Origin of the sequence: Corynebacterium sp. (assembly GCF_030532715.1) — a bacterium.
Lineage (GTDB): Bacteria > Actinomycetota > Actinomycetes > Mycobacteriales > Mycobacteriaceae > Corynebacterium.
In genome coordinates this window covers 57,672-115,066 of the sequence record NZ_JAUNKO010000002.1, presented here as the reverse complement: position 1 = coordinate 115,066, position 57,395 = coordinate 57,672, and the positions used below count along the sequence as shown (strand labels likewise).

At 59.9% G+C, this 57,395-nt stretch carries 52 protein-coding genes, 1 tRNA gene and 1 pseudogene (2 of these 54 cut by a window edge); 23 read left to right on the top strand and 31 right to left on the bottom strand.

Annotated features, from left to right (window positions below; all coding sequences use genetic code 11):
- Positions 1-1,048, bottom strand: the 5' portion of a protein-coding gene (locus Q4D83_RS03625; RefSeq protein ID WP_303173072.1) for a hypothetical protein. Its footprint begins 278 nt before the window's first position; 1,048 of the gene's 1,326 nt are visible here — the first part of the coding sequence; its start codon is at positions 1,046-1,048; the stop codon falls past the left edge of the window.
- Between the two features lie 196 nt (positions 1,049-1,244).
- On the opposite strand from Q4D83_RS03625, the gene Q4D83_RS03620 reads away from it, so the two are divergent.
- Genes Q4D83_RS03620 through Q4D83_RS03595 form a run of 6 tightly spaced genes read left to right on the top strand, consistent with a single transcriptional unit; the run spans position 1,245 to position 8,104 of the window.
- The gene (locus Q4D83_RS03620; RefSeq protein WP_303173070.1) at positions 1,245-1,823 is read left to right on the top strand and encodes an MptD family putative ECF transporter S component; all 579 of its coding nucleotides are present in this window, start codon (positions 1,245-1,247) and stop codon (positions 1,821-1,823) included.
- Positions 1,820-2,500 carry an energy-coupling factor transporter transmembrane component T gene (locus Q4D83_RS03615; RefSeq protein ID WP_303173068.1) on the top strand — a complete coding sequence of 227 codons (681 nt, stop codon included), beginning with the start codon at positions 1,820-1,822 and terminating at the stop codon, positions 2,498-2,500. The genes Q4D83_RS03620 and Q4D83_RS03615 overlap by 4 nt, the downstream gene beginning before the upstream one ends.
- Positions 2,497-3,906: an ABC transporter ATP-binding protein gene (locus tag Q4D83_RS03610; RefSeq protein WP_303173066.1), complete on the top strand. Its 1,410-nt coding sequence runs from the start codon at positions 2,497-2,499 to the stop codon at positions 3,904-3,906. The genes Q4D83_RS03615 and Q4D83_RS03610 overlap by 4 nt, the downstream gene beginning before the upstream one ends.
- Entirely contained in the window at positions 3,899-5,656 is a 1,758-nt protein-coding gene (locus tag Q4D83_RS03605) for an ABC transporter ATP-binding protein (protein ID WP_303173065.1), read from the top strand. The genes Q4D83_RS03610 and Q4D83_RS03605 overlap by 8 nt, the downstream gene beginning before the upstream one ends.
- Positions 5,653-7,428, top strand: coding sequence for an ABC transporter ATP-binding protein (locus tag Q4D83_RS03600; RefSeq protein WP_303173063.1), 1,776 nt, complete (start codon positions 5,653-5,655; stop codon positions 7,426-7,428). The genes Q4D83_RS03605 and Q4D83_RS03600 overlap by 4 nt, the downstream gene beginning before the upstream one ends.
- Positions 7,429-7,438: 10 nt before the next feature.
- Positions 7,439-8,104: a TetR/AcrR family transcriptional regulator gene (locus tag Q4D83_RS03595; RefSeq protein WP_303173061.1), complete on the top strand. Its 666-nt coding sequence runs from the start codon at positions 7,439-7,441 to the stop codon at positions 8,102-8,104.
- A 53-nt stretch (positions 8,105-8,157) separates the two neighbouring features.
- Here the strand turns inward: Q4D83_RS03595 and metG are convergent, their stop codons facing one another.
- From metG to rsmI, 3 genes and pseudogenes are all read right to left on the bottom strand, one after another.
- On the bottom strand, positions 8,158-9,996 hold the full coding sequence (metG, locus tag Q4D83_RS03590) for a methionine--tRNA ligase (protein WP_303173059.1): 1,839 nt from the start codon (positions 9,994-9,996) through the stop codon (positions 8,158-8,160).
- A gap of 251 nt (positions 9,997-10,247) precedes the next feature.
- Positions 10,248-11,915 (bottom strand): annotated as a pseudogene (locus Q4D83_RS03585) (BCCT family transporter); the annotation flags it as partial.
- 224 nt (positions 11,916-12,139) lie between these two features.
- Positions 12,140-13,000, bottom strand: a complete 861-nt coding sequence (gene rsmI / locus Q4D83_RS03580; RefSeq protein ID WP_303173057.1) for a 16S rRNA (cytidine(1402)-2'-O)-methyltransferase — start codon at positions 12,998-13,000, stop codon at positions 12,140-12,142.
- A gap of 24 nt (positions 13,001-13,024) precedes the next feature.
- On the opposite strand from rsmI, the gene Q4D83_RS03575 reads away from it, so the two are divergent.
- Entirely contained in the window at positions 13,025-14,536 is a 1,512-nt protein-coding gene (locus Q4D83_RS03575) for a dolichyl-phosphate-mannose--protein mannosyltransferase (protein WP_303173055.1), read from the top strand.
- Between the two features lie 6 nt (positions 14,537-14,542).
- Here Q4D83_RS03575 and Q4D83_RS03570 read toward each other — a convergent pair whose 3' ends face one another.
- The gene (locus tag Q4D83_RS03570; RefSeq protein ID WP_303173053.1) at positions 14,543-15,694 is read right to left on the bottom strand and encodes an alpha-amylase family protein; all 1,152 of its coding nucleotides are present in this window, start codon (positions 15,692-15,694) and stop codon (positions 14,543-14,545) included.
- Positions 15,695-15,764: 70 nt separating this feature from the next.
- On the opposite strand from Q4D83_RS03570, the gene Q4D83_RS03565 reads away from it, so the two are divergent.
- Entirely contained in the window at positions 15,765-16,370 is a 606-nt protein-coding gene (locus tag Q4D83_RS03565) for a TetR/AcrR family transcriptional regulator (RefSeq protein WP_303173050.1), read from the top strand.
- Here the strand turns inward: Q4D83_RS03565 and Q4D83_RS03560 are convergent.
- Together Q4D83_RS03560 and Q4D83_RS03555 are read right to left on the bottom strand one after the other, a co-directional pair.
- The gene (locus tag Q4D83_RS03560; protein WP_303173581.1) at positions 16,367-17,017 is read right to left on the bottom strand and encodes a zf-HC2 domain-containing protein; all 651 of its coding nucleotides are present in this window, start codon (positions 17,015-17,017) and stop codon (positions 16,367-16,369) included. The genes Q4D83_RS03565 and Q4D83_RS03560 overlap by 4 nt on opposite strands.
- Before the next feature lie 14 nt (positions 17,018-17,031).
- A complete protein-coding gene (locus tag Q4D83_RS03555; protein WP_303173048.1) occupies positions 17,032-17,436 on the bottom strand; it encodes a DoxX family protein in 405 nt (134 codons plus the stop codon).
- An 834-nt stretch (positions 17,437-18,270) separates the two neighbouring features.
- On the opposite strand from Q4D83_RS03555, the gene Q4D83_RS03550 reads away from it, so the two are divergent.
- Entirely contained in the window at positions 18,271-21,108 is a 2,838-nt protein-coding gene (locus Q4D83_RS03550; protein WP_303173046.1) for an FAD-binding and (Fe-S)-binding domain-containing protein, read from the top strand.
- Between the two features lie 67 nt (positions 21,109-21,175).
- On the opposite strand, the gene Q4D83_RS03545 is transcribed toward Q4D83_RS03550, so the two are convergent.
- The 4 genes from Q4D83_RS03545 to Q4D83_RS03530 all read right to left on the bottom strand — a co-directional run bounded on the left by Q4D83_RS03545 (position 21,176) and on the right by Q4D83_RS03530 (position 25,143).
- A complete protein-coding gene (locus Q4D83_RS03545; protein WP_303173044.1) occupies positions 21,176-22,381 on the bottom strand; it encodes a hypothetical protein in 1,206 nt (401 codons plus the stop codon).
- Positions 22,382-22,794: 413 nt separating this feature from the next.
- The gene (locus tag Q4D83_RS03540) at positions 22,795-23,664 is read right to left on the bottom strand and encodes a fructosamine kinase family protein (protein WP_303173042.1); all 870 of its coding nucleotides are present in this window, start codon (positions 23,662-23,664) and stop codon (positions 22,795-22,797) included.
- A 52-nt stretch (positions 23,665-23,716) separates the two neighbouring features.
- Entirely contained in the window at positions 23,717-23,974 is a 258-nt protein-coding gene (locus Q4D83_RS03535; protein WP_303173040.1) for a GlsB/YeaQ/YmgE family stress response membrane protein, read from the bottom strand.
- 380 nt (positions 23,975-24,354) lie between these two features.
- Positions 24,355-25,143 carry a helix-turn-helix domain-containing protein gene (locus Q4D83_RS03530; protein WP_303173038.1) on the bottom strand — a complete coding sequence of 263 codons (789 nt, stop codon included), beginning with the start codon at positions 25,141-25,143 and terminating at the stop codon, positions 24,355-24,357.
- A gap of 50 nt (positions 25,144-25,193) precedes the next feature.
- Here Q4D83_RS03530 and Q4D83_RS03525 point away from each other — a divergent pair, with 50 nt between their 5' ends.
- Complete coding sequence (locus Q4D83_RS03525; protein WP_303173036.1) at positions 25,194-25,712, top strand: glyoxalase/bleomycin resistance/extradiol dioxygenase family protein; 519 nt, start codon at positions 25,194-25,196, stop codon at positions 25,710-25,712.
- Between the two features lie 164 nt (positions 25,713-25,876).
- The gene (locus tag Q4D83_RS03520) at positions 25,877-27,034 is read left to right on the top strand and encodes a glycerate kinase (protein ID WP_303173034.1); all 1,158 of its coding nucleotides are present in this window, start codon (positions 25,877-25,879) and stop codon (positions 27,032-27,034) included.
- 471 nt (positions 27,035-27,505) lie between these two features.
- Here Q4D83_RS03520 and Q4D83_RS03515 read toward each other — a convergent pair.
- The 5 genes from Q4D83_RS03515 to Q4D83_RS03495 form a co-directional block, all read right to left on the bottom strand.
- Positions 27,506-27,578: transfer RNA gene (locus Q4D83_RS03515), tRNA-Ala, on the bottom strand.
- Between the two features lie 78 nt (positions 27,579-27,656).
- Entirely contained in the window at positions 27,657-28,727 is a 1,071-nt protein-coding gene (gene glpR / locus Q4D83_RS03510) for a gephyrin-like molybdotransferase receptor GlpR (RefSeq protein ID WP_303173032.1), read from the bottom strand.
- Between the two features lie 199 nt (positions 28,728-28,926).
- On the bottom strand, positions 28,927-29,607 hold the full coding sequence (locus Q4D83_RS03505) for a GNAT family N-acetyltransferase (RefSeq protein ID WP_303173030.1): 681 nt from the start codon (positions 29,605-29,607) through the stop codon (positions 28,927-28,929).
- Positions 29,607-30,884, bottom strand: a complete 1,278-nt coding sequence (glp, locus tag Q4D83_RS03500) for a gephyrin-like molybdotransferase Glp (RefSeq protein ID WP_303173028.1) — start codon at positions 30,882-30,884, stop codon at positions 29,607-29,609. The genes Q4D83_RS03505 and glp overlap by 1 nt, the downstream gene beginning before the upstream one ends.
- Before the next feature lie 41 nt (positions 30,885-30,925).
- Complete coding sequence (locus Q4D83_RS03495) at positions 30,926-31,843, bottom strand: UTP--glucose-1-phosphate uridylyltransferase (RefSeq protein WP_303173026.1); 918 nt, start codon at positions 31,841-31,843, stop codon at positions 30,926-30,928.
- A gap of 81 nt (positions 31,844-31,924) precedes the next feature.
- Here Q4D83_RS03495 and Q4D83_RS03490 point away from each other — a divergent pair, with 81 nt between their 5' ends.
- The 3 genes from Q4D83_RS03490 (at position 31,925) to mscL (ending at position 33,716) form a co-directional block, all read left to right on the top strand.
- Positions 31,925-32,500, top strand: coding sequence for a 5-formyltetrahydrofolate cyclo-ligase (locus tag Q4D83_RS03490; protein WP_303173025.1), 576 nt, complete (start codon positions 31,925-31,927; stop codon positions 32,498-32,500).
- A 6-nt stretch (positions 32,501-32,506) separates the two neighbouring features.
- Entirely contained in the window at positions 32,507-33,196 is a 690-nt protein-coding gene (locus Q4D83_RS03485) for an SAF domain-containing protein (RefSeq protein ID WP_303173023.1), read from the top strand.
- A gap of 112 nt (positions 33,197-33,308) precedes the next feature.
- Positions 33,309-33,716, top strand: coding sequence for a large conductance mechanosensitive channel protein MscL (gene mscL, locus Q4D83_RS03480; RefSeq protein ID WP_303173022.1), 408 nt, complete (start codon positions 33,309-33,311; stop codon positions 33,714-33,716).
- Between the two features lie 120 nt (positions 33,717-33,836).
- Here mscL and Q4D83_RS03475 read toward each other — a convergent pair whose 3' ends face one another.
- The 9 genes from Q4D83_RS03475 to rpmB form a co-directional block, all read right to left on the bottom strand.
- Complete coding sequence (locus tag Q4D83_RS03475; RefSeq protein ID WP_303173020.1) at positions 33,837-34,775, bottom strand: hypothetical protein; 939 nt, start codon at positions 34,773-34,775, stop codon at positions 33,837-33,839.
- Between the two features lie 442 nt (positions 34,776-35,217).
- Positions 35,218-35,772 carry a molybdenum cofactor biosynthesis protein B gene (locus Q4D83_RS03470; protein WP_303173017.1) on the bottom strand — a complete coding sequence of 185 codons (555 nt, stop codon included), beginning with the start codon at positions 35,770-35,772 and terminating at the stop codon, positions 35,218-35,220.
- Positions 35,773-35,801: 29 nt separating this feature from the next.
- Complete coding sequence (locus tag Q4D83_RS03465) at positions 35,802-37,487, bottom strand: S1C family serine protease (RefSeq protein WP_303173015.1); 1,686 nt, start codon at positions 37,485-37,487, stop codon at positions 35,802-35,804.
- A gap of 81 nt (positions 37,488-37,568) precedes the next feature.
- Positions 37,569-39,146, bottom strand: a complete 1,578-nt coding sequence (locus Q4D83_RS03460) for a HAMP domain-containing sensor histidine kinase (protein ID WP_303173014.1) — start codon at positions 39,144-39,146, stop codon at positions 37,569-37,571.
- A complete protein-coding gene (locus Q4D83_RS03455; RefSeq protein WP_027013148.1) occupies positions 39,143-39,835 on the bottom strand; it encodes a response regulator transcription factor in 693 nt (230 codons plus the stop codon). Before Q4D83_RS03455 ends, Q4D83_RS03460 begins: the two co-directional genes overlap by 4 nt.
- Before the next feature lie 452 nt (positions 39,836-40,287).
- The gene (rpsR, locus tag Q4D83_RS03450) at positions 40,288-40,536 is read right to left on the bottom strand and encodes a 30S ribosomal protein S18 (RefSeq protein WP_303173012.1); all 249 of its coding nucleotides are present in this window, start codon (positions 40,534-40,536) and stop codon (positions 40,288-40,290) included.
- A 12-nt stretch (positions 40,537-40,548) separates the two neighbouring features.
- Positions 40,549-40,854, bottom strand: a complete 306-nt coding sequence (gene rpsN, locus Q4D83_RS03445) for a 30S ribosomal protein S14 (protein WP_303173010.1) — start codon at positions 40,852-40,854, stop codon at positions 40,549-40,551.
- 3 nt (positions 40,855-40,857) lie between these two features.
- Positions 40,858-41,022 carry a 50S ribosomal protein L33 gene (gene rpmG / locus Q4D83_RS03440; protein WP_146323944.1) on the bottom strand — a complete coding sequence of 55 codons (165 nt, stop codon included), beginning with the start codon at positions 41,020-41,022 and terminating at the stop codon, positions 40,858-40,860.
- A 3-nt stretch (positions 41,023-41,025) separates the two neighbouring features.
- Positions 41,026-41,262 (bottom strand): 50S ribosomal protein L28, encoded by a 237-nt coding sequence (rpmB, locus tag Q4D83_RS03435; RefSeq protein ID WP_303173007.1) that lies wholly within the window; start codon positions 41,260-41,262, stop codon positions 41,026-41,028.
- A gap of 671 nt (positions 41,263-41,933) precedes the next feature.
- Between rpmB and Q4D83_RS03430 the strand changes: the two genes are divergently transcribed.
- From Q4D83_RS03430 to Q4D83_RS03405, 6 genes are all read left to right on the top strand, one after another.
- The gene (locus tag Q4D83_RS03430) at positions 41,934-42,200 is read left to right on the top strand and encodes a type B 50S ribosomal protein L31 (protein WP_303173005.1); all 267 of its coding nucleotides are present in this window, start codon (positions 41,934-41,936) and stop codon (positions 42,198-42,200) included.
- Between the two features lie 15 nt (positions 42,201-42,215).
- Positions 42,216-42,389, top strand: a complete 174-nt coding sequence (gene rpmF, locus Q4D83_RS03425) for a 50S ribosomal protein L32 (protein ID WP_303173004.1) — start codon at positions 42,216-42,218, stop codon at positions 42,387-42,389.
- A gap of 159 nt (positions 42,390-42,548) precedes the next feature.
- Positions 42,549-43,487 carry a putative nucleotidyltransferase substrate binding domain-containing protein gene (locus Q4D83_RS03420; protein ID WP_303173001.1) on the top strand — a complete coding sequence of 313 codons (939 nt, stop codon included), beginning with the start codon at positions 42,549-42,551 and terminating at the stop codon, positions 43,485-43,487.
- 54 nt (positions 43,488-43,541) lie between these two features.
- Positions 43,542-44,204, top strand: a complete 663-nt coding sequence (locus tag Q4D83_RS03415) for a TetR/AcrR family transcriptional regulator (RefSeq protein WP_303173000.1) — start codon at positions 43,542-43,544, stop codon at positions 44,202-44,204.
- 95 nt (positions 44,205-44,299) lie between these two features.
- Positions 44,300-44,491, top strand: a complete 192-nt coding sequence (locus Q4D83_RS03410; RefSeq protein ID WP_303172998.1) for a hypothetical protein — start codon at positions 44,300-44,302, stop codon at positions 44,489-44,491.
- A 4-nt stretch (positions 44,492-44,495) separates the two neighbouring features.
- Positions 44,496-46,247, top strand: a complete 1,752-nt coding sequence (locus Q4D83_RS03405) for an FAD-dependent oxidoreductase (protein ID WP_303172996.1) — start codon at positions 44,496-44,498, stop codon at positions 46,245-46,247.
- On the opposite strand, the gene Q4D83_RS03400 is transcribed toward Q4D83_RS03405, so the two are convergent.
- The 5 genes from Q4D83_RS03400 to Q4D83_RS03380 all read right to left on the bottom strand — a co-directional run bounded on the left by Q4D83_RS03400 (position 46,244) and on the right by Q4D83_RS03380 (position 52,681).
- Positions 46,244-47,098 carry a CoA ester lyase gene (locus Q4D83_RS03400; protein WP_303172994.1) on the bottom strand — a complete coding sequence of 285 codons (855 nt, stop codon included), beginning with the start codon at positions 47,096-47,098 and terminating at the stop codon, positions 46,244-46,246. The genes Q4D83_RS03405 and Q4D83_RS03400 overlap by 4 nt on opposite strands.
- 77 nt (positions 47,099-47,175) lie before the next feature.
- The gene (aldA, locus tag Q4D83_RS03395; RefSeq protein WP_303172991.1) at positions 47,176-48,615 is read right to left on the bottom strand and encodes an aldehyde dehydrogenase; all 1,440 of its coding nucleotides are present in this window, start codon (positions 48,613-48,615) and stop codon (positions 47,176-47,178) included.
- Between the two features lie 288 nt (positions 48,616-48,903).
- Positions 48,904-50,481 carry a bifunctional phosphoribosylaminoimidazolecarboxamide formyltransferase/IMP cyclohydrolase gene (purH, locus tag Q4D83_RS03390; protein ID WP_303172989.1) on the bottom strand — a complete coding sequence of 526 codons (1,578 nt, stop codon included), beginning with the start codon at positions 50,479-50,481 and terminating at the stop codon, positions 48,904-48,906.
- Between the two features lie 243 nt (positions 50,482-50,724).
- On the bottom strand, positions 50,725-51,285 hold the full coding sequence (purN, locus tag Q4D83_RS03385) for a phosphoribosylglycinamide formyltransferase (RefSeq protein ID WP_303173579.1): 561 nt from the start codon (positions 51,283-51,285) through the stop codon (positions 50,725-50,727).
- A gap of 31 nt (positions 51,286-51,316) precedes the next feature.
- Positions 51,317-52,681, bottom strand: coding sequence for a DUF6350 family protein (locus tag Q4D83_RS03380; protein ID WP_303172987.1), 1,365 nt, complete (start codon positions 52,679-52,681; stop codon positions 51,317-51,319).
- A 461-nt stretch (positions 52,682-53,142) separates the two neighbouring features.
- On the opposite strand from Q4D83_RS03380, the gene Q4D83_RS03375 reads away from it, so the two are divergent.
- Positions 53,143-53,874 (top strand): M23 family metallopeptidase, encoded by a 732-nt coding sequence (locus Q4D83_RS03375; protein ID WP_303172986.1) that lies wholly within the window; start codon positions 53,143-53,145, stop codon positions 53,872-53,874.
- A 90-nt stretch (positions 53,875-53,964) separates the two neighbouring features.
- Here Q4D83_RS03375 and pcrA read toward each other — a convergent pair whose 3' ends face one another.
- Positions 53,965-56,367, bottom strand: a complete 2,403-nt coding sequence (gene pcrA, locus Q4D83_RS03370) for a DNA helicase PcrA (protein WP_303172983.1) — start codon at positions 56,365-56,367, stop codon at positions 53,965-53,967.
- A gap of 44 nt (positions 56,368-56,411) precedes the next feature.
- On the opposite strand from pcrA, the gene Q4D83_RS03365 reads away from it, so the two are divergent.
- Positions 56,412-56,729 carry a chorismate mutase gene (locus Q4D83_RS03365; RefSeq protein WP_303172981.1) on the top strand — a complete coding sequence of 106 codons (318 nt, stop codon included), beginning with the start codon at positions 56,412-56,414 and terminating at the stop codon, positions 56,727-56,729.
- 122 nt (positions 56,730-56,851) lie between these two features.
- On the top strand, positions 56,852-57,395 hold the 5' portion of the coding sequence (locus Q4D83_RS03360; RefSeq protein WP_303172980.1) for a hypothetical protein. 68 nt of this gene lie beyond the right edge of the window; the window shows 544 of its 612 coding nt (coding positions 1-544); it begins with the start codon at positions 56,852-56,854; the stop codon falls past the right edge of the window.

Sequence of the window (57,395 nt, the reverse complement as noted above, 5' to 3'; positions counted from 1 at the left end):
TGTCATTGCGGGTGTTGTTGTGCACCTGGAAATCCGCCTCGGGTTGTTCGATCGTGCCTTCGGCAAGCACCTCATCGCCGCGTTTGATCCTCCACCCGAGCGACCCAGGCGTGTACGCGGCCGTCGCCACGGAAAAACCGGACACGACGCGATCCACGGTCGGGGTGAACCGCTCACGTATTGGGTTGTCTGCGGTAACGGTGTACATGCGGTCCGGAACCACGCTCCCCGACTCCATATCGAACACACCTTGCACTTCCCCACCGGCGTACGTGAGTTCCATAATCGGGGAGAACAAATTGTCGCCGGAACCTTCGAAAGAAATGTCCTTCCAAACGTAGTCCGTACCCGTAGCATCCACGGGGCGGTGCCCGATAACACTGCCCCAATCGACCGGATCCAACCAGCGGGCTGGGCGCCCGTTGCGACGGTCCGTGAGTGAATGGTTGATGCTAATGAAGTTTTCCGCTGGCCGCGGGTCCACGTTTTCGACCATCACGTGGTACAGCTCCCCCGCAACAATACGCTGTTCCTTACTCTCAAAATTCAACGCGGCCAACAAAGGTCCGGCCTCGCGGGGCTGACCGTCCACCAGGTTTGGCTGGTAGTACGTCACCGCGAGGGGTTCGGCGCGCAAGTCTGGAAAATGCCCGGGTGAGCCGTCGTCGGGAAGCACGCTGACCTTGATGTTCCCGCCGGTCCCTTTCGAGTATCCGGAACCCGTTGGCCAGTACAGCCGCACCGCATCCAACACGCCTCCCTGGGTGGCGCGGAACCTGTTGGAGGCCACCCGCGCGTGCCCATCCACCGCACCGGCGATGGTATTGCCAAGCGCCGTGTGCGTGAACACCCCCGGACCGTACAACCGTGCGAATTCCTCAGAGGTGCTGCGATAGCCCTGATCGGTGGCGGGCACGATTGCATCGCTTGTGCCCTGCGCCTCGGCAATCGCTGGCGAGCCGAGCGCCACAACGACCGCCGCACACACCGCAACCACCCCTCGAATACTTGTCTGAGTCTTGAAAGGTACCGCTTGCTGCATAGACATAAAACGCAGGTTAACAGCACATATCTGCGCAGCCTGGGGGCGACGCTCCGAAAAGCATGAAATGTATCAAGAACTCTACAATCACCCCCGCACATCCGTATTGATTTCACTTTCCGCACCCACCCTCCGATAATTACGGGCATTAAGTGTTAGGCTTACCTTGCCTTTCTGTTTGCTCCTAGTTGGAAGGATCAGCATGAAATTGACACCGCGCGATTTCATTAACGTGGGGGTCTTCTCCGCCTTGTATTTCGTAGTCATTTTCTCCACCGGGTTGATTGGCCTCGCTGGACCAGCGTTTATGTTTGTCGGTTGGTTCGCGGGGATCATGCTTGGCGGGATCGTGGCAACACTGTACATTTTGCGCACACCTAAGTTTGGCGCACTTACGCTGCTCAACGTGATCGTCGCCATTTTGTTCCTACTCACCGGCCATTATGTGGGAACGATCGTGGTTGGCATTGTCATCGGCCTGATCGCCGATTTCATCATCACCCGAGATCTCCAAAAACTCTCTTCCCGCATTCCACTCGCCTATGCGGTGAATTCGCTGATCATGATTGGCCCCCTGCTGCCCATTTTCATCAATGCGGACGCCTACTATCAGGAGATTCTCCAAGGCATGGGCGAGGAATACACCACCGCCATGCGTGAATTACTGCAACCATGGGTCATCGGCGTGTGGGCTGTGGCGGTGATTATCATCGGCTACCTCGGCGGTTTACTCGGAGTGCGCACCTGCCGCAAACACTTCACTCGCGCAGGGCTCGCATGACCGCCGATCCACGCATCACACTGCTCATGGTCGTGGCCCTCAACGCACTGACACTCACGTACGGTCCGCTGTCCGTGGTCATTGGGGCTGCGATCTTGACAGTGCTGTTGCTAGCGCTCAGCAAGCATGTGACAGCCGCGGCGATTGTTGCGTTGGTGTTCACCGTGCTCACAGCCACATTTTTGCTGTTTCAGCAGGCACCAGGCTGGGCTGGCTCCCTCGGGCTTTTGAGCTATTGGTTGAGCCGATTTGCGCTCAGCATCGGGTTCGGCATGTACGCCATCGTTACCATCCGAACAGGCGAGCTCATTGCGGCCTTGCGTGCGATTCACACCCCGCAGTGGCTGACCATTCCGATCGCCGTGATGTTGCGCATGCTGCCGATCATCAAACAAGAGGCCGCGGCAATCCGAGAGGCAATGGTTTTGCGGGGTTTGCAGCCTGGCGTCCTAGGCACCCTGACGCACCCGCTGAAACACGGTGAACTCGTGGTGATTCCGTTGATTTCTACGGTGGTGCGCGCGGGTGATGAGCTCGCGGCGGCGGCGTTGATCCGCGGCCTCGGTGGCCCCGCCAAGCCGACCAGCGTGACCCCGCTGAGATTCAACCTTGTGGACGCACTGATTGTGGTGTCCCTTATCGTGCTTTCGCTCATGTATTTCAAGGTGATTCCATGATCCGCATCGACGACGTTACGTTTCACTATTCCGCGGGCATTCTGCTCGGCACCACGGAGAGCGGTATCGAACATGCATCGCTCACCTGCGCGCCCGGCACGGTAACGCTGCTTACCGGCCCCTCCGGTTCCGGGAAAAGTACGCTAATCAAACTGATGAACGGCCTAGCGCCGCACTTCAACGAAGGCGAACTCACCGGGCTTATCGACGTCGCGGGCTACAACCCGAGCGAACACCCACTGCACGAGTCCATCAAGCATTCCGCCACGGTATTCCAGAATCCGCGTACCCAGTTTTTCACCGACCAGGTAAGCACCGAACTAGCTTTCGGGCTAGAAAACCTTGGCACGCCACCCGAGCAAATAAGCAAACGCATGGCGGAGGTCGCGGCCGAAACGGCGATCGAACCCTGGGTACATCGCATGCTACGCACGCTTTCCGGCGGCCAACTGCAACGAGTCGCCTATGCCACGGCACTCATGCCGGACACCGATGTAGTGCTCTTTGATGAACCCACCTCGAACTTATCCGAAGACGGCATGAACATGCTGCGGGACAATGTGGCGCAATTAAAGGCCGCAGGCCGCACAATCGTCATCGCGGAACACCGCCTCCACGTATTTCGGGAGCTAGCGGATCAAGTGATATATGTGCGCGGCGGCACCATCGTGGCCACCTACGCGGCCGCAGATTTTTTCCAAATGGACGATGAAACTCGGCGTCGCCTGGGGCTGCGCCAACTCACCGCCCCGACACCGGTCGAACTACCACCAGCAGCAACCCCCGGGCTGGAAATAGAAAACCTGCGCTATAGCGTCAACGGCACCCGCATCTTGAATATTGCACACATGCTGTTCCCCGCCGGTAAGGTGACCGCATTGGTCGGCCAAAACGGCGTCGGCAAGACAACATTAGCGCGGGTGCTGTGCGGGCTGGAACAACCCGAGCCTGGTGCAACGATCGCCTTGCGGGGCTCGAAGCTATCCGCACGGCAACGCATTGCCAACAGCTACATCGTGATGCAGGACGTAGGCCGCCAATTATTCGCGGAATCCGTGGAATCCGAGGTCACCCTGGGGGTGCGCAACAAGGTCGATACCGCCGCGATCCTCGCAGCGTTTGACCTGGATACATTGCGGGATCGGCACCCGCATTCGTTGTCTGGTGGGCAGCGGCAACGGCTGGTCATGGCCAGCGCCATGGCGCAACGCAAACAGGTGTATATCTTCGACGAACCCACCTCCGGGGTCGGCATCGAACACCTGGAAGCTATCGCACAACAGTTCAAACAACTTGCACGATCCGGCGCGGTAGTCATTGTGATTACCCACGACCACGAGCTGGTCGCCGCCTGCGCCGACCATCGGCAAGAACTATTGCCACAGGAGGCACACACCAATGACTGATCAGGGAGTTGGGCAAACAATAGACAAGCAAAAGGCGGGCAACCTCGCACTGAAACGACTTCTCAAGCCCGTAAGAAACCAGCTTTTCATCGGGCGGGTTATCGCCGCCCTTTCCGGGGCGCTTGCGATCGCCCCGTATGTCGCCCTTGTGCAGCTCGGGCAACTGCTGCTCGACGCCCGCGCCGCCGGAACCCCACCGGATGCCGCGCGCGTGGACACCCTCACCTGGTGGCTGATCGCGAGTTTCCTCAGCCAGCTTGGTTTGTACTTTATCGCACTGACAATCACACATTTCGCCGATTTCAGTCTGGTCCGCCACATGCGCAAACAAATTATCGGTCGCATCGCCCGTGCCCCACTGTCGTGGTTTAGTGAGACCACATCGGGCCGCGTGCGCAAGGCGATTCAGGACGATACCCGCACGCTGCACCAGCTGGTCGCCCACGCCCCAGTGGAGATCACGGTAGTTATCGTGGTTCCCTTGACGTTGCTCGGCTATTCGTTCTATGTCGACTGGCGCCTCGGCCTCCTCGCCGTTTCGATGCTGGTGGTGTACTTGCTGATCCAAATGTGGACGATGCGCGGCATGGGCGAAAAAACCGCGCAGATGGACGATTACCTTGGCGCCGTATCCGCCACCACCGTGGAATTCGCCGATGGCATCGAGGTGGTCAAGGCATTCGGAACTGTTGGCGAGGCCCACCAGCGGTATCGGAATGCCACGCAAAACTTCCATAAGTTTTATAGCGACTGGGTCACGCCCCTGTTAAAAGCCTCAGCGTTTTCCGAGGCGATGGTCTCCATTCCCCTGCTGCTGGTGGTGAATTTGGCCGGCGGCGCGGCGGTGATAAAGGCGGGTGTTGCCTCCCCCGTCGACGTGATTACTACGACGTTGATCGCGCTGGTGCTACCGTCCACGATTCAGGCAATTGGGCGCACCATGTGGTCCTATCAGCTTGCCGGGAATGCCGCGTTGCGCATCGTCGAGTTTATCGACGGCCCAGAGCTCACCGACCCCACCGAACAGGTCGACCTCGCAGACACCACCGTCGCTTACCAGGATGTGACCTTCGCATATGACGATCACACCGTGTTACACAACGTGAGTTTGGAGCTGCGCCCAGGCACAGTGACCGCACTGGTTGGCCCCTCCGGCTCGGGGAAATCCACGCTGGCTACGATGCTGGCCCGGTTCCAAGATCCGTTGAAAGGCCGCATCACTATCGGCGGGGTGGATATCCGTACGCTGCCCTCGCACCAACTGTATTCATTCGTGTCTTTTGTTTTGCAAAACCCGCAATTACCGGAGATGAGTATTCGGGACAATATCGCACTGGCGGTGCCGGATGCCACAGATGAGCAAATCCGGGAAGCGGCGCGCAATGCGCAGATCCTCGATGAGATTGAGGCCCTGCCCAAAGGTTGGGACACTGTCGTCGGCGACGATGCGGACCTGTCTGGCGGCCAAAAGCAGCGCATCGCCATCGCGCGCGCCTTGCTTGCCAATACGCCGATCTTGATTATGGATGAAGCAACAGCCGCCACCGACCCCGATTGCGAGGCGGAGATTCAGGCCGCCTTATCCCGCCTGATTGTGGGCCGCACCGTGCTGGTGATCGGCCACAAGCCGGAAACGATTCTCGGTTCGGACCAGGTGATCTTGCTACGGGAGGGCCGCATTGTGGATTCCCTGCAAGGCGCTGAGGTCACTGCCTCAGCCATCCAACACTTCATGGAGGTGCTCCCATGATTCGGGAAATACTCAAGGATCCGTTCTTAACGCGGCAACCTCGCCGCTACATGACGGAAATCGGCCGCGCACAGCAGGTCCGGGCAGCAATGCATGCCTCGTTCTCCGGCGCGCTCGACGGCCTCGCCATGCTGGCGCTGATCCCGCTGGCCGCCACCCTGGTGACTGGGGAATCTCAGCTCGGTCTAGGACTTTCGGGATGGCTTCTCGTGCTGGCGGTCATGGCCATCCTAGGCGGTATACTCCGCTACCGTTCCAACCACCAGGGCTACGTGGCCACCTTGAATTTCATGGTGCATAGCCACGAGCGTATTGGTGATGCGCTGTCCACCTTGCCGCTCGGGTGGTTCCGCAACGAGCGCTCCGGCGAATTGTCGCGCCTAGTCACCAGTGGTTTTATGTCCACTGCGGAGGCATTGGCGCACATGAATGCCCTCATGTTTAGCAACGCCGCCACGTTGGCCGTACTGACTGTTGGCTCGTGGGCGTGGGACCCACGCCTTGGACTCACGTTGACACTCACCGGCCCGATTGCGGCGGCGGTGATGGTCTTTGCGCAGGGGTTGAAACGTCGTTTCGCCGACGCGGTGGTCCCCACGGAGCACAATCTGGCGCACCGCATCGTAGAGTTCGCTACCTGCCAACCGGCGATCCGCGCGGCCGGGCGCTCCAAAAATTTCGAGCCGTTGGAGACGTCCTTGCGGACCAACGACAGGGCGGTGCTCAAGGAACTGTGGCAATCGCTCGTTCCGATCATTATGAACGGCATCGTGGTGCAATGCTTCGTGGTGGCCATTGTGACTGTGACTTCGTATGCCGCCGCCAACGGTACCTTCGATGCGGTGCAAACCATCGTGTTTATCGGCCTTACCCTGCGGTTTACCCACAATTTGCGGGAATTGGGTGATTTGATGGTAGGCATCGATATGGCGCGCCCACCGTTGGAGGAAATGACCGAAATCCTGGATACCCCACCCCTTTCAGAGCCTGCCACCCCAGCGACCGGCGACGGCAGCGGCCGCGTGGAGTTCCACGATGTGACCTTCGGCTACACACCCGATCATCCCGTGGTGCGCAACCTCTCGTTTACTGCCGAACCACATCAAGTGACGGCGATCGTGGGACCGTCCGGGTCGGGCAAAACCACCATTGCGCGCCTGCTCAGCCGGTTTTGGGATGTCAGCAGCGGCACCATCAAACTCGACGGTGCGGATATCCGCGAGCTTGGCACGAAGCAGCTGATGGCCCGGCTCTCCATGGTCTTCCAAGACGTCTACCTTTTCGATGACACATTGGAGGCAAATATCCGCATCGGCCGCCCAGACGCGTCCGAGGCCGAAGTGCGGAAGGCTGCCGAACTAGCCGGCGTTACCTCGATCGCGCAACATTTGCCAAATGGTTGGGCCACTACTGTTGGTGAGGGTGGGCGTTCGCTTTCCGGTGGTGAGCGGCAACGCGTCTCCGTTGCACGCGCCTTGTTAAAGCAGGCGCCGGTGGTGATTTTCGACGAAGCAACCTCCGCACTCGATGCCGAAAACGAACGCAATATCGTTGCCGCGATGGAACACCTGCGTTCCCAATCAACCTTCCTGGTGATCGCCCATAAACTCGATACGGTACGAAATGCGGACAAGATCATTGTGCTAGATGAGCGCGGGCAGATCGCCGAACAGGGCACCCACGAAGAATTGTTTGCTGCGAACGGTCCGTACCGGAGTTTCTGGGATCGCCGGGTAGCTGCCACTGGCTGGTCCCTCAAGCAGGCAAAGTAAGCTAACGGCCATGACGACCGCAGGACGCAAAACCGGCCCTAAGCCCCGTTTTCATATCGACGACGTGGTCCACACAGCGCTCACCATAGGGCTGGACGATTTCACGCTTGCCGACGTCGCGCGAACGCTTCAGGTGACCACCCCCTCCCTGTACCGTGTGGTGGCCACCCGGGATCAACTGGTTCATTTCTGCCTGGCTGCCATGGCCGAGGACCTTACCCTGCCACCAAGCACGCTTTCATGGAAGGAACAGCTGCGCTACTACGCCGAGGAACTCTGGCGCTTCGCGGAACGCTACCCGAATAGCATCAAAACCCTGATCCAAACACCAGGGGCGCACGTACACGTGCAACGCTATTTCCGCGCCATTAACAAATCCATTATGGCTGCGGGATTCCCCGGCACTTGCGAAGATGTCGATTTCGCTTTGGATTTCTTGGGCGACACGGTGTTTATGACGCACCTGCAAATCGCGGCGCTACGCAACTACAACGAAAACGGCACCACCGGATTCGAGCGAGCCGAACAGCTGCTCAGCGCCGAAGCCGCCGCATCCGGGGAGCCGACCCACATGCCTGTCGACGAATCGTGGCACGCCCGCGGCTACCTAGACCGCAAGATCAACCTGATCCTCAAGGGTTTCGATGTACCGCCGAGCGAACGGCCTGCCGTGTAGGGCCCACTCTCAAAGCGGGTTCACGCCAAGGCAGGCGCACGCGACAGGCTACTTCACTGTTCGGTGTTGACGGGTGCCCATTCGGGGCCAGTTTCACCAAGTTCGGGGTCGAGTTTGGCAATGAGCGGCTTGGGTTTGGCAAGGACCGTGCCGGGCGCGACGTCGACACGCTGCCAGGTGGCTTGGGCGGCCCGATAATCGCCGGTAATCACTGGGTAGGTGCGATTCCGTTCCGGCACGCCCACGCCCACAGGTTCGACAGGCATATCGTCGTTTACTTGTTCGATACGCGGAAAACCTGACCAGTCCCCGGTGCGTCCGAGCGTCTCGTGCACCCGCTGGGCGGTAAACGGCAGGTACGGAGTCAACAGGGTGTTACAATCGCTGACCACCTGCAACGCGGTCCACAACACCGTGGCGAGGCGTTCGCGCTGCGTTTCATCCTTAGCCAATTTCCACGGCTCCTGCTCCGCAATATACGCATTCGCCTCCCCCACCACGTGCATCGCGTGAGAAATGCCCGCCTTAAATCGGGAGTGCTGCAACGCGTCACCCACGACGCGGTAAGCGTCGGCCGCGAGGTCGAGAATGCGCCGGTCCGAATCCTCCAACACACCTGGCTGCGGCACCTCGCCGAAGTTTTTGTGCGCCATAGACACGGTGCGGTTGACGAGGTTGCCCCAGCCATTGGCAAGCTCGTTGTTAACGCGACGCACAAATTCGTCCCAGGTGAAATCCGTATCGTTGTTTTCTGGGCCTGCCACGGCGATAAAGTATCGCAGCGCGTCTGGTCCGAACTCGCGAAGGAAATCCTTCACGTAAATGACCACCCCCTTCGACGAAGAGAATTTCGAACCAGACATGGTCAAATACTCTGACGAAACCACCTCGGTGGGCAGCTGCAACTGGCCGAGTTCGCCGCATTCCCCGCCGCGCGCCCCTATGCCCCGGTAACCCAGCAACTCCGCCGGCCAAATCTGGGAGTGGAACGTAATGTTGTCTTTGCCCATAAAGTAGAAGGACTCCGCGTCCGGGTTGCACCAAAACTCGCGCCACGCGTCTGGGTTACCGCTCCGGTACGCCCACTCGATGGAAGCGGAGAGGTAGCCCACCACGGCGTCGAACCACACGTAGAGCTTTTTGGCGTTATTGTCCTGCCAGCCGTCGATCGGAATGGGCACGCCCCAGTCGATGTCGCGCGTCATGGCGCGCGGGCGGATATCCTTCAGCAAGTTTAGGGAAAACTTGAGCACGTTCGGGCGCCAATCCTGCCGCTGTTCCAGCCACTCGGCAAGCGCATCGGCCAAGGCTGGCAGGTCCAACAGGAAATGTTCGGTTTCCACAAACTTCGGAATCTCTCCGTTAATTTTGGAAACCGGATCGATCAGGTCTGCCGGGTCCAGCTGGTTGCCGCAATTGTCGCATTGGTCGCCGCGCGCGCCGGGCGCCCCACAAATCGGACACGTGCCCTCGATATATCGGTCCGGCAGGGTGCGTCCCGTGGAAGGGGAAATCGCACCCATGGTGGTTTCCTTCACCATGTAACCGTTAGCGTGCAAGCCTCGGAATAATTCCTGCACGACGGCGTAATGGTTACGGGTGGTGGTGCGGGTAAACAGGTCGTAGGACAACCCCAAACCAGTCAGATCTTCAACAATCTGGCGGTTGTAGCGATCCGCCAGCTCCTGCACCGTCACGCCTTCTTTTTCTGCCTGCACAAGCAATGGAGTGCCGTGCTCATCCGTGCCCGAAATCATGAGCACATCCGCGCCTGACATTCGCTGGTACCGAGAAAACACGTCGGAAGGAACGCCAAAGCCCGCCACATGTCCAATGTGGCGGGGACCGTTGGCGTACGGCCAAGCAACAGCAGTGAGCACAGACTTTGTCATGCATTCCACCTTAATTTATGGCGGCACCTGCACGCGAAGTGAGGTGCCGCCAACCGCAGGGGAAGCGCTACTGCCTAATCTGACTTCACGCCGTTGCCGGCTGATGCGTTTTCTTTCACGCTGCGCGGCTCATAACCCTTCGGATACGTCTCTTCCTTAATAATGAGGTTTGGTCGCCGCATCACGGGTTCCTTCACCGGCTTTTTCCGTCGCGGCTGGTGGTGCTGCAACCGCGCCTTGCGCGCTGCGGCGGCGCGGCGGCGCGCCTCATGCTCCGCGTGAATGCGGCGTTCGCGGGCAAGCTTCATCGCCCACTTCTGCTGGGACTTGTGGTCTAGGTAGAGCGGGTCGTCGGACAGGCCACGTACCAATGCCACCATCAAGCCGATGAGCACCAACAGGAACGGGCTGGCCGCGATAATGGTCACGCTTTGCAGGTTGCTCAACGCATCGTTACCACCGGAGACGAGCAGCGTGATACCAATGGCTGCGGTGAGGCAGCCCCACACGGCTACCACCCACCGGTCCGCGTCGAGGCGCCCATGTTGGCTGAGTGAGCCCATGACCGTGGAGGCGGAGTCCGCGGAGGTGATAAAGAACGTGGCCAGCAGGATCATCGCCACGATTGCGGCGATCGCGCCGCCCGGCAGGGAGTACAACAGGTCGAACAGTTGACGCTTGGCATCGCCCTCACCCCAGATGGACTGGTCCAGCTGCTCCATGTGGATGGCAGTGCCGCCAAAGATGGCAAACCAGACTACGGAGAGCGCGGACGGAACAACCATCACGCCGATAATGAATTCGCGGATGGTGCGGCCCCGGGAAATGCGCGCCAAGAACATACCTACGAAGGGGCTCCAGGAAATCCACCAGGCCCAGTAGAAGATGGTCCAGCTGGACAGCCACGGGCCGGCGGTACCGTCCGCGGAGTCGGCGGTGCGGGCCGCCATTTCGAAAAAGGTTTGGAAGTAGTTGCCCACTGCGGTGGGCACCATGTTGAGCAGCACCACGGTCGGCCCCATGACGAACACGAAGATCGCCAAGATTGCGGCCAACACCATGTTCGCGTTGGAGATGTACTGAATGCCACGCCCGACACCGGAAACCGCGGAAAGCACGAACGCGAGTGCGAGGATAAGGACGATCATTACGAGGGTGCGGATCGAAGGATTAGCAATCAAACCAGTGCGATCCAACCCGGCACCGATCTGCAACGCACCCAACCCCAGCGACGCCGCGGTACCGAACACGGTAGCGATGATCGAGAGGCCGTCGATAAGGCGCCCAGTAAACCCTTCTGCCGCGCGTGCGCCGATTAATGGAATAAACGCAGAGCTCATCAATTGCTTGCGCCCGATACGGAAGGTGGAATATGCAATGGACAAGCCCACGATCGCATACACGGCCCACGGGTGCAGCGTCCAGTGGAACAGTGTGGTGGCGAACGCGGAGCCAACTTCGTTGGGCTGGTGCTCCGGCACCCCATTGCGGTAGAAGGTCAGCGGCTCGGTCGTGCCGTAGAACATCAAGCCGATCCCCATGCCGGCCGCGAACATCATCGCAGTCCACGAGAAGGAGGAAAACTCAGGCGCTTCGTCGTCGCGTCCAAGTCTGATATTGCCGAATTTGCTCGCGGCAATCGCCACGATAAACAGCACGAACACCGTGCCGAAGAACACAAACGCCCAACCAAAGTTCTGCACCACGAAGGCCAGAGCTCCGGAGGCGAAGTTCGAAAATTGCATCGGTGCCGCTAAACCCCACACCACGACGCCCAGCACCACGGCCATCGAGGGCAGTACAACCAGCCAGTTAATGCCGGCCTCGTTGTCCTCTCCCTCCAGGACTATTTCGGGCTCTTCGGGAATGTGGGTAACGGGATTGTCAAGCATCGCGGCGAGCTGTTGCGTCGCCGACATTTCGCTTGTCGACGCCGCAGCAGGCCCGGCGCCTGCCGAGACTTCTTCGGAGTGGGTTACATCGGAGGTAGTCATGCTTCCACCTTGGTAGCCCTCTGCGGCCAAGTTCAAGCTGTACGCTTCACATTTGCCTCCAAAACATGGCCATGTTACCTATTCGTGACGCACGAAGGCGCCAGTATATTTGCGACTTTTACACCACTCGATTACAAAACTGTAACAATTTAGTCTCGGGCCGTAACGGCGGCGTCGTAGAGTTCTTTTTTGCTCACTTTGTACCGCGCCGCCAATTCCGTACACACGGCTTTTAGCCGTTCGCCCGCCGCCACGCGCTCCACCACCATGGGCACCAGCGACGCCACATCCTCCGCCGCGGGACGCGCGCCCTCAATCACCACCGTGATTTCGCCTTTCACTCCCTCGGCCGCCCACTGCGCCAACTCGGCCAAACTGCCGCGCCGCACCTGCTCAAACATTTTGGTCAGCTCGCGCGCGACCGCCGCCTGCCGCTCCCCGCCAAGCACCTCGGCCGCCACCGCCAACGTCTCCGCTAACCTGTGCGGTGATTCAAAAAAGCACACCGCGCGCCGCTCGGTGCGCAACTCCTCCAACCAGTTCCGCCGCGCCCCATCCTTGCGCGGGGCGAAGCCCTCAAAGCAAAACTTCCCCACCGGCAGCCCTGACAATGCCAACGCGGTGGGCACAGCGGAAGGCCCGGGAAAGCAGGTGACAGGGATGCCGTGGGTGTGCGCGGCGTCGATAAGCGCGAACCCTGGGTCGGACACGCTCGGCATACCGGCGTCAGTCACCACCAGCACCGACCCGTGGCGCGCAACCTCCAAGAGTTGTTGGACGCGAGTCTGCTCATTGTGATCAAAATTGGACAACACGCGCCCACGAATCTCCACCCCCAACGCCGCCGCCAGATTCCGGGTGCGGCGCGTATCCTCAGCAGCAATCACGTCCGCCTGTGCCAACGCTTGCCGCAGGCGAGGCGAAGCGTCGTGAATATTGCCAAGCGGGGTCGCCGCGATGATCACGCCGTGCGGCAACTCGTCGAGGTGTGTTTGGTGATGAGTGTTCATGCACCACACCCTACAATCAACAGAGTGATTGACAGCCAGCAACGCACCCGACGGCCCCGCTCCGCGCCGCGCACCCGCCGCAAGCGGAAACAACCGCAGTTTGACCTGCTGACGAACGCGGTGGTAGCAATCCTGGCCTTCGCCACAAGGTTTATTGGACTCGGCCGAGCAACCAGCGGAAACACCCCCGTGTTCGACGAAAAACACTACGTTCCGCAGGCGTGGGACATGGTGGTCACGGCGACCGACCCAATCACCGGAGGCATCGAATCCAACCCCGGGTTTGGGCTCGTGGTGCACCCGCCGCTGGCGAAGCAACTCATCGCGATAGGGGAAATGATCTTCGGATACACCCCGCTCGGGTGGCGCTTCATGACGGCACTGTTTGGCGCCCTCACCGTCCTCCTCATTATGGCGTTGGCGCGGCAACTCTCCGGCTCCCGCATCGTCGGCGTACTCGCCGGCATTATCGCGATTTGCGACGGCGTGCTCCTCGTCGCCTCGCGTTTCGGCATGCTCGACATTTTCCAAGTGTTGTTTATCGTGGCGGCAGCGTACTGCCTGGTCCGCGACCATAAAGCGATGGCCGCGCGGATCGCCGACTGGCACCGCGAAGGCCGCAACGCCGCGCAGCCGCGCTTTGTGTTCGGCTGGCGGTGGTGGCGCTTCACCATGGGGGTCTGCCTGGGGTGCGCATTGTCCGTCAAATGGTCCGGGCTGTATTACATGGCGTTTTTCGGGGTGCTGTGCGTGGCGCTGGACCTCATGTTGCGCCGAAAATACCAGCGGAAAGCGCTGGTCAATACCCTCAGTTTCGACGCGTTCCCCGCGTTCGCATCACTGGTGCTGCTGCCAATCGCTGTCTATGTGTGGAGCTGGCGGGCGTGGTTCGCCTCCGAAACCGGCGTGTACCGGCACGCCGCCTCCGACGGCACCATCGCCGACGATTCCCCGCTGCACTGGCTGCCCGAAGCACTCGCCGGGTGGATCCACTACCACCAAACAGTGCTTTCCTTCCATGCCTCACTGACCACCTCGAGCGGGCACAACCACCCGTGGGAGTCCAAACCCTGGTCGTGGCTGGTAGCAAGCCGGCCAGTGCTGTACCTTTCCGCCTCTGATACCCCCTGTGGCGACACCCAATGCCGCACCGCCATTTACCTATTTGGCACGCCCGCCATTTGGTGGCTCACCGTACCGTTGCTCCTGTGGGCGACGTGGCGATTCATCATTCATCGAGAACGCTTGTTCAGCATCCCCATCGTCGGATTCCTCGCCGGCTTTATCCCCTGGATGCTGGCCTACGACCGGCAAATGTACTTCTTCTACGCCATCGCGCTGGTGCCGTTCACCATCGTGATATTGGCTTGGGCTCTTGGGCTAGCCGCCCGCAGTGGAACCAAAGGCCGATGGGCAGCCGCCGCATACTCAGCGTTTATCGTCGGGCAATTCATTTACTTTTCGCCGATCCTGTACGGATTCCAAATACCCAACGCCTGGTTTGACCAACTCATGTGGCTGCCTAGCTGGCGGTAAGCTTCCCTACACCGCCAATACTTCATTGCCGCCTTCCGTCACGAACGCCCGGTTCGCATCGAGGTCGAGGTTAACCAACACCTGCTCCCCCTGCGGCCCACGCACCTCAAACACATAACGCGTATTCTCAAGCTGCACGGCGTGCGTTGTGGCGCGTGCCAGCCACGGCCGCGCAGCGCGGAAACGCAAGAGTCGTTGGTGCAATTCGTACATCCACCAACCGTACGGCGCCAAATGTTCAGGGGTTGCGGGGAAGGCAGGGCGGACGGCGTCATCCCCGCCAACTCGTTCCTCCTTCACCCCACGAAACGCCTGTTCATCACCGTAATAGATGCTGGGCTCGCCGCCAACCGTACAAAGAATCAGCAATGCAAACGCGGCGTAGCGGTCACCCAGCGTACTGACAATGCGGGTGACATCGTGGTTGCCCACAAACGTCATGGGCACGAACTGCAACTTGTTGTTGCGCTGCAAGCACCAATCCAATTCGAAGAAGTTGCGGTCTTTCAAGCTGCTCCAAATGGCTTTCCACAATTCATATTGGGTGATTGCGTCAAGCCCCGAGGCGGCCACATATTCGTTGTAATCACCATGGATCATTTCGCCAACAAACCAGGCATCCGGGTGTCGTTGCCGCACCTGCGGCAAAACCTTCGCCCACACTTCCGGGGCGACGGCGTAGGCGGCGTCCAACCGCCAGCCGGTCACCCCGCGATCCAACCAATAGTTCATCACGTCAGCTATGTATGCGATCACTTCGGGGCGCTGGTGATCCAGCTCCACCAGATCCTGATGCCCCTCGAAGACAGCGCCGGTGGTAAGACCAGCTTTGGCGAGGGGGTGTTCGACAGCCACGTGGTTAAATACCCCGTCGAGCACCACTCCAAAACCCCGCGCCTGGGCGGCCGCGATGAAGGCATCGAAGTCTTCGTTCGTGCCGAGGCGAGGGTCGATGGTGTAGTGGTCGATGGTGTCATAGCCGTGAGTGGCTGCCGCAAAGATCGGCCCAAGTTGCAGGGTGTTTACGCCCAGGTCTGCGGCGTAATCCAGCCATGATTCGAGCTGGCGCAGCCGATGCGTGAGCTCCCGCTGCGCTGGGGTCGGGCGCACGGGGGCACCGGTAAAGCCGAGTGGGTAAACGTGCCAAACAATACGCATAACATTCCTTAGTAATTCCGACTCACTAACGCTTAGTGACTATACCTCACCAACCGGCTAAAGTGTCAACATGCCCGACGAACCCGCAGCGCGAATCCGCACTCGACTCACCCCAGAAGCTCGGCGCGCAATCATCACCAGCGCCGCGCAAAAAGCGTTCGCCAACGCCGCGTACGAGGACGTCTCCGTCGCCCAAATCGCCGCCGACTCCGGCAGCTCGGAGGCCCTCGTGCACAAGTACTTTGGCACGAAAGCCGGACTCTACACCCACCTGCTAAACGAAAACTTTTCCGAACTCCACCGGCGCCACCAAGCTGCGGACGACCCCCAGCAAAGCGCCCGGGAACGCGTGCGAATTTGGCTCCTTTGCTACACCAGCCTCGTCACCGAACTGTCCCTCGAATGGGCGCTTGTGTTTGCGCATCCCCGACCCGAACCCGCGCTGGCCACCGAAGCCCGCACCCAGCACGAAGCACGCGTGGTAGAGACCATCGCAAACTACATTGGCGGCACCCACAATTTTCGCGATATCGCCGCCGTCCACGGCTTTTGCGGCTTCTTAAGCACCGCCACCGCCACCTGGCTGCACGCCGGCCGCCCCGAGGACCACCGCCACCTGCTTATCGACGCCGCCCTCGGCGCACTCCAAGGCGCCCTCGGCGACTGGCGGCACTAATTCGGCTGCGCAGTCAACGCCCGCCACGCGCGACCAAAGGCGGAAAACCCAACGTTATGCAGCCAAGTAGACAACATCACAATGACGCTGACCAGCAACAAGGCTAAACCAAGCACATCCTGGAAGTTCAACAACCCCAGCACCACCTCACGCGTGGCGAACCCAAACGAAAACGCCCACAAGGCGCCGTAGACGGGAAGCAACCCCGAGGTCGCCGCCGGACGCCACGCCGCGAACAACAACCCGAAGGCTAGCGCTAGCCGGACAGCGGCGGCGTCGACAAGCAGCCCCGCCAATTGCTCCTCCTCAGCGAGCACCTGGCCCGTGCGGCCAAGCAACGCAACAGCCCAGCCAACATACGCCAAACCAAGCACACCCAACCCCACCCTGGAAAACGCCAACCCAACTGCGTACGATTTCGCTTGCCGACGCCGCTGCGGCTCCACCCCCGCTAAAATCACCGCAGAAAGATCCGGGGCAGCACCAATCGAATCCCCCGCCGCATCAATCCCCAACGAACGATTCACACGTTCCAAACTGTTCGCAAATGCTTGGCACTCCGCGCAACCGGACACGTGAGCATCAATCACGTCATCTGGCATGCCAGTACGTTCCCCATCGCACCGCGCGGACAAAGCGTCCTGCACTTGCGAACAGCTAATCACCTGTTGAGCACCCCGTCAATACTGGCGCGACCACTTCCAAACACCACGATAATAAACAGAGCCGCCACAAGCACAAGGGTGTATTCAAAACCACCTTGAGCAATAAATAAACCGTGGTTAAGGTGGACAAAATACGTCGCAGCAGCCATGAGCAAAGCCATGGCGCCCGCCACAAACGTGCACAAAAACCCCACAACAAGCAGCGAGCCACCGATGAGCTCGGACAGCGACACGATCCACGTTGAAAGCTCCGGCTGCGGCACCCCCGCGGCACTGAACTGGCCGGTGTTTTCTACAACACCCATGACGAACATGCGATCCCAGCCATGCGCAATAAAGATCATGCCGAGTACGAGCCGCAAAAAGAGCAGCGCTCCATCCCTGACAACCGGTTTATCCATGCAGACGAGGTTACCTGCTCTACGCGCGTAACGGAGTAGCGAAACTTCAACACCCCCAGACCGGCACACCTACCTGGGGAAATTTTCCTTAATTTCCCACATTTCGAGCCCGTTTCTTGGCGCGGGAGTCCCCTATTATTGCGTATCCGCTTAGTTGTATTTACGTGCGAATATCGCCCCAACGGGGCTGCTCACCTATTTTGTCAACGAATAAGATACCCAAGGTGAACCCTATAAACGGCGCCGCATCCAACAACACGCACGCGAATTGCAGGTTCGCACATATCTACCGAAAACCAACTGGTATGACCAGTGTACTTCGACAAAGTGGGCCAAAACACCAAAACCGCAGCATGATTGCACCCAACGCAGCGGGCCAAGCATCACTCGTTTTTGCCGCTTAGTTATTACACAAGGAATTTATGAGTTTGGGTTCCCATTGTGCGATCGATGAGAATTCAAGGCCACGCTTAGCGGTAGGGAGCGGCACGAGCGAGCTGGCCGCGGCGTCGAAAAGCGGCAATATCTAGCTGTAATGGAAAGCGCTTTCCCAACACGCCTCCGCGCTGGAATCGCACCTCGCCGCGCTCCAAGCAATCGCCGACACCGCAGAGCCCGCGAAAAACGATGCCGACCGTCCCGACCGCACGAGGGAGGCGAAAATTCAGTAGCCACCTAAAATAACCCAGTCAAGGCAACCCTGACCAGCACCGTATCGCTATTTAGGTTTGCCTTGGCGTATGTGCATGTCGGGGCGTAGTGAGTATCGTGCAGGTTATAGAGCTTTTTCACGCAAAACCAGCCTTCTTCCGCACGAAACGGAGCACTGACAGCATGTCCGTCACCACCTCAAGATCACTACTCTCCGAGGGCAATGCCGCCGCCCTCGAGGCATTGCGCAACGCCCTTGGTAGCGACGCCGTAAGCACCCGCGAGCTCGACCGCATGGCCCTCGCCGTGGACGCCTCCCACTACCTTCACACCCCCGATGCGGTCATGCGTGCGAAAACACCAACCGATGTTGGCGTGGCCATGCGGATCGCCGCCGAACTGGGTTGGCCTCTGACCTTCCGCGGCGGGGGCACCAGCCTTTCCGGCCAGGCCTTATCCGAAGGTCTGACCGTGGATGTACGCCGCCACTTCCGCAACATGGAAGTCCTCGACAATGGGAAACGTGTTCGAGTACAGCCGGGCCTGACAATCGGCCAAGTGAACGCCACACTCGCGCGCTATGGTTCAAAGCTTGGACCAGACCCAGCCTCCTCCATCGCCTGTACCATTGGCGGGCTGATCGCAAACAACTCCTCCGGCATGAGCTGCGGCATCACCGCAAACACCTACCGCACGATCGATTCCATGACCATCGTGCTTCCAAGCGGGACCGTGGTTAATACCGCCGACCCGAATGCCGACGACGTTTTGCGCGCCGCCGAACCAAACCTCGTTGAAGTACTCGAACGTCTACGCGACACACTGCGTGGCGACAAGTACCGCGCCGACATTGAACGCCGCTACGCCATTAAAAACACCATGGGGTACGGCATCAATTCCTTCCTCGACTTCGACACGCCGGCGAAGATCCTCGAGCACCTTATGATCGGATCCGAAGGCACACTCGGCTTCGTATCCGAAGCTGTGTTCAATACCGTGCCAGTGCCTAAGCACACCGCAACCGGCTTACTCATGTTCGATTCTCTCGACGCCGCAACCGAAGCCCTCCCCGCACTGGTGTATTCGGGCGCCGACGTGGTCGAGCTTATCGACGCCGCGTCTATCCGCGCCATGGGCGAAGACGCGGCGTCCGTGCTACCCCGCGGTTTTCAGGTGGATCAACACGCTTCCCTCTTGGTCGAATACCAAGCGATGGATACCGAAACCATCGGCGAACGCATCGCCGCCGGCGAAGCCACCTTCGAAAAACTGTCCGGATTGTCAACCGCCCCGGAAATGACCAACGAAGCACAGCGCCGAGGCCAAATGTGGGTGATGCGCAACGGCCTGTACACCAAGATCATGCGCAACCGCCCAAAGGGCACGATGGCACTCTTGGAGGACATCGCCGTGCCAATGGAGCAACTCGGTGGTGTGTGCACGGAATTGCAAGACCTGTTTACCAAGCACAACTATGACGGTGCCGTCATTTTCGGTCACGCCAAGAACGGCAATATCCACTTCCTAGTCACGGAAGATTTCGCTGGGCCCGCCTCCCTCAACCGCTACGATGCATTTACCGAAGATATGGTCGATTTGGTGTTGCGTGAGCAGGGCACCCTCAAGGCGGAGCACGGGACCGGGCGCATCATGTCGCCGTTCGTGCGCCGCCAATATGGCGACGACCTGTACCAAGCAATGGTGGACATCAAAGATGCGTGCGATCCAAAGCGGATTCTCAACCCCGGCACCATCATTACGGATGATCCGCAACTTCACTTAAAGCACATCAAGCCCACGGAGGAAGTCCGCGAACTCATCGACGATTGCGTCGAATGTGGCTATTGCGAACCCGTGTGCCCATCGCAGCATTTGACCACGACCCCGCGTCAGCGCATCGTCATCCAACGAGCAATCGCGGCGTGTGAAGCAACAGGCGCGTACGAACTCGCCGAGCGCCTCAAGGAGCAGGAAGTTTACGACGTCGTGCAAACCTGCGCCGTGGACGGCATGTGCCTTACCGCCTGCCCCGTGAAAATTAACACCGGCGATCTGATCCGCGAGAAGCGCCGCGAAACCCAGAAGAAAGCCCTGGATAAAGGCTGGAAAGTCGCCGCCGAGCACTGGGGTGCTGTATTAGGGGCGGCTTCGGTGGGCATGAATATCACCCACGCACTCCCCACAGCGCCGTTGCGCGGCGCACTCGGGCTGGTGCGCAAAGCAACCAGCGAAGACCTCGTCCCCACGTTGACACCGGAGTTGCCCGGCGGCGGCAAACTCCGCAAACCGACTCCCGCGACACACCCGGATGCGATCTTCCTACCGGCATGCGTGGGCACCATGTTCGGATCCGGTCACGCGTGCGGGATGGGCGTCGAGAAATCGCTGCGGGAATTGGCAAGCTACGCTGGACGCGTGTTGAGCACCCCGGAAGGCGTGCAACAACTGTGCTGCGGCACCCCGTGGAAATCGAAAGGGTTGGCGCAAGGATATGAGGTGATGAAGGAGAAGCTCACGGCGTGGATTGTCGAGCACACCGACGGTGGCCGCATCCCCCTCGTGTGCGATAACGTCTCTTGCACCGAGGGCATCATCGTCGCGTTGAAAAACTCCGGCATCGAAAACATAGACGTTATGGATGCGACGGAATGGGTGGCGCGTTACGTCGCCCCAATGCTGCCTCCACTGGACAAGGCGCGCCGCGCGGCCGTGCACCCGACATGTTCATCCACGCACCTTGGCGTCAACGATGCACTCATGATGCTCGCCGGGCTCGTAGCAGACGAAGCAATCATCCCGGATGGTTGGCGTTGCTGCGCATTCGCCGGCGACCGCGGCCTGCTGCATGAGGAACTGACCGCCACGTCCACCCGCGACGAAGCGCGTTCGGTGAAACGTATGAACCCGGACCTCTTCCTCTCCTGTAACCGAACATGTGAGCTGGGTCTGACTCGTGCCACGGGGCACACATACGTGCACGTTCTGGAAGAACTTGCCGCCCGCCTGCCGAACACCCAATAACGCAACGAACGGTACCGTCCCAGCGACACGAACACTGGGACGATACCGTTGCGTCTGCACATACTAGTTAGTGGGAAAGCTGCCCCTGACGCTCAACGCCAATCGGGTGCTCCGCGCGCCCCGAATCGTCGTTGTTGCCCTGCTGGTTGCAACCACCGCCCTGGTGAGCGGCATCGTCGGTAGCGCCTTCAGCGGCGTTGGGGTCACCTGCGGCACCCTGATCACCGCGAGCACCGCACTTGTTGGTGTCCTTGTTGGTGTCCTTGTTGGAATCCTTACCCGCATCCTTGTTGGTGGAGGAGTCGGACTTCTTCCCAGCGCCGCCCTTATCCCACGACGGGCGGGCGATAAATGAGGTGTTATTGCTGAGATACTCGTTCAAATCCTGCACGACAACGCCGCCATCAGAATCCGGGCTGTAGGAGTGAATGACCTTGTTATCGCCAATGTACATGGCCACGTGGTAAATATTGCCAAAGTACGAACCGGTGTTGCTGTCCTTGCCTTCGGGCTTCTGCTCCGAAAGGAACAACAAGTCGCCGCGCTCATAGTTCTGATTGCCGTCGTTCAGCCACAGGTCGCCGTCGGTGTAGAACCAACGCGCCAACTTGTTGGACTGCCACATATCGTTTTCAACGTCGGTCTTGTCGGCTTCATTGCTGAGTTCCGCAGCCGCACCCACCACACTGTTCTTGTCCGCCACATACGTGGTGTGCTCATAATCCCAACCCTTGAGGATCATGCCGATCAGCGCGGAACAGTAAATGGCGTAGGGCTTTTGGCTCTTCTCATGCACCACTTCACTGGTGTGCAGCGGCGTCATCCCGCGATCGTTCCACTTCAGGTCGTGTCCGGCGTTGACAAACGTCTCTGCACGAGCGATGGCATCGTCCACCGCGGCATTGTTCACGGGCGTGCTTGGGCTGGTGGGAAGATTGGCGGGAACTGCCCACTTGCCGTCCGCCAGCGGCACTGCAATGTTGCCGAGCACGCCATCGGGCTTTTCCCCCTCGATGGAGAATTCCATGCCCGCACCATCATCCGCTTTGGCGTGGCCTTTCGTCTTCACCGTGCCGGAAAGCCCAGAGGCTTTTTTCAGATCGTCAACGGTGTCCAGTTCAGTCGCGGTTCCAGCGTCAGCTGGCGCAACTACGGCGGGTTCGTTTTCGGCAACCGTGTTCATGGGTTCCGCTGCGGCCAACGGCGCGGTGACCACAGATGCGGACAACAGTAAAGCTGTATACAGACCAACGACAGGAGAGAAAATCTTCACAGTACGTGTTCCTTAACAATAGGTTTCCGGCAAAACTCAAACGTTTTTCAAACGGCTCATGGGAGCCTTATCCCCAGTTGAGACCGACCTTGCTGCCGGGCTCGCCACAGACCGTATCAGACTTGCCAACAGCACGTCACGGGCACAACACAACACATTGCACACAATCAATCTGCGTGTCGCCCGCCTACTGAAACCTAGATTCCAGCCATGACTCTCGCGCAAAAAATACTGGGACAACCCCAGTAAGTTATTTATTATTGCTGCAAGTGACACTAAAAGGTTGCTGTTATATCAGGAGCCCCCTTCTCGACGCCGCGCCCCTTCCCCCGCCGCAAAAACCGCGCCGCCGAACGTTACACCCCCCAAAAAATTCACACCAAAAAGAGGGTAGCCAGTTTTTGGGGCGGCCCCTACCCTGCCTCCCGCACAAGCCGCTTCAGCACGCCCAACGCCGAAGACCCATAGCCCCCACCAAACAAAATCGCGTGCACCAACAGCGGCGGCAATTGATACCACGGCACCCGCTCCCGCCACCCAGGCGCCAACGGATACTCCTGCTGATAAGCAACAAACACAGCATCCCCAAACCCCCCAAACAACAACATCATGGCCACATCAACCTCCCGGTGCGCATAATGCGCCGCCGGATCAATCAGCCAACTCTTCCCATCACGACCAACCAAACGATTGCCGCCCCACAAATCACCATGCACCAATGCCGGTGGCTCCTCAGGACCGCACAGTTGCGGCGCATGCCCACTGAGCCGCTCAAACAAGTCCGCGGCGTCGGCACTCAACACCTTCTTTTCGATCGCACGAGCAATCAGCGGGCGCACACGGCGCTCCACATAAAACTCCGGCCAACGCTCCGCAGGAGTCAAATCCACCTGCACCGAACCGATGTAGCCAGAATCATCACCCGCCAACCCACCAAAATACGGCTGCTCAATCTTATGCATCCGCGCCAACGCGCGGCCAAACTCCAACTCCGACTCCGGATTCGGCTGCCCCTGCTCAATCCACTCCAGCAGCAACCCCCGCGGCGAGGCAGCAAGAACCTCCGGCACACCAAGCCCAAACGACGCCGCCGAACGCAACGCTGCCAGCCCCCGCGCCTCTCGCTCAAACATGTGATGCTGAGGGCGGCGGTGCGTTTTCAAAAAATACGTCCCATCGGGACCTTCGAGACGAAACGCCTTTGCAATGTCCCCACCATGCACCGGCGACACATCCGAGATTCGCAGTCCCGCAATCAATTCTTCAGGTAATTCTTGGTGCATAGCACCAACGTTAACAAAGCCAAGGACTGTACCGTGAGACCAATGCGCCACGTCACTTGGGACGAATAATGCCCCACACAGCCAGGATAACGAGCGCCCCGCCGATGGCACTTGCCCACGTACTGAACTCGTAAATCCCCTGGTTAAGGTCCACATTGAGGAAGTAAGATCCAAGCGCACCGCCGACAACCGAGCCAATAATGCCCAACACGATGGTGGCGATGCAACCCCCACGCTGACGGCCCGGCATCAAGGCCTTAGCGATCGAACCGGCGACGAACCCAAGGACTATCCACGCAACTACACTCATCTCGCCGATGCTAACACAGCGCACCACCATTATGAGTAGGTTGGCAAAACTATCTTGCAATGCGCCATTCCGTAACTGCAAGTTCGGACGGCGCGTCGCATTCAACGGCGTTGCTGCAGTACGTGATCACGACGGTTGTGTAATTCACCCGAATCGTGCCAATCGATTCAATAATCGAACGTTCATTCTGGGAGTCCATGGCGGAGGTGGCTTCATCGACAAAGAGGAAACGAGCATGTTTCGCCAACGCACGGGCGATGCCAACACACTGCTACTCCTCGCTAAATAATCTTGGTGAGCCGGGAAATGCCCGCGATATGCTGAAATTCAGCGTTGCTCGAATTGGGGGCGACGACGCGGAGATTAGGAAGTTCCTCCTTTCATGTCCCCCAACCCACTCGCCGACGGTAGTCCGTGAGTGACAAGCCGAGCATTGAGCGTGCTTCACGGCTAAAATGCGCCTGATCCGTGAACCCAAACCGGGCGGCAATGTCTGCAAGGGCCTCATCATGGTTTTCGCGTGTCCACGCAACTGCTTCTTGGAGGCGGCGTCGCCGCAGCATCGTATACGGCGATAAACCTACATACTTGGTAGTGAGTCGGTGGATGGTCCGCACCGAAACACCCACTGCATCAGCAAGTTCCGGTACGGTGTTAATGCCAGAATTGGCAATGGCAAGGTCAGCCAGGAGGTTTGCTTGGCGCGCCTCGTCGGCTAGGGGGCCGGCTCGGTCCGCTAACCACACCTCGATGCTATCGATGGCATCTGCAAGGTTAAGCACCGAAGCGCGCACCTTAGCGTGGAGTGCCGGCGCCGCGACGGGGAGACAGCCATCGCGCCATGCTGCGGGCTGGTCAGTGAAAGAGGGAACCGCCGCCGGCCGGAGTAGACCACCGATTACCCACCCCCGACCTTCGAGAATTCGCGTAGATCGCATCGTGGTTGGACCCCAAAAGCGCACGCCGTCGTCCTCGAACACCAGGTTGCTTGAGGGAAAAGCTAAGACTTCCTGCGCTGACTTCTGCCCCGGCGCAAAAGACCACGTGCTAATCCACCACCACGCCACAAGATCCTCAGCCACAGGTCCGGCGGGAATCCGGGTGAAATCAACGGGGAGTTCTTTTGGGAATAATGGCCCCCTCCCGGTGACCTCATCCGATGAAAACATGACACGATTGTACAAGCGCCCACACCATCAAGTGTCTTACGGTCAAGGTCATGACTACGGAACCTAAGACTCCTGCCAACGGCAAACACACCGATAACGGTCGCCCGAGGGGATTTTCCAGCCTCACGCCTTTCATTGCACTTCAAGACGCTCGGACAGCGTTGAGTTTCTACACGGAAGTCTTCGGTGCCCGCCTGGTGAGCTCCTCGGAGCTAGAGGGCATGATCATCCACGCTGAACTCGACTTCGGATGTGGCCGCCTCCAGTTGGGTGAGGGACTCGAGGGGTACAACCTCATCCCGGCTAATCCCGACCAGGAAATCACCCAGTTTTCTCTAGGTATTTACGTACCGGATGTCGATCGTGTCGTCGAAGCCGCTATCGCCCGTGGCGCTTTCCTGCGCGAGCCGATTGCGCAATTCGTTTCGGGTGATCGGTTCGGCTCCATTCGCGATCCTTTCGGAATCCGGTGGTCGGTGATGACTCGTGTTGAGGATCTCAGCGATGATGAATCCGCCCGTAGGGTTGCCGCATGGCTTGCGGAGTCAAGCAACCAAACGCCTGAATAAGTAGTGCTTTACAGACAACCTGAGGAGCTAGGTACATCCATCACCACATGATGTGACCCGCCCCGACCGCGGCCACATCTACGAGCAGATGAGCATCGAATTCACGTCCAACTGTGCTCGGCCGCAGCACAGTACATTAAAGGTAACGGAAGTGAGGAACCCCGATGCGAAAGATCGTACTCGCGCCAGACTCCTTCAAGGAATCAATGACGGCGCTCCAGGCTGCCCAAGCCATGCAGCGCGGAGTACAGCAGGTGCACCCAGACGCCGAGTGCGTGCTAGTACCGATGGCTGACGGCGGCGAAGGCACCACGGGCGCAATTGTCGACGCCCTGGGAGGCAGACTGCTTGACGTCCCCACCACCGACGCCTTGGGACGTCCGATCCTCGGAACCATCGGCCTGATCGAAGCAAAGTCGACCGTCGTTCTCGAGGTTGCCTCGTCCGTGGGCATCAATCTCATCGCCCCGAAGGAACGAAACGTGGAGCTTGCGACGTCGCGCGGTGTCGCGGACCTGATCACCTCCGCGCTTGAGACTGGTACCAAGCGCCTGATCGTCGGCCTAGGTGGCTCTGTGACCAATGACGGCGGCGCCGGGATGCTCACCGGGCTCGGCGCGAGACTCCTAGACGCCGACGGCAACGAGCTCCCTCCCCAGCCGCGCGCCCTCAAGCACGTCGACCGGATCGACCTCAGCAAGCTTGATCCGCGACTTTCCCGAGTTCAGATCGATCTCGCGTGCGATGTCCCGAACCCGCTGCTCGGCCCGGAGGGAGCAACTGCCGTCTTCGGGCCGCAGAAAGGTGCCTCCCCTGAGCAGATCCCTCATCTAGATCATGCCCTCGAGGTGTATGCCAAGGCGCTCGAAAGAGCCGTCGGGCACCAGGTACGCGACCACAAAAGTGCGGGTGCAGCTGGCGGGATCGGCTTCGCACTGCTCGCGCTGGGCGCTCATCAGCGTCAGGGGGTCGAACTCGTCGCCGAAGCCGTAGGTCTGAGAGAACAGCTCGAAGGTGCCGTCCTCGTACTCACAGGCGAGGGCGCCATCGATGCCCAGACACTCTCCGGCAAGACCCCCGCAGGCGTGGCCCACCTCGCTCACGCCGCAAACATCCCAGTGATCGCCTTCGCCGGCCGAGTCGATCCATCGGCAGACGCACTACTCGATCACGGCTTCATCGCCATCGTGCCCATTCTCCAAGCAGTGAGTGATCTCAACACAGCTCTCACCAAAGCCCCCGAAAACCTCGAACGCTCCGTCGCTACCTGCATGCGTCTTCTTGCAGCGGGCGAGGCATGGGGCAATTCATGTCCCACATAATGGAGTAACACAACGGTCTTCACCGACCCCGAATGTTTCGCCCCTCGGCGTATCCAATACTGTTCGCCTCAAACTCATCCAACCCACTGCGCCCCAGCTTGTTTAGCGCGGTAGTCAGTGGGCATCGCGGTTCTGGTGATCATGTCGATGATCTCCGAGTGTCTCTATGCACAGTGCTCGTTACCGTGAAGCACGAACTCCTGAAAACCGACATCGGTTGTGTACCGCCAAAGTCCACACGAAACGGCCATGTACGATCCGCCTCAGGCACATTTGCACGCGGCATGTAGCAACTGTGCAGTGATATGTTTCGTGCGGAGCCATTGCGGACCGTATTCGACGTGCTCTTCTTTAGTGGCGAAGCCGAGCCCTTGGCCGTAGGCGGCGACACAATCCGCCATCCCGCAACAAACAACAAAGCCCGCACCGAAACCATCAAAGACGGCAAAGGTACGAGCATTGTGTCGAAAGTGGAGCTAAGGGGAATCGAACCCCTGACCTTCTCGATGCGAACGAGACGCGCTACCAACTGCGCCATAGCCCCAGTGCTTGTACAGTTTACGCCTGCCGGCTGCCGGATAAAAATCAGCAGCCTAGCAGGCGTTTTGTGGAGTGAATCCGGTTAGCTTACCCGGCGCGGGGAACGGTATTCGTAGTCGTCGTCGGTGTAGTAATCGGAGGCGTTGACGTACTCGAGGTATTCAAAGTCTGGACTTTCGTCGTCGCTTTCCAAGACGACAGCGCCGGGCCTCCGGAGGCGCGCTGGGATACCCAGCTCTTCATCGTGAGCGTTCCGCACGCCGAGGCGGGCGCGTCGCAACTGTCGAATACGACGGTCGCGCAACTCATTCTCGGCGCGGACCTGCTGGCGCAGCACGAACAGGTACAGCACGGTAAGCCCTGCGGCCACACTGGGGGCGATCCATGCCATGCCACCAACGATGGCTCCGATGATCGTGGTGATCAGGAGACCAGCGATAAGGATCATAAACGTGCGCTGGCGGCGTTGGTAACGGCTGGAGCGATTCGCGGCGTCGGCAACTGGGTCGTAGCCACCACGGCCGCGGCGTCGTTCGGCAAACGCGCGATCCTCGGCGGTGAGTTCGAGTTCCTGTTCCTCGTCGGCGTAGGCTTCCGCTTCGTCGAAGTAGTCCACGGGCTCATCTTCGTCGGCGGCGGGGTGCAGGTAGTCGCCGGGCGAGGTGTAGCCGTCGTCGTAACTGTAAGCCTCCGAATCGTCAGGCTCGGAATCGTCGGCTTCCACAATGTCGAGCTCGTCCGAGGGCTCCTCCACAAAGTCCTCGGCGTCAGCTACAGGGTGCTCAGGTTCAACGAACTCTTCTTCCAACGGTTCGTGCTGCGAGTTGTCCAGCTTATTGGTGACTGCCGCGAGTAGACGGCGGGCACGGGCGCCGTGGTTCGGGTCGTCTTCAATAATGACTTCGGGTTCTTCGAAGGTTTCTTCTAATTCTTCAACTACGTGTTCCTCGGCCTCATCTACTTCGGCGCGGCGCGCAAAACGGGGGCGGCGGCGCGGCTGTTCTATATCGCCACTGCCACCTTCATAGACGACGCGGGTGTCGTCGAATGCGTCGCCGGCGCGGCTGATTGGCTTCTGTCCGCGCAGCACAATTGGCGCAAGCACAAATAGCCAGACTGCCACGATGAGTCCGATCACCAATCCTCCGGACACTCGAGTACCCCTTCCGTCTTTTCACATCTGTCACTTAAGTTACCAACCAACCCTAGCGGTCGAGCCGAAAAGTTCTGCGGTGCCACGCCGAATTTCTAGGACACAATACGTACCGATATTGAAGCCTTTGATCGAATAAGAATCCACCTTTGCAAAGGCTGAAAAGTACTTATTTTGGCAGTTCAGAACCAGTTTAACGTCACAGGATTCTGCCGGATTCACGCAAGCGTTTTACGGCACTTTGTGTGAAATCATCTTGGGTGATGGCCACGAGGTAATGATCTCTCCATTCGCCATCAATATGAATATTGCGTCTCAAAAAGCCTTCAGTTCTGCAACCACAATGCTGAAGAACTTTGCCACTGGCAAGGTTTTCGGGCAGGTATGTTGCGGTCACACGGTGCACACCGACGCGTCGAAACGCGTGGTCCAGCCCCAACGCCAACGCCGCGGTGGCGATGCCGCGCCCCGTCACAGACGAATGCACCCAGTACCCGATCCAGCAATCGCTCACCACGCCGTGTTGAATATTGCCCAGGGTCACCTGGCCCACAAACTTGCCGTCCAGTTCGATCGCCATCGGCAGCAGGGTGCCGGTGTCCGCGGCGGAACGCAACGAGAGTATCGTCCCCAGCCATGCGGATTTCGAATGGGCACTCGACCAGCCGCTCGGCATCGTTGGTTCCACCGGCTGCAGAATGTGCTGATCGCTGAGCCGCTGCTCGCGCCACGCGGCGCCGTCCGTAAACACCAAGGGGCGCAACCGAACGGATGAACCATCGAGGAGTTGCACTTCCGGGGTGGCCTCCGGCCAGCCGGGGTGCCGCGGATGCCGCGCCTTCGGTCGCCCCGTAACCCGCTTGCGAAACGCCCGCACCATCAGCGGCTCTGCGAAAGGAAGATCACATCTACCTCGTCGCCGGGGCGAATCTCAACCACATCGTCGGGAATGCGGATCATCGCATTCGCCTCCCCCATACCGGCCAGCAGGTGCGCGGGGGCGCCGGTCGCGCCACCCAACCCTTCGACGAGGTAGTCCTGCGTTTCGGCGTCTCGCATGAGGCGCGCCCGGATCAGCCCGCGGCGACCTTTGCGCGAGGCCACCCGGTTTAACGCCCGCGCCTTCACAATTCTGCGGGTGGCGTTTCGCTTGCCCAGCGACATCCGAATCAACGGGCGCACAAAGGTTTCAAAAATTACTAGCGCGGACACCGGGTTGCTGGGCAATAGGAATACCGGAATGCCCTCCTCCCCCAACAGGCCGAATCCTTGGACGGAACCGGGGTGCATGGCCACGCGCGTGACGTCAATATCCCCGAGTTCGGCCAGCACCTTACGGATGGGGTCGCTACTGGAGCCGCCTACCGCCCCGGCAATCACAATGATCTCACTACGCAGCAATTGCCCCTCGAGAATTTCCCGGAGCCGGCGCGGCTCCCCCGCCGCGATGCCTACGCGGTGTACGTCCGCCCCCGCTTCCCTGCCCGCCGCAGCCAACGCATACGAATTAACGTCGAACACTTGGCCAAGACCCGGTTCGCGCTCAATATCAACGAGTTCCTGGCCCGCGGAAATAATGCTCACCCGCGGTCGCGGATACACGAGCACCTTGGATTTACCTACCGCGGCCAGCAGGCCAATATGCGCCGGCCCAAGAATCGCGCCGGGGGTGACTGCCACGTCGCCGGGTTGAATATCGTCGCCGGTGCGTCGCACGAATTCACCGGAGCGTACCGGGCGCTGCGCAACCACGCGTCGGGAACCGCGGTCGGACCATTCGAGGGGCAGCACGGCGTCGGCAAGTGCAGGCAACGGGGCGCCGGTGTGCACCCGAACCGCTTGCTTCGGCTGCAGGCGCAGGGGCTGTTGAGAGCCAGCAGCAACCTCACCCACCACCGGCAACGACACGTCGCGTAACGCAGGGCGGGCGTCTTCATCGTCGCTGGTGCGCTGCGCGAGGGGACGTTCACCGCCCACATCGACGGCGCGCACCGCGTAACCATCAATGGCCGCTTGTGCGAATCCGGGGAGCGGGCGGGTGGCTTGTACTTCCTCCGCGCACATCAAGCCGAGGGCTTCGGAGATGGCGATGCGCACCGGTTCCGGGGTGACAGCGGCGCGGGTGACCAACACCAATTGCTCCTCGACAGAACGCATGTGCCCCTCCTCTTAAGGCGAACTAATGTGCAGTATTCGGATTACAACGATATACCGCGTTCACGCAGCATGCGGGCAATGGCACGCTGCAACCCGGGCCCATACGTGGGGTGATCCAACCCGAAATCGACGCAGGCACGAATATAGCCGCCAGGATTTCCCAGGTCGTGGCGCTTCCCCTTATGGATCAAGATGTGCACCGGATGCCCCTCTTTGATCAACAGCTCGATAGCATCCGTAAGCTGCAATTCCCCGCCCTTACCTGGGGTGATGCGGCGCAGGGCGTCGAAAATAGCGCGGTCGAGCAAATACCTGCCGGTAGCCACAAACGTCGACGGTGCGTCCTCCGGATCGGGCTTTTCCACCATGCCTACCACGCGTTTGACATCATCGCGGTCACTGTCCTCGATATCGAACACACCATAGTTGCTTACCTCATCGAGCGGAACATCGAACGCGCACAGCACGGAGCCACCGTATTGCGCTCGCACCTCCGCCATGGTTTCCATCACCCCCATCGGCAGCACCAAGTCATCGGGCAGCATCACCGCAACCACGTCTTCGTCGTCATCGAGCACGCTTTCGGCGAGACCGACGGCGTGACCCAGCCCCAGCGGTTGCGCCTGCTCCACGGGCACGGCCTCAATCAGCCCAGGCGCGCGCTGCACCTTCGCCAGCTGCTCATCCTTGCCCCGCGACGCCAACGTCTCCTCCAGCTCGAGGCTGCGTTCGAAGTGCGCCAATACCTCCTGCTTACGCGGTGCGGTGATCACGGCGAACCGCGTCGCGCCCAAACTCGCTGCCTCTTCAGCAATAACTTCGATGCCGGGCGTGTCCACGACAGGTAGCAATTCCTTCGGCACCGTCTTTGTCGCCGGCAGAAATCGCGTACCTAAGCCTGCGGCTGGGACAACCACAGTCTTTACCGCATGTTTATGATCACTAATGGAAAAGGTCATGCCCCTCAGCCTACCGACCCACATAGCAACACCGCGTACATACGCACCAATTCTGGGTGTGTTTTCATTATGGTCAAACATATGTCTAAGGCACAGCTCCGGCACAATATACTTGCGCAACGCTCATCTCGCCTAGGCGACAACGCGCGCCTCATCGCCGAAGTCTGCCGCTACATCGAGGACCGCCAGGCGCACACGGTCGCGGCATACGTGCCCACGGCAACCGAACCTGGTGGCGGATTACCGCTTATCGACGCCCTCGCTACCGCAACCGACACCCTCTACCTCCCGGCGATTGCCGCCCACCATCAACTCCATTGGGGCAGCTATACTTCCGGCGACGTCCTCGCCCAAGGACATTGGGGAATACCGGAACCCTCACAAGCTCCCCACACCAACAACATCCTCGCTACCTGCGATCTTGTGCTCGTGCCCGGGCTCGCCTGCAGCCCGGCGGGGGTTCGATTGGGCCGCGGCGGCGGCTACTACGATCGCGCGCTTGCCCACGTTGCGGGGCTTTCCGGGGTTGCTGTTGAGCTCGGGGTCTTGCTGCACCCGTGGGAAGTTCTTTCCGAAGTCCCATTCGAACCGCACGACATCCGCATGGACCTTATCTTCACCTCCGAGGGAACCGTCAGGTGCTCACGCAACGTCTAACCGGGTATGAACGTATCCTTCCCGAGGCTGTCTACGCCGGGGTGGCGGCGCGCCCGAGACCTCCGGCGGGTAGCAGCGTTTACACTGTTCATCATTGCAATTGCCTTAACGTTTCACAGCGTCGCGGACACCAATTCGCATACATTCGTTGCGGCTCGCGATATTTCTGCCGGTTCCGAAATAACCCCCGATGACATTTCCGTGGTGCCGGTCCCCGAAATTGTGCGGCCCGAAGGAACGTTTCAATCCGAAGACGAAATCGTGGGAAGCATTGCGGTCACCACGATTCGAAAAAAGGAAGTTATTACGGCGTCAAGAGTGCTGGGAAACGAGCTCACATCCGAATTAGTGAGCAGTAACACAATCGGCCGTGAGGACGACCCACCTACCATGGTTCCGGTAGTAGTTGCGGATTCCACAATCATTCCACTTTTGCACCACGGAGACACCGTCAATATTGTCTCCCAAACCCAAAACGAAGATTCTCCCCGAGTTATCGCCGCAGGTGGAAGGGTGGTTTCGGCTGGAAATACCAACGAAAACGAAACTACCAAAAACAACTCGACTATTCTCGTGGCGTTGCCCCAATCTGCCGCACATAGCGTTGCTGGAGCCTCGTTAAATAGCCCTTTAACCGTAGTAATTACGGGGCCAAGAGCTCAGAAAACACCAATAAGAATGGACCTAGAACCATAACGTCGGCTATGGTAATCCATGTCCCTAGGGCATGCCCCTCAGCAACACAAAGTTCTGAGAGCGCCCTAAGTGTTTTTGTATATTTTGCCACCAAATTCTTGAGGAGACAGTTATGCTTCAGGGTTTTAAAGACTTTATCATGCGCGGCAATGTCATCGACCTTGCCGTCGCCGTCGTAATCGGTAGTGCGTTCACCGCAATTGTTACCGCATTTACCGAAAACCTGATTAATCCAGTCATCGCCTCCCTCGGCTCCGCTGAGGTCTCCGGCCTGGGCTTCTATATTCGCTCCGGCGACCAGGCAACCTTCATGGACTTCGGCGCTGTGATCACCGCAGCCCTGAACTTCCTGATCATCGCCGCCGTGGTGTACTTCATCTTGGTGCTGCCGATGAACAAGCTCAAGGAGCTGCAGGACGCCCGCAAAGCCGTGGAAACCGAGGAAGAAGCACCGGCCTCCATCGAGGTCGAGCTGCTCGCCGAGATTCGCGACCTGCTGAAGAAGGGCAATACTGTCTAAGCAGCCGCCAAAGCCCCGAGCCACATCAACGCAAATGTGTGTGTGGCTCGGGGCTTTTTGCATGAACTGCACCCCTCGCGACTTGCGGCGTGCAAGCTTTCGAGCAAGCTAGGCTGGCCGCTACGGTTGGCCCGGTTTGCTCCACTGGGGACGAGCGATAAAGGAGGTGTGGTTTCGCAAGTAGTCATTCAGCTCTTGCTCCACCACGCCCGCCCCAGACGACTCCCCGTACGAGTGCACAACTTTATTGTCGCCCACATAGAGGGCAACGTGGTACACGTTTCCGAAGTACGTCCCAGTGTTGGCGTCTTTGCCTTCGGGCTTCTGCTCCGACAGGAAGATAAGGTCGCCGGGCTCCAACCCGCGGCGCGTACCGTCATCGAGCCACAGATCCCCGTGCGTGTGGAACCATTTAGCAAGCTTGTGCGCCTGCCAGAGATCAAGGTTCGGATCAGTAGCCACCCCGTTATCGCCGAAATCAATCCACGGCCCAACACTCTTGTTCGCATCCGACACATAGGTTGTGCTGTTGTAGTCCCAGCCCATCAACACCATCGCCACAAAGGACGAGCAGGTCACACCATACGGCTTCGTGTAACGTTCATGCACCACTTCGCTGGTGGTAATCGGCGAAGGCTTTTGCGTACTCCACCTGAGGTCGGTGCCCGCATTCACGAAGGTTTTGGCGCGCGCGATGGCGCTATCAGAGGCTTGCTTGTCCACCGGGTTCGTCGGCCGATTCGGGATATCACTGGGCACTGCCCATTTCCCGTCGACGGTTGGCACAGAGACCGCGCCTTTCGCCCCGGCTGGTTGTTGATCTTGTACCGTGAAGGTCATCCCGGCGTTATCGTTGGCTTCGGTGTGGTCTTCGGTGACTACTTTGCCGTCCAACCCTGGTGTGTCCATGAGGTCTTCCACATCTTGGAGTTTGGTCACCCCTCCCGCCTGCGCGACCACCTGTTCGCTTTCGGCGGCAGTGGCACCAGGGGCCAAGAAGGCGGATGCGGACAGCAAAATTGTTGTATATACGCCAACGATGGGCGACAGTTTCTTCACAGTTCGTCCTTACACGTTTGCAATTTGCTTACAAGCAGTTTCCGACCGTATCAGATCTGCGTTACCCCTGCCCCACATCGCCACACCGGTCGTTGCCGTGTGCGCGGCGCGCTCAGCGCGTTTTTCCCAGCGCACAAGCTTTTCGACGACGCGCCCCGCACCGCGTTACATTGCCCACGATACTTACACCTTTTTGTGGGTAATACTTGATCGTCTTCTTAGCTATCCCCGCCACATGTAACGCTTAGGTCCCCCAATGGGGCGGGATTTCATTGCGCCAATATTCCTCCGGAATTTGGTCCGCATTCGAAAATCGCGGCTCCCCACTGGGGAGAAACCGGGAGGGCAGGTCGGGGCTGCGATCAACGCCCGGGGTTTGGCATTCACGCCGCGCCCGCCGCCGCTGCCTCCCAGCACCGCGCCCCACCCTCATCACCGTGACCTAACCGCGGCGCAACTGGTCGATCACGTGATGCACCAGCGGCCCCAGAGTAGCCATGCCGTCGCGGATTGCCGCACGAGAAGGCGCGAGATTCACGATCACGGTGGATCCGGACACACCTGCGATTCCGCGCGAGGTGCACGCGTCGACGGCTCCGCAGGCAAGCCCGGAAGAGCGCAGCGCCTGCGCCACGCCCGGCAGGATCATATCCAGCACGGACCTCGTAGCGTCCGGAGCCTTATCGCGCGGGCCAACGCCCACTCCGCCGACGGTGATCACAAGGTCGGCGCCACCCACCACCGCTGTTTCGATGGCTTGGCGAATATCAATGCGAGTTGACTCCACGTTCACCACGGCGTCGACAGTAAAACCGTCTTCGTGCAAGAGTTCGGTGACGAGCCGGTCGGTGTCCTCGCCGCTGGTGTACAAATCATCGGCGACGAGCACGACGAGCGCGCGCCGCAAAGAATGCGCCGACTGGGCATCCTCCTCCGCCCGCAGCACCTCGGGGTCAGGATCGTTGAGATCGGATAAGGAAGAAATCACGTGGTCCATGGCTGGTGCCCTTTCCGTAACTCGAGGTACTACTGTTCAGGAAGCGTGACGTCAACGTCCCGTGTTTCCTTTGAATCCGGGTTCATTACTTTAAGTTTGACAGTTTCTCCGAAATCTAGGGCGCGAATGGCTGCAATAACTGCATCAGTTTCGCCAATTCGACGATCCCCCACCTGGACGATCAAGTCGCCGCTGCTAATCCCGGCCTTCTCAGCAGGCGAATTAGGCTCCACCTTGGCAATCAACGCGCCCGGACCCGGGTAACGCTGATCCAGCCGCACACCAATCTTGGGATGATTAATGCTGCCGTTCTTGATCAGCTGGTCGGCGTAGCGGCGCGCCTGGTTCGCCGGGATGGCAAATCCAAGGCCCACGGAACCCTGCGTCTCGCTGTAAATGATCGAATTCACACCCACCAACTGGCCTTGCATATTCACAAGCGGGCCACCGGAATTGCCGGGGTTAATGGAGGCGTCGGTTTGAATGGCGTCGATAAACACTTCGCCGTTACTATCGCCAAGCCGGACGGGGCGATTGAGCGCAGACACAATGCCGGACGTGACGGTGGCGGTCAACCCGTGCGGGGCGCCCACCGCCAGCACCGAATCCCCAACCAAAATTTCGTCCGAATCGCCGAATGTGATCACGGGCAGGTCCTGCACGTCCCGAATCTTGATCACCGCAACGTCCGTCTCCACATCGCCGGCGACAACATCGGCTTCGTAAATGGAGCCGTCATTGAGCAGCACCTCAATGGTGCCGCCATCCTTGGCTAGCTGCACCACGTGATTATTAGTCAGCACATAGCCGTCCGAAGAAATAATCGAACCTGAGCCTGTGCCGCCCTCCGCGTTGTTCGCAACATAAATGGACACCACGGTAGGCAATACGTTCTTTGCCACCTCGGACACATTGCCGGGCTCGTCCAAGCCACTGCGCGGCGCCGGGGCGTCGTTGAGCGCGCTAATCGACTGCGTCACCGTGTTCTGCCGCGACGACAACAACACACCAGTCGTAGCACCAGCACCGATGGCCGCGACCAGCATGAGCGCTGCCAGCGTGCCGACGCCCACCGTGCGCTTCTGCTTCACCGGCGGCTCAGGTGCAGGGTGTGGCTCCTCCGAAACCGCGCCGGCGATCTGCGGCGGTACCTTACCCGGCTGCTGGTTCGAAAGTGGCGATTGGAACGCCGGTGGTTCACTGACCTCCGCCTCCTGCGGGGCCTGCGTTTGGTGCCGCTGCCGCAAATACGGGTTTTCCGGAATACTTGCCGGGGGCTGCGCCGCCTGCTGCACAAACGCCGTCGTCGGCGCCGCGCTCGGCGGCAAGTGCGCACCGGAACGCGGCATCTGCGGCGGAACCGACGGGCTCGGCGGAATGCCCGGCGCAATCGGCGGCTCCGCCGAATCACTGTCCGCTACCGGCTCCGTGTTCTGGCGAACGGGTGCCGCCGTCCAGTCAGATACCGGCACATACTCCGAAGTTTCAGGTTCGGAGGATTCTGGCATTGGCTCGGGTTCTGGCGTTGGGCGCTCAAGGGAAACGGTATCTTCCGTCCCAAGATCCTCCAGCTTGGGCGGTTCCGCCCCGGCAGGGGTAGCTTGACCCCCGTCATCTGCGGGGGTTTCGCTTCCCTGTGCTGGCTCAGGCGCGTGCGGTGACTTGGGCTCCTGAGGATCTTTATTTTGGGATTGAGATTCGTTCGCGTCAGACATTATGAACCTTTCAACTGGGGCTGCGCTGCGACAAGCCTACGACAACGCTACCAACACCAATGCGGTTACGAAAGCCCCATATTAGTGTTTTGACTGCGACCGCTTTTCCCACAACTGTGCGAAAAAGTCTTTTCGGCTGCCGTGCCCACGGGGGGAGGTCGAAGACTCCTCCGGCTGTGACGCTTCCTCGCCGACACCCTCATCCGCGACATCGCTGCCACCGTCCGCGCGGGCGCCAGGCAACGTCACGCGCATCAAAGCGCCCCCGTCGTCGGATTCTTCCGCCACAATCGTACCGGCGTGCCGCACGATCACCTGCTTCACAATCGCAAGGCCCAAGCCCGAACCCGGCATCGACCGCGCTTGGATAGAACGGTAAAAGCGTTCGAATACTTTCTCGCGATCCTCCACTGGAATACCTGGGCCAGAGTCCGCAAATGTGAGCTCCACAGAACTATCGGTCAACTGCCGCATGGCAATGCGGACCACTCCGTTGGGCGGCGACCACTTGGCCGCGTTGTCCATCAAGTTCAGCGTTGCCCGGCCAAGCGCAAACGGGTCGCCGTACATCGTCCACGGCAGCGTTTTCATCTCAAAGCTGACGTCGGGGCGACGGCGTTTCACACGCTCCAGGGATGTTTCCATACACTCCCCAAGATCAAGCGGTTCCACAACTTGCTGCGGGCCGTCCTCACGGGCAAGGTCCACAAGGTCACCAATAAGCGTGGACATTTCGTCAATTTGCGCGATCACGTCGCGCTCCAAGTCGCGCCGATCCGAGTCCGAAATGCAGGCACCGTTTGACGAATTCACCATCATCAACAGCTCAACGTTGGTCCGCAAACTTGTCAGCGGCGTTTTCAACTCGTGCCCGGCGTCCGCGACCAGCTCCGTTTGCCGCGTACGCGACGCTTGCAGCGCCGTAAGCATGTCATTAAAACTACTGGTGAGTTGGGCTAACTCATCGTTACCTTCCACCGGGATGGGGCGCAGATCGTCCGTACGCGCAACGTAATTCACCGCATGTTGTAATCGATTCACCGGCCGCAAGCCTGCCGACGCCGCGCCAATACCGGTGCCGAGCGCCGCCAACACACCGACGGCACCCATGAGGGTGAGCGCAACGCCAAGTGAACTGGTCAACTCGTGCATGCTCTGCAAATCTTGCGCCAAAATGACCGTCGCGCCCGCTTCATTGTTCTTAGCCAGAATGCGTTCCACACCATTCGTGCGCACCGTCATCTCTTTCGCACCGGTGAGCACGTCGACTTCATCAACAATCTGAATGGGGTCACCAACACCAGTCGGAGAACCCGGTGCGAAATACGCCACCCGAATATCAGGGTTGTACGACTTAAACGAAGCTAATTCCGGGCCAGGGCTAATCACAAAATTAGGGTCGAAGCTGTTGTACAGCAACGAGTTAGCCTTACCCTCTAATCCTTGATCAACGGATCTGCTCAGCGAAGAGCTCACGGTGAAAAAGGCAACAATCGTCACCGAGATAACCGCAATCGCCACCATCAGTGCCGTAACTAAAGCAAGCCGAAAGCGAAGCGAAAGACGTCTAGATGACGACAACCCGCCTAAATGAGCGGGTGTCTGCGAGCCGTCTTCCGGCTTGGTGAACTCACCGGAAGACGGCATACGGAGAATCACGGTGCGGTCTCCCGAAGGACATACCCAACGCCGCGAACAGTGTGGATCAAGCGGGGCTCACCTTCCGCTTCCGTCTTCCGGCGCAAGTAGCCGATGTACACCTCGAGGGCGTTGCCGGAGGTTGGGAAATCATACCCCCAAACCTCTTCCAAAATATGCGAACGGCTGAGTACGCGACGCGGGTTTGCCATGAGCAACTCCAGCAGGGCGAACTCGGTGCGGGTCAAGCTGATTGGGCGAGAACCACGAGTGACGTCGCGCGTATCGGGGTTCAAACGAAGATCCTCGAAGGCCAGCTCGGTGCTGGTGTTGGTGCCAATGCCTTCCGCCGCTGCCCGACGAAGCAGTGAACGAACGCGTGCAAGCAACTCCTCAAGCGCGAAGGGCTTGGGCAGGTAGTCGTCCGCACCGGCATCCAAGCCGGCGACACGATCCGACACACCATCACGAGCAGTCAGGACCAAAATCGGGCGATCGTCACCAGTGGAGCGGAGACTGCGGCACACCTCGAGCCCGTCCATGCGGGGCATCATCACGTCCAGAATGACCAAATCAGGTTGATCACGTTCAATTGCTTCCAATGCCGCCGCGCCATCATCGGCGAGGGTGACATCATATCCATTGAAGCTCAGCGAACGCCGCAGCGATTCGCGAACAGCTTGCTCGTCGTCTACAACAAGAATCTTCATACCCACTATTTTGCACATGTTTCCCCACAAAGTGCTGAAGTATACCCGAAGAAACCATAAGAAAGCACCCCCTAAGGAACATATAGGCCCAGCCCACAGGTGATATCAGGCCGCAAAATGTTCTTTCTCAGACTCCCCCATTATTGTGTATAAAACACATTGTGCATAGTTGATGACAGATCAGCACATCATTCTCAGGGTTCAAATTCCAAGCAAATACGTCGAATGAAAAAGCAAAACCCAAATTTGCCATTGGCGCCCGCAGTAACGGGGCGTCAACTGTGCGGCTTCTGCGGCATTTGGCAACAATAAACCGGCGGAGGTTTGGGTTACTCGCATGACCCCGTCTACCTCTGCCTAGCAACGACAAAACGCCCGGCCTCAATGATGGCCGAGCGTTTTATGCTGTTATCGCCGCCTGCTTGCAGGCGTGCTCGCGTTCCAGTCCCGTGTTACCGGCTGGTGAACGGCAGGAGAGCCATTTCGCGTGCGTTCTTCACAGCGGCGGCTACTTGGCGCTGCTGCTGGGGGGTGAGCCCAGTGACGCGACGGGAACGGATCTTACCGCGGTCGGAGATGAACAGACGGAGGGTCTTCTCGTCCTTGTAGTCCACCTTCTCGATGCCTGCGGCCTTGAGTGGGTTTTTCTTGGGGCGGCGGGATTGCTCCATCCGCGCCTTTTTCATGTTGGTGCGCTTCATTACAACTCCCTTTTACCAGCTGGACTTACGTACGCCCGGGAGCTCACCGCGGTGAGCCATTTCGCGGACGCGAACACGAGACAAACCGAACTTGCGCAGGTAGCCGCGGGGGCGACCATCGGCGGCGTCGCGGTTGCGGACGCGAACCGGCGAGGCGTCACGAGGCTGGCGGTTCAGTTCGAACTGGGCGTCGAGGCGGTCCTCGTCCGAGGTCCTCGGGTTCTTGATGATTGCCTTGAGCTCGTTGCGCCGCGCCGCGTAGCGAGCGACGATTTCCTTGCGCTTTTCGTTCTTGGCGATCTTAGACTTTTTAGCCATGGATTATCGCTCCTCGCGGAATTCGACGTGCTTGCGGGCGATCGGATCGTACTTCCGCAGGGTCATACGGTCGGGGTTGTTGCGCTTGTTCTTGCGGGTGACATAGGTGTAACCAGTGCCAGCCGTAGACTTCAGCTTGATAATTGGGCGAATGTCATTACGTGCCATCGGTTAGATCTTCTCCCCACGTGCGCGGATCTTGGCGACGACGGATTCAATCCCGTCGCGGTCAATAACCTTCAGCCCTTTGGTGGATACGGTCAGGGTGATGGTACGGCCCTCAGAGGGCAGGTAAAACTTGCGACGCTGCACGTTGGGGTTCCAACGGCGGTTGGTGCGTCGGTGCGAGTGCGAGACGGACTTGCCGAAACCCGGCTTACGTCCCGTGACCTGGCAAATAGCCGACATGGACTTTTCTTTCTCCTAGCCGCCCACATCATGTGATGGCCGCAGCCGCACCAAACGTATGGTAAACACCCACCTTATTGGTGTGTTTGGGGCGCGGCCATGCCAGCTGACGGGGCGAAAACGAATACTTCGACAACAGCAAGGGACAACCCTACCTGCTTGTCTGCGATTTACCTAATCGCCCGCTCAACAGTTCACCCGGCGTGTAGTGCACAGCTTTTGCGTTCCATGGTGTATTCCCACTACGCTGGAACGGTCGAACACATCCACCCTTCAGGCGCATTCGCACCTGGTTCCAAGATAGTTTCTCAGGTTGACCAGGTTGCCGCTCCTGCGGGAGGCGGTTATTTCTTCGTTTTCGTGCCGCCCGCTATGCGTACAGGCCGCGTTCAGCGCCTATAAGTATTGCGGGTTTCGCACTAAAGGGCGAGGTTACTACTGCGGGATTTCGAGTTTCGGCGGTCTACGTTGTAGGATTCTGCGATGCGTACGTGACTGCGTGCTTGAGGCCAGCGCCTGGTGCACAGTCACATGGCGTGTCTTGATTGGTCCTCGTTGCCTCTGCGAAGTGGCTTCGTGGCTTGCGGGCACCTTCGGTTTTCAGGAGGGGCTTCCCGACCGACAGCGCCCAGCACGCCGAGAAGCACTTGTACTTGAACTAAGGGATGAGAATGAAGAAGGATATCCACCCCGACTACCACCCGGTGGTCTTTCAGGATGCGGGCACGGGTCATAAGTTCCTGACCCGTTCCACCGTGAAGAGCAATCGCACCGTGCAGTGGGAGGACGGCAACGAGTACCCACTGATCGTCGTTGATGTCACCAGCGAGTCGCATCCCTTCTGGACCGGCGCTCAGCGTGTCATGGACACCGCTGGCCGTGTTGAGAAGTTCCAGCGCCGCTACGGCAACCGCACTCGCCGCACGAAGAAAGCTTAAGGAGGGATTTAGAACATGGCAGTTCCGAAGCGCCGTATGTCTCGGTCCAACACCCGCTCCCGTCGTTCCCAGTGGAAGGCCAACAATGTTGCCCTCCAGGAAGTGAAGATTGACGGCCAAACCCACCTGATCCCCCGCCGCTTGGTCAAGGCCGCGCAGCTGGGTCTCGTTGAGGTTGAGCAGTTCTAACTTCAGATTTCGCGGCGCGGCACCGGATACTTTTTCGGTGCCGCGCCGCGTTTGTGTGTCTGGGCTCGTTGCACGCGGGTATTGGCGCCCTGCCGCCCCACCAACCAAGCCGTGCCGGCGCGGTTTCGGCTGAGGCTTGTTGTGCGATACATTAGGCTCGTGTTGCATTCTTCTTTGCTTGAGCTTGCCGAACAGGCTCCGCTGTGTCAGGATGCGCCCACGTTGCGCGGGGTGTTAGCGGAGGCCGCGGATTTAGCACGGAATGCTGCCGATCATGCGGCGGATGCGACGGATATTGCGGCGTGGTATTCCACGCTGCTCCGCTCAGCGCTGCGTTCGCCCGCCGCGCATATCATCGCCCCTGGCGGGCAGTTGATGCTCACGGGAGCGGCGGCGCGTGATGACGCCCTCCCGCCGTCCCCGGTGGCATGGTTGACGCTGCTGGATTCGGAGGACACCATCCCGGACACCATGCCGATGACCGAACTGATGCGCGGTGTGGGGTGCGTGGTGTTACCGTCCCCGTATCCGGCGTTTACGGCCGCGCAGTGGCGGGATCGGATTCGGGAGGCGTGCGTGCATGAGGATAGCGCCGCCCTGGGCTGGTTGTACGACACGGGCGGTTGGTTTGGCGCCGCGGTGGTGGAAGCTGCCTGGGCAGACGGGGCGTCGAGAAGCAAGGCCGCGGATGCGTTGCTGCGGCAGGCGTTGCAATTACGGCCCCCGGCGGTACGTGTCGCGGATGGTTTGCCGGACCGGACGGTGGAAATTGATCTGACGCGGAATTTGCTGCATCCATTGATTCGCATTTCCCGATGGGCGGGGCTGGCAGCGGGGTGCGAGGGCGCTCACACGCGCGAACGTCTGGAGCACGCACGGCGGGCAGGGGTGCTGTCCTGGGAAGAAACAACCTCGCTCGCGGAGGCGTGGCGGGCGGGGCATGCACTGCGGCTACAACGCTGGGTGTCTGGGCTTGGGGGGCGCGTGTGCACGTTGGAGGATATGCCACCATTGCAGCGATCTACGTTTGGGGCGTCCTGCCGCGCGGTGGCGGATGTAACGCGGGCGGTGGCTGCTCGGCATAACGTTGCAGCGTAAGATCTTTCGTCAAGTGCCTGTGAAGCTGGCGTAGGAAGGGAGCGTACTGCCTCGATGGCTGGAGCAGTTGGTCGTCCGCGGAAGCAACGCCCGCGACGTCGCGGTGATACCGCGCGAGATGAAATTCTCGATGCCGCAGCGGAATTGTTTACCACCCGTGGTTTCGCCACCACCTCCACGCACCAGATTGCTGAGGCGGTGGGGATTCGGCAGGCGTCGCTGTACTACCATTTCCCGTCCAAGACGGAGATTTTTCTGACGTTGCTGAATTCCACGGTGGCGCCGTCGGCGGAGCTTGCGGAGCGGCTGATGGCTTCCGACGAGGACGCGCCGCTGCAATTGTGGGCGTTGGTGGCCGCCGAGTCGCGCCTGTTGCTGTCCACGCGCTGGAATGTGGGGCGGCTGTACCAACTTCCGATAGCAACTTCGGACGATTTCGCCGAGTTTCACCAGCAGCGCCACGCGTTAAAGGAAACGTACCGCGAGCTGGCCGCCGCCCTGACGCGTGACGACGACCCGCGGCTCGAACTGCCGTTTGTAATCGCTCAGAGCGTGGTAGAAATGCGCCCCAACGACGGGACTGTTCCCGTACCCTTGCAGACAGGCGTGCTGCCGGAAACCTCCATCATGCTTGCCGACGCCGCGCTCGCCGTCCTCGGCACGCCGCTGCCCGATCGGCGCGTGGAACGGTGCCTGGAGCTTCTCGGCACCGCTTAGCCCCAATGTGAGGTAGCGCCCACCCTGGTGGGAATATATCCCGGTTGAAGTGCACTGATCTATGCAGTACCGCAATCCAACGAGGAGGTTCCCGAATGTGCCGCGCAACAATATGCTCGGAGTGTAAGAAAACCACGTGGGTCGGCTGCGGCCGCCATATTGACCAAGTCATGGCCGCCGTACCGGAATCACAACGCTGCCACCACAAGCCCACCAGCTCCGCCGAAGCCGCCGCTGCGAAACCGCAACGCCGCGGTTTTTTGCACTCCCTGTTTGGAGGAAACTAACCCTATGACACGCACAATCATCGTCGGCGGCGTTGCCGGCGGAATGTCCACCGCAACGAGGCTCCGCCGCAACGACGAACAACGCGAAATCATTGTTTTCGAACGCTCCGGGCACGTTTCCTTTGCCAATTGTGGGTTGCCGTACCACCTCGGCGAGGTCATTCCCGAGCGGGACTCCCTGCTCCTGCAAACCCCGGAATCCCTGCACGCCCGCTTCAATGTGGACGTGCACGTGCGCCACGAGGTGCGCAGCATTGACCCAGCCGCTCGCACCGTGGTGGTGCGGGACTTGACCACCGGCGAAGACCGCGTGTGGGACTACGATGACCTCGTCCTTGCCCCCGGCGCCCGCCCCAACATCCCACCCATCCCCGGCATCGAACGCGGCTTCGCATTGCGCACTGTGGAAGACCTAGACCACATGAAGGAACGCGTAGACGCCCTCGCCGCGAATGATCACCATGATAACTACGCCGCGGTGGTTATCGGCGGCGGTTTCATCGGCGTGGAGGTCGCCGAAAACCTCGCGAAGCGCGGCCTGGATGTCACGCTGGTGGAGGCGGCGCCGCAGATCATGACCCAGCTGGACCCAGAGATGGCGGCCCGCGTGCGCCGCACCATGGAGGAACACGGCATTCACGTGCTGACGAATACCGTGGCAACGGAGATCGGGGAAGACACCGTCACCGCCCGCACTGCTTCCAGCCCCGCCGATGAGGAAGCGGAAGCCTTTATCATTCACGCCGATATTGTGATTACCGCTATCGGAGTGGTGCCGGACTCGCAACTAGCTATCGACGCCGGCTTAAAGCACGACGCACGCGGATTCATTGTGATCGATTCGAAATGTCGCACCAGCGACCCCCACATTTTTGCGCTGGGTGATGCGGTGGCCAAGCGAGACTTTATTACCGAGGCCCCAGTCCCGCTGCCCCTGGCGCAAAATGCAAACCGGCACGGTCGGATCGTGGCGGATGTATTGGTTGGGCGCGAGGTGAACACCAAACCCGTGGTGGGGACCGCGATCATTGGTGTGTTCGGCTTGGTGGCGGCCGCCACCGGCTGGTCGGAAACCCGGTTGCGTTCGAAGGGGCGCCCGTACCGGGTGCTGCACAGCCACCCGATCAACCACGTGGGCTACTATCCCGGCGCGCAGCAGATGGCGCTGAAACTGCTTGTCGATCCGAACACTGACGCGATCCTTGGCGCGCAGGCGGTTGGCGGCGATGGCGTGGACAAGCGCATCGACGTCATCGCCACCGCCATCGCGGGCGGCATCCGCGCCAGCGAGCTCGCTGACCTGGAGCTGGCATACGCCCCGCAATTCGGCGCGGCGAAAGACCCAGTTGCGCTGCTGGGCATGATGAACGAAAACCGCGCTGGTGGCGACGCCACCGTCCAATGGTACGAAGTCCAACCGCGTATGGATCAGGGCGTGCCGCTGGTGGATGTGCGCACGCCCGGCGAGGTGGAACGCGAACCGATCCCCGGCGCTGTGAACTATCCGGTGGATGAGCTCCGGGACAACATTGACGCAATCCGCAAACTTGCCCGCGGCGGGGACGGTACCGTAATGGTGACCTGCCGGGTTGGGCAGCGCGGCCACATCGCCGCCCGCATCCTAGGCAGCCATGGGATTTCCGCCGCGAATCTCGACGGCGGCTACCTGACCTGGGCGGACGGGATGTTGGCCAACCGGTACGCCAAAGGCACCGGCAACCAACCCGAAGCGGCTACACCACAGACGCGCGGCTAGGCCTCGTCGAGTGCGGCGGCGCGCGCCAGCACGCGATGCGCCTGGCTGATCAGCGGGGCGTCAACCATTTCGCCTTCAAGCTTGAAGGCGCCCGGATGGTTGGCGGCCTCTGCGACCACCTTGCGGGCCCACTCCACCAGTCCCGGCTCTGGCCGGTAGGCGCGACGCACCACCGAAACCTGGTTGGGGTGGATGCAGGCACTTGCGGCGAATCCGGAGCGTGCGGCGTCGATAGCCTCGGCGAACAAACCGGTGGTGTTGTGAAAATCAGCGTGCACGGCGTCAATGCAGAACTTGCCCTGTGCGCTCGCATGCATGTGCATGAGCGCGCGGGTCAGGCGCATCGCGTCACGGTACGGCCCCGGGCGGTCAGTGGGGGCACCCTCGTCGGGCTGCAACCGAGAATGCGTGCCGCCGAGCAGCACCGTCAGGTCCTCCGCGCCCCAGAACAAACCCACGACGTCGGGATGCGCGGCGATGCTGGCAAGGTTCACCACCGCTTGCGGGGTTTCCACCATGGCAATCACGTTGAGGCCCGCCAGCTCCGCTGGGATGCTCGCGGAGACTTTCGGCACCATCACGAGCGAGTAGTTGGTGTTGCGGACCATGTCCACGTCCGCCGCGAACCCAGGATCATCCGGCCCGCACACTCGAACGATGGTTCGTTTCGGGTCAAGGTCAGCGGTGCGGATATTGTGGCGGGCCTGCTCCCGCGAGCAGTTCCCGGCGCCGTCTTCAAGGTCCAAAATCACCATGTCGGCCTTCGCCGCAGCTTTGGCAAAAATCTCCGGCCGGTTCGCCGGGGCGAACAACACCGCGGGGCCAACAATAAGGTGGTGCGTAAGATTCATACCCCTGATTATGCCGAGAACTCCACCGCTGCGGCGAAGCGGCCCGAGGCGACACGAACGGTCACCTCGGGTGGCTACTAGTCGTGGGTTTGGATATAGGTGACGTGGGTTTCCACGTACTCCATCAACCCGTGCTTGCCGTCGGCGCCACCGATGCCGGAGTTGCGGCGGCCCGCATGGAAGCCCTGCATCGCCTCAAAGTTTTCGCGGTTGATGTAGGTTTCGCCGTAGCACAATTCGCGGGAAGCCTTCAACGCTTTGTTCAGGTCGTTGGTGAACACGGAACTCGTCAGGCCGTATTGGGAGGCGTTCGCAATGGCGATGGCTTCGTCGAGGTCGCGGACCTTCACCACTGGGAGGACGGGACCGAAGATCTCTTCCCTAGCGATCTCCATGTCTGCGGTGGCGCCGGACAATACGGTCGGCTGGTAGAAGTTGCCGTCACCGAGGTCTGTGGCACGGCCGCCACCAGTTTCCACACGACACCCTGCGGCAACCGCCGACTCGATCATTTGGTCGAGTTTGTCCATGGCGCCGACGGTAATCAGCGGACCCATGTCAAGCTCGGCAATCTCCGACGGGTTGCCATACTTGGTGCCAGCCATCTTCGCCACCAACTTCTCCAGCAACGCATCGTGGACGGACTCCTCCACCAACACGACTTCCGCGCAGTTACACACCTGGCCAGTGTTAATCACACGCGAGTTCCAAATTGCGGTGGCGGCGAGATCAAGGTCGGCGTCAGCAAGCACGATCGCGGGCGCTTTGCCGCCGAGCTCGAGGTTCACGCGGGTGAGGTTTTTACCCGCGGCTTCCATAATGCGGCGGCCAACCCCAACAGAGCCGGTCATAGACACAAGGTCCACATCCGGGTGGGTAGTCAACGCCTCACCGACGACGCTGCCTGAGCCGCCAACCATGTTAAACACTCCGGCGGGCAGGCCAACCTCCTCCACCAGCTTGCAGAACTCGAACGCATTGATGGGGGTTTCCACACTTGGCTTCACCACAATGGTGTTTCCGGTGAGCAGGGCGGGTGCCATCTTGCGCGCGATAAGGAAAAACGGGAAATTCCACGGGAGAATACCCGCAACCACACCCAACGGCTGATAGGTAAGCAAAATGGTTTCGCCCGGGCGATCGGACGGGATCACCTCGCCTTCAATGCGGCGCGCCCAGCCAGCCATATAGTCAAAATAATCCGCAGTAAATTGCACCTCGACCTCTGCCAGCCCACGGACCTTGCCCTGCTCCTCAACCAGGTACGTGGCAAAACGATCGACATGCTCCCGAAGTTTCGCGGCGAGGGCGGTCAAGTACTCGCCCCGCTGCGTATTCGTTAACGCCGCCCACGCGGGTTGCGCGGCACGCGCCGCCGCGACGGCCGCATTCACGGTCTGGACATCAGTTTCGGGGGCTTTCGCAAGCAGTTCACCGGTCGCCGGGTTGGTCACGTCTATAGTGTTCGCACTAGCGACAAACGTTCCGTTAATAAAGTTTTCGTAGGTGATCGTCATTGGGCGTCTTTCCTGCCAATCGAAAAAACGAGCAACGTATCAGGGGAAACGTGCTGGCGTGCGGTGCTGCACAACCACGACAAATTGTAATGCTCACCACCTACGCGCCGGAGCCGAAATCCCAAAAATACCTAGCTAACGACGTCGATACAGCGGGTGCTACTACTCCCGTTCAGGGGTAGACGAACACCACTGGGTTTTCCCCGTGAACGCGAAAACTCCCCGCCTGCGGCGGTGCCTTCTCAGCACCTGCCACTAACGGCGAGGAGTGTTACGCCCAAGAGCGTACTAGTGTGCGAAGTGGCGCGCCCCGGTGAGGTACATGGTAATACCAGCCGCATTGGCGGCGGCAACCACTTCCGCGTCACGGATGGAACCACCCGGTTGCACTACAGCGCGCACACCGGCTTCTGCAAGAATTTCGAAACCATCTGCGAATGGGAAGAATGCATCAGACGCGGCAACGGCCCCTTCGGAGCGGCGCTGGTCCCCCGCCAGCGAATTGGCGCGGGTGACGGCGAGCTTCGCGGCGTCGACACGGTTGACTTGGCCCATACCAACGCCAACAACGGCGCCGTGATGAGCAAGCACAATCGCGTTGGACTTCACGGCGCGCACCGCACGCCACGCAAATTCCAGCTCTGCGAGGGTTTCGGCGTCTGCGGCCTCCCCGGCGGCGAGCGTCCAGTTTTCCGGTTTGTCGCCCTCGGCGTCGATAAAGTCGCGCTGCTGTAGCAGCAACCCGCCGGAGATTTCGCGGGCTTCCGCCCATTCCCGATTCGGAGCCGCCACCTCAAGCACGCGAATGTTCTTCTTTTGGGAAAGCAGTTCGATCGCGCCATCCTCGTAGGCGGGGGCGATAATCACCTCAGTGAAAATCTCGGAAACTTGCTGCGCCATCTCCACCGACACTTCCCGGTTCGCAGCAATGACACCACCGTATGCGGACACTGGGTCGCAGGCGTGCGCCGCACGATGGGCGGCGGCGATGGACTCTTCGGAGATTGCGATACCGCACGGATTTGCGTGCTTGATAATAGCTACGCACGGCGCCTCGTGATCCCAGGCGGCGCGCCACGCGGCATCGGAATCGGTGTAATTGTTGTAGCTCATTTCCTTGCCGTGGTGCTGCTTGGCCTGCGCCAAGCCCTGCTTGCCCGACTGCGTGTACAGCGCGGCCCGCTGGTGCGGGTTTTCGCCATAGCGAAGGGTATTGGCGCGGCTGTAGGTGGCACCAATCCAATCGGAAAATTCCGCATGGTCACCGGTTTCCAGGCATTCACCCATCCACGTGGCCACGGCGACATCGTAGGAGGCGGTGTGGCGGAAGGCATCGACAGCCAGTGCGGTTCGCTCGGCTTTGGTAAAGCCGCCAGCGTCGAGCGCGGCGCTGATGTCGTCGTATTTGTCAGGGTCCACCACCACCGCGACTGATGGGTGGTTTTTGGCGGCTGCGCGCACCATGGAGGGCCCGCCGATATCGATCTGCTCAACGCACGCGTCGAAGTCCGCGCCGGAAGCTACCGTCTCCGTGAACGGATACAAGTTAACAACCACCAGTTCGAACGGCGGAACTTCCAATTCGGCGAGCTGGTCAAGGTGTTCCTGCTTACGCGTATCGGCGAGAATGCCCGCATGCACGCGCGGATGCAGGGTCTTCACGCGGCCATCCAAGCATTCTGGAAACCCAGTGAGTTCCTCCACTGGCGTGACCTGAATGCCCTCTTCCGCGATGGTGGCTGCGGTGGAGCCGGTTGAAACAATCTCCACACCATGGGCATCCAACACACGTGCGAGTTCTGCGAGCCCTGTTTTGTCGTACACGCTGATGAGGGCGCGTTGAATTGCCTTACGGTCCGTACTCATTGAGCGATGCAACCCTTTCTTTATGTTTAGTCATCGTGGCCTTCCCACCCAGCCAGACTCACCGCACCGCTGCGGAGCTGCAATCGTCAACATCATCGACCGCAATGGTGTGCATCGAAAGGTCACGACGACGATCTTAACGCCTCAACCCGCGTACATAGCAATCCCTAATAAAAGCTTCCAACGTTCTATATAAGCACCAATACTGCTGCTTACGCCGCGCAAACGCTCCGACCACGCCCGCTAGGAGATACCGTAGGCCTCGGGTCGGCGAAGCACATCCACGATGAGCTCCCGCTCAGCTACCTTGATGCGCTCGTGCAATACCGCCTCCGTGTCGCCCGGCTGCACTGGCACCGCAACTTGGGCAATGATTGGGCCAGTGTCCACGCCTTCATCCACGAAATGCACGGTCGATCCCGTGACTTTTACGCCGTGCGCGAGGGCGTCGCGCACGGCGTGCGCCCCGGGGAACGACGGCAACAACGCCGGGTGCGTATTCACCACTTTGTTCGGAAAGCGGTGCAAGAAGCTGGGCGCCAGGATGCGCATAAACCCCGCCGACACCACCACATGTGGCGCAAAGTCCGCTACCGCGTCCGCCAGCGCAACGTTCCAAGCGGCACGATCTGAGTACTCCCCAAACGCCACCACCCGCGTGGGCAACCCCTCACTGTTCGCCCATGCGATCGCCGGGCATTGCTGGTCCGACACGACGCCCACCACACGGTACGCCTCCCCCTGCGCCGCAACTATTGATCGCAGCAATGTACCCGCGCCAGACACGAGGACTACCAAACTCATCGGAGTGTTTTCGTTGGTCACCCATGAGAGTTTAGCCGCGCTCGCCGGTGTCCTCGGAATCGGTCGTTTCCTCCCCTTCTTGGTTGCTTGCCGACGCCGCGCCCGCCACAGCTTCCGGCTCAGGTTCCGCCGCAGCTTCGGACTCCGCCTCGCTGTTGTCGGACGCTTGCTCCTTTTCGGCTGTTTGCTCCTCTTCGTCCGTTTGCTCCGATTCGTCCGCTTGGCGTTCTTCCGCCACGGATTTTTTTTCTTCCTTTATATTGTCGGCGTTTTGCGCATCCTCCGCAGCCGGCACCTCTTCAGAACTCTCGTCCATTTGTTCGTCTTCGGTTGGTTCCTCGACAGTGGATTCGTCGTCGTCTGCGTCATCGGCAATGTCGTCTTCTGCGTCGGATTTGGGCCCAAGGACACGATGAACCACCACGGCGAGCACGGACGTACCAGTGAGGAAAAGTAACGCCAAGCTCGAGGTAAGCCACACCAACGAACCAACGTCGCCAAAGACGCCAAGCGTGCCACCCGCAAGGTAGACAGCGATCGCAGCGAACAGCATGGCGAATCCCCCGGCGGCAATAAACTCCCCGATCGGATGCTCGGAGGCGCCCATACGCCGATACGCGAGGATCGCAGCGACCACACATGGGACCAGTAACAATACCCACGCCCACGACACCACACTTGCCGGTACCGCGGCGAACAACGGCAGCGGCGGCAACGGTACGAGATGTGCGCTAAACAAAGACACGGATGCATCGCTGATGTGAAATTCAGAGCCTAACAGGACGGCGGCCGCGAAAATGGCGGCGTTCGGAAGATACAGCACGCTGAGCAGGACAACGCCGGCCGCGCCGCCCGGCGTCGAGAAGTATTGCATGAGTTCGCGCAGATTTTCCCAATGGAAAGCCAGCGACACCAGCACCGTCACCACGCCCACGGCAGCCAAGGCTTTGAGGTAGGTGAGCGCGTACAACGCGGCGTCGACAATCATGCTGGGGATGGCAATGCGGCGGGCAAGCGCGCGCCACAACCGCGGCCCCATGCCAAAGCCCAACACGCACAGGTGCATTACTAAGGTGCGCACAATCGCTTCTCCAAGCGAGGGCGGCTGCACCGGCAGCACGCTGGATGCGTCGTACAACATGGCCGACGCCGTGAGGGTCAACAACACCGGAATACCCACGGTGCACAACGCCAAGAGTTGCAATTCCAGCATGCTTACGCGATCTTTCACGGAGCGATACACGCGGCGCACCAGCACCCAACCGAAAAGCAGTGCGGGAAGCATGGGAAGGGTGCCTATGGTGGCTTCATCGCCGGACACGGGCACTAGGTTGAGCACTAACCAAGACTGGGCGACGGTCGCCGGTAATGCGACCAACGAAGTCTCGGTAAACATCAGTCCTCCGAGGGCTCCACCGATCAAAATCAGCACCGTTATGGCCATCGGCACAGCAATTGTGACCAACGTCGCTTTTAGGCGATCCCGGAGTTGCGGTTCGGCCTTTTTCGGCGGCGCAGTTACAGTAGTATTCGTGCGCGGGGCACGACGAGTTGTCCGCAACCTAGAATTGCGGCCACTGCCGCGTGTTTTGGGGCTTCTACGGTCCCGTTGCTGTGGGCTATTCTTTCTATTCATCGATGCTTACTTTGCCACTATCTAGGGACGATCTGGGGGACCCACCCCCAACACCCCCAAGCCACCTGAAATCCAGTTAAATTATGCGCCGCTAGTCACATCAGTAACTTTGATAACCCTCTGGGTTGCTCGTAGTCTACCGAACCGTTATCATCGAAATCTGTTAGTAACGGAATGGTCACAAATTGCGATTGTGGCTCATGCGACAGGGAGAAATCTAGATGAACACGACTCATCGGCGGTCGGGTCGGTCTGGCGGTGCACACCGCAAGCAGATCGTATCTACCGGCACTAAGAGCCGGGTCGCGATGGTCGCGATGGCGACCGGCGCAGTCTCCACCGCAGGTGTTGGCGGTGCTGCAGCAGCTCACGCCACGCAACCGGATACGGTAACCCAAACGCCTGAGTACCAACTCACCGCGGATACCGCCCTCGGGGCCGGCGAGGCAGCGCCTCAGATTCTGGCTATCGCAGAGTTTAAGCCGGTTGCAAACCTCGCGGATCAGCTCAACAAGGCCGTTCAGTTCAACGCTGAGCGCGCGGCTGCCGACCAAGCGGCCCGCGCACCCCAGGCCGCAAGCCCAGCTTCGGGCTCCTTCACCTCGCCGTTCGGCCCTCGTTGGGGAACCTTCCACAACGGGATCGACATTGCGAACGCGGTGGGCACCCCAATCAACGCCGTCATGGATGGCACCGTGATCGACTCCGGCCCGGCCTCCGGGTACGGCCAGTGGATCCGGATTCGCCACGATGACGGCGCCATTTCTGTGTATGGCCACATGGAAACCTTGGACGTTTCCGTCGGCGAGCGCGTTGTCGCTGGCCAGAAGATTGCAGGCATGGGCAACCGTGGTTTCTCCACCGGCCCGCACCTGCACTTTGAGATTCACCCCGACGGGCAAAACGCTGTTGACCCTGTGCCGTGGCTTGCGGCACGTGGCATCAACGTCTAAGCCTGCTCTTTACTTCAGACCTCCCCGTCATTGAGGCGGCGGAGGTCGTTGAGGGTTGCCGCCACCTGCGGCGCCTTCCGTGCGGCTTGGCTACAGCTTTTCCATGGGTAATCCCCCGATAAGCATGAGGCGTACTGTACCCGCCGAGCCGAAGTCGATCACCACCGTGTCTGCTGGCGCGCCGCGATGCGCCTCAAGGACGGTGCCAAGGCCGTATTTTTCGTGGTTAACGCGGTCCCCAGCATTGAGCACCAATTGGTTCTTGCTGTGCCGTTCGGCTTTGCGCACTCGCGGTTTCGGCTGCCGGTACGACGCCGCACCCCAATCAAGTGGCGCCCAATCCGTGTCATGGGAAGCCTGGTATTGGGGTTCCTCACGCCTCCAGTGCACCAATTCCTCAGGGATTTCTTGGAGAAAGCGCGACGCTGGATTTGCCACTGAATCGCCCCATGAGCTGCGCAATAAGGCTCGTGTTAGGTAAAGGCGTTGCCGCGCCCTCGTGATGCCCACATAGGCTAGCCTGCGTTCTTCCGCAAGCTCTTGAGGCTCCCCCAAAGCGCGCACATGCGGAAATTGCCCATCTTCCCAACCCGTGAGGAACACAACGGGGAATTCTAGGCCCTTCGCCGTATGCAACGTCATCAGCGTGACGACGCCCTGCCCTTCCTCGGGCAGCTGATCCGCGTCAGCAACCAACGAAACCCGCTCCAGGAATGCCTGGAGGCCCGCGGGAGCACCGTCGCTATCTTCCTCATAGGCGAGGCGATTCGAGGCGTCTGAGGCAAATTCACGGGCCACCGACACCAACTCGTTGAGGTTGTCCAGCCGGGCGCCGTCCTGCGGGTCGTTGGATTTTTCCAAACCCTCCCGATATCCGGTGACATCAAGCACCGCAGACACCACCGCCCCGATATCCACCAAGCCGGTCTCCGCATCAGTCACCTCCGTAACCGTGGCACGTAAACCATCCATCATTTCGACAAACCTTAGGATCGCGTTGCGGCTGCGCGGGTTGAGCAGGTCGATGGGGCCGGACGCGGCGTCGACAAGCGCCTGGCCAAAACTGATCCCGTGTTGTTGCGCGTGCAAACTCACGGCCGCTTGAGCGCGGTCCCCGATGCCGCGGCGAGGGGTGTTCACAATCCGCTGCAGCGACACCGAATCGTCCGGGTTATCTAATACACGCAAATAGGCGACAATATCCCGAATTTCCTTGCGCTCATAGAAGCGAGTGCCACCAACCACCTTGTATGGAATACCCGTTCGAATAAAGACGTCCTCGAGAGCGCGGGAAGAATTATTCGTGCGGTACATAATCGCGATATCGCTGAAGGAACCCCCCTGATCCACCAGAGCATCAATCTCCGCGGCAATAAACTGCGCCTCGTCGTGCTCATTGTCTGCAACATATCCGATGACCGGCTCGCCCTCGCCAAGCGCCGTCCATAACTTCTTTTCGCGGCGGCCTTGGTTCTGCGCAATCACCGCGTTCGCCGCCGACAAAATCGTCTGCGTGGAACGGTAATTCTGTTCCAACACAATGGTGTGCGCCTGCGGGTAATCGCGTTCGAACTCCTCAATGTTGCGAATGGTGGCGCCGCGGAACGCATAGATCGATTGGTCGGCGTCGCCAACCACGCACAATTCACTCGGCGGAACACTCCCCTCCGCGGTACCTACCAACGCCGCAAGCAGCATGTACTGGGCATGGTTAGTGTCTTGATACTCGTCCACCAACACGTGGCGGAACCGACGACGGTAATACTCCGCAACCTCCGGGTGCTGCGTCAAAATGCCAACGACTTCCCCGATCAAATCGTCGAAATCCACCGCGTTGGCGCGACGCAATCGCTGCTGATACACCTCGAACACCCGCGCCACCGTCAGCTCCCACGGGTTCTTCGTCTGCTCCGCCTCCGCCAACGCCTGGGCAGGCGAAATCAACTCGTTTTTGCAATTCGAAATAGCGGCGGCCAAAGCGCGCGCGGTGAACTTACGGGAATCAATCTCAAGATCCTTAATAATGGCACTCAGCAGGCGCTTCGAATCATCCGAATCATAAATGGTGAAGTTCGTATTCAGGCCCGAAACGAGCGTTGCCTGCTGGCGCAGGATACGCACACACATCGAGTGGAACGTGGATACCCACATGCGGTCCGCAACCGGGCCGACCAAGTCCGCCACCCGCTCCCGCATTTCCGCGGCGGCCTTATTAGTAAAAGTAATCGCCAACACCTGGCTTGGATGCACACCGCGGCAGCCCAGCAGGTACGCGATCCTGCGGGTAAGCACGGCCGTCTTGCCCGAGCCCGCGCCCGCCACAATCAACAACGGCGCGCCAACATGCTCCACCGCCGCCCGCTGCTGAGGGTTTAACCCCGCTACCAATGCCTCCGCCCGATCCGGCTGCTGCTGGGCGGGCAAAGAAGCAGGCGCTGCGCTGGGAAAACGATTCGACGTGGAGGGAAAAGGGGAGCTTTCATATTTCGTCATAATGGTTCCAAACTACCCCACCGGGACGTGGCAAAATGTTCGGTATGACCGACATGCACACCTCGGCTGAGCACAACTTTGAAATCCGCACCCCCAGCGGCACCGACGATCCGCTGTCTGACGCGGAAATCCAACAATACCGAGAGGAAATCAACCGCCTGGATCGGGTGATCCTCGACGCGGTGAAACGCCGCACCGAAATCTCCCAAGCAATCGGGAAAACCCGCATGGGTTCCGGCGGCACCCGGCTCGTGCACACACGAGAAGTGGCGATCATTAACCAATTCCGGGAAGAACTCGGACCCGAAGGCCCCGCCCTTGCGAACGTGCTTTTGCGCCTGGGGCGCGGCCGGTTAGGATAACCAGCCGCGGAAACAGCAGCCACGCGACGCCACTGAAGTTGCTACCCTTGAGGCTCGGACGGCTTATTCTTTTTTCAGCTCTCCGTATGCTTCCCTAATGTCCAGACCGGAAGGCCCTCACAATGGCGAACCGCACGTACCTGTACGCAGAACGTCCCCGTGAAGACGGCACCACACAGCTCATCGACGTAGCGGAATGCGCAAGCGACGTCCCGTTGGCATACCAGCTCCTGTGCAGCATCAATACCGAACGTGTCCCCTCGAAAATCGTGGACGATACCGCCACCGATGAGGAAACCGGCGAAACCTTAAGCCCGCTGGCAATCCGCGCCTCCTTCACTGCCGGGCGGGAAGCACTCTTTCGCTTCATGGAACGCTTCGCCGAGGTCAACAGCAAAAACCTGCACCTACCTGAAGATTCCGTCGCAGAAGAATTCGCCAGCACACGCAATGAATTGCTCGACGAACGGTTCGCCGGATGCACTCACTTTTGGATGGAACCGTTCGAAGTGTACTCCCTCGTCGCCGACAGCTTCAGCGACTTCAGCGCCCGCGCGGAGGCAACGTTTCGCGACACCATCGCCGCCGAAGATCGCACCACCAGCATCCTGGATATTTGGGAATCTGGTGACTTTGATGAACACGGTTCCGCCCAGGAACTCTTCT

What these genes read in the sequence shown, in the direction of transcription:
- aldA (WP_303172991.1), bottom strand. Translation starts at nt 48,615, where the DNA reads ATGACGATCACCTACGAAAACTTTATTAACGGAACGTTTGTCGCTAGT.
- Q4D83_RS03535 (WP_303173040.1), bottom strand. Translation starts at nt 23,974, where the DNA reads ATGAGTGTAGTTGCGTGGATAGTCCTTGGGTTCGTCGCCGGTTCGATC.
- Q4D83_RS03530 (WP_303173038.1), bottom strand. Translation starts at nt 25,143, where the DNA reads ATGTTTTCATCGGATGAGGTCACCGGGAGGGGGCCATTATTCCCAAAA.
- pcrA (WP_303172983.1), bottom strand. Translation starts at nt 56,367, where the DNA reads ATGACGAAATATGAAAGCTCCCCTTTTCCCTCCACGTCGAATCGTTTT.
- Q4D83_RS03595 (WP_303173061.1), top strand. Translation starts at nt 7,439, where the DNA reads ATGACGACCGCAGGACGCAAAACCGGCCCTAAGCCCCGTTTTCATATC.
- Q4D83_RS03400 (WP_303172994.1), bottom strand. Translation starts at nt 47,098, where the DNA reads ATGAATCTTACGCACCACCTTATTGTTGGCCCCGCGGTGTTGTTCGCC.
- Q4D83_RS03620 (WP_303173070.1), top strand. Translation starts at nt 1,245, where the DNA reads ATGAAATTGACACCGCGCGATTTCATTAACGTGGGGGTCTTCTCCGCC.
- Q4D83_RS03520 (WP_303173034.1), top strand. Translation starts at nt 25,877, where the DNA reads ATGCGAAAGATCGTACTCGCGCCAGACTCCTTCAAGGAATCAATGACG.
- mscL (WP_303173022.1), top strand. Translation starts at nt 33,309, where the DNA reads ATGCTTCAGGGTTTTAAAGACTTTATCATGCGCGGCAATGTCATCGAC.
- Q4D83_RS03375 (WP_303172986.1), top strand. Translation starts at nt 53,143, where the DNA reads ATGAACACGACTCATCGGCGGTCGGGTCGGTCTGGCGGTGCACACCGC.
- Q4D83_RS03525 (WP_303173036.1), top strand. Translation starts at nt 25,194, where the DNA reads ATGACTACGGAACCTAAGACTCCTGCCAACGGCAAACACACCGATAAC.
- Q4D83_RS03380 (WP_303172987.1), bottom strand. Translation starts at nt 52,681, where the DNA reads ATGTTTACCGAGACTTCGTTGGTCGCATTACCGGCGACCGTCGCCCAG.
- Q4D83_RS03490 (WP_303173025.1), top strand. Translation starts at nt 31,925, where the DNA reads ATGTCTAAGGCACAGCTCCGGCACAATATACTTGCGCAACGCTCATCT.
- Q4D83_RS03410 (WP_303172998.1), top strand. Translation starts at nt 44,300, where the DNA reads ATGTGCCGCGCAACAATATGCTCGGAGTGTAAGAAAACCACGTGGGTC.
- Q4D83_RS03550 (WP_303173046.1), top strand. Translation starts at nt 18,271, where the DNA reads ATGTCCGTCACCACCTCAAGATCACTACTCTCCGAGGGCAATGCCGCC.
- rpsN (WP_303173010.1), bottom strand. Translation starts at nt 40,854, where the DNA reads ATGGCTAAAAAGTCTAAGATCGCCAAGAACGAAAAGCGCAAGGAAATC.
- Q4D83_RS03405 (WP_303172996.1), top strand. Translation starts at nt 44,496, where the DNA reads ATGACACGCACAATCATCGTCGGCGGCGTTGCCGGCGGAATGTCCACC.
- metG (WP_303173059.1), bottom strand. Translation starts at nt 9,996, where the DNA reads ATGACAAAGTCTGTGCTCACTGCTGTTGCTTGGCCGTACGCCAACGGT.
- rpmF (WP_303173004.1), top strand. Translation starts at nt 42,216, where the DNA reads ATGGCAGTTCCGAAGCGCCGTATGTCTCGGTCCAACACCCGCTCCCGT.
- glp (WP_303173028.1), bottom strand. Translation starts at nt 30,884, where the DNA reads ATGCGTTCTGTCGAGGAGCAATTGGTGTTGGTCACCCGCGCCGCTGTC.
- Q4D83_RS03540 (WP_303173042.1), bottom strand. Translation starts at nt 23,664, where the DNA reads ATGCACCAAGAATTACCTGAAGAATTGATTGCGGGACTGCGAATCTCG.
- Q4D83_RS03495 (WP_303173026.1), bottom strand. Translation starts at nt 31,843, where the DNA reads ATGACCTTTTCCATTAGTGATCATAAACATGCGGTAAAGACTGTGGTT.
- Q4D83_RS03470 (WP_303173017.1), bottom strand. Translation starts at nt 35,772, where the DNA reads ATGGACCACGTGATTTCTTCCTTATCCGATCTCAACGATCCTGACCCC.
- rpsR (WP_303173012.1), bottom strand. Translation starts at nt 40,536, where the DNA reads ATGAAGCGCACCAACATGAAAAAGGCGCGGATGGAGCAATCCCGCCGC.
- Q4D83_RS03570 (WP_303173053.1), bottom strand. Translation starts at nt 15,694, where the DNA reads ATGCGTATTGTTTGGCACGTTTACCCACTCGGCTTTACCGGTGCCCCC.
- purH (WP_303172989.1), bottom strand. Translation starts at nt 50,481, where the DNA reads ATGAGTACGGACCGTAAGGCAATTCAACGCGCCCTCATCAGCGTGTAC.
- purN (WP_303173579.1), bottom strand. Translation starts at nt 51,285, where the DNA reads ATGAGTTTGGTAGTCCTCGTGTCTGGCGCGGGTACATTGCTGCGATCA.
- rpmG (WP_146323944.1), bottom strand. Translation starts at nt 41,022, where the DNA reads ATGGCACGTAATGACATTCGCCCAATTATCAAGCTGAAGTCTACGGCT.
- Q4D83_RS03610 (WP_303173066.1), top strand. Translation starts at nt 2,497, where the DNA reads ATGATCCGCATCGACGACGTTACGTTTCACTATTCCGCGGGCATTCTG.
- Q4D83_RS03430 (WP_303173005.1), top strand. Translation starts at nt 41,934, where the DNA reads ATGAAGAAGGATATCCACCCCGACTACCACCCGGTGGTCTTTCAGGAT.
- Q4D83_RS03505 (WP_303173030.1), bottom strand. Translation starts at nt 29,607, where the DNA reads ATGGTGCGGGCGTTTCGCAAGCGGGTTACGGGGCGACCGAAGGCGCGG.
- Q4D83_RS03565 (WP_303173050.1), top strand. Translation starts at nt 15,765, where the DNA reads ATGCCCGACGAACCCGCAGCGCGAATCCGCACTCGACTCACCCCAGAA.
- Q4D83_RS03365 (WP_303172981.1), top strand. Translation starts at nt 56,412, where the DNA reads ATGACCGACATGCACACCTCGGCTGAGCACAACTTTGAAATCCGCACC.
- Q4D83_RS03600 (WP_303173063.1), top strand. Translation starts at nt 5,653, where the DNA reads ATGATTCGGGAAATACTCAAGGATCCGTTCTTAACGCGGCAACCTCGC.
- Q4D83_RS03615 (WP_303173068.1), top strand. Translation starts at nt 1,820, where the DNA reads ATGACCGCCGATCCACGCATCACACTGCTCATGGTCGTGGCCCTCAAC.
- Q4D83_RS03555 (WP_303173048.1), bottom strand. Translation starts at nt 17,436, where the DNA reads ATGGATAAACCGGTTGTCAGGGATGGAGCGCTGCTCTTTTTGCGGCTC.
- rsmI (WP_303173057.1), bottom strand. Translation starts at nt 13,000, where the DNA reads ATGAACACTCATCACCAAACACACCTCGACGAGTTGCCGCACGGCGTG.
- Q4D83_RS03485 (WP_303173023.1), top strand. Translation starts at nt 32,507, where the DNA reads ATGAACGTATCCTTCCCGAGGCTGTCTACGCCGGGGTGGCGGCGCGCC.
- rpmB (WP_303173007.1), bottom strand. Translation starts at nt 41,262, where the DNA reads ATGTCGGCTATTTGCCAGGTCACGGGACGTAAGCCGGGTTTCGGCAAG.
- Q4D83_RS03415 (WP_303173000.1), top strand. Translation starts at nt 43,542, where the DNA reads ATGGCTGGAGCAGTTGGTCGTCCGCGGAAGCAACGCCCGCGACGTCGC.
- Q4D83_RS03455 (WP_027013148.1), bottom strand. Translation starts at nt 39,835, where the DNA reads ATGAAGATTCTTGTTGTAGACGACGAGCAAGCTGTTCGCGAATCGCTG.
- Q4D83_RS03605 (WP_303173065.1), top strand. Translation starts at nt 3,899, where the DNA reads ATGACTGATCAGGGAGTTGGGCAAACAATAGACAAGCAAAAGGCGGGC.
- Q4D83_RS03465 (WP_303173015.1), bottom strand. Translation starts at nt 37,487, where the DNA reads ATGTCTGACGCGAACGAATCTCAATCCCAAAATAAAGATCCTCAGGAG.